This window comes from Segatella copri (assembly GCF_009495355.1).
Lineage (GTDB): Bacteria > Bacteroidota > Bacteroidia > Bacteroidales > Bacteroidaceae > Prevotella.
Genome location: NZ_VZAD01000088.1, coordinates 1 through 49,484, shown reverse-complemented (window position 1 = coordinate 49,484; position 49,484 = coordinate 1). Strand labels below are relative to the sequence as shown.

Below are 49,484 nucleotides of genomic sequence, written 5' to 3'. Positions count from 1 at the left end.
GTATTTCGACGCAAAAAGCGTGTCGAAAAATTGATAGATTTTGAACACCCTACCTGTAAGGGCAAAAGCTTTATAAATTGCCAGGAGTTTTAAAGCTTTTGCCCTTACAGGGCGATAGGCAAACGCCCGCAATAACCCAGGGCGCTGCCCTGGGCTAAGAGCTTCTGCCCCTTCAGGGCGTGCTGCTTCTATGACCTTCTGTACCTTCAGAGCGTGCTGCTTCTATGACTTTCTGCACCTTCAGAGCATTCCTTCTGCACCTTCAGAACATGTGGCGCTTACTTGCGATAGTTGAATAAAAAAAGGTCTTCTGCCGAAACAGAAGACCTTATTATTTTTTGCGACTTGCAGGAACGAAGTACTGCAAGGGAAAACGAAATTACTTGTTAATAAACTTTTTGCCGTTCTTGATAACAATGCCCTTAGCATTGCTTGCTACCTTCTGACCCAAGAGGTTGAATGTAGCACCCTCGTTAGCAGCCTCAGCTTTGACAGAAGAGATGCCTGTTGGTGATCCAACCTCATACTTGAAACCATAGAAGCCCAGCTTTGAACCAGTACAGAGAACATAGTATGTACCACCCTCAGCAACGTTGATTTTTACAACGCCATTAGACTTTAAAGCAAGAATATTCTCGTCCTTTTCGTTCTTATCGAAAGTCTGAGAAGCACCATCCTTAGCACTTGGCAAATTATAAGAAGCAAGAGTAACCTCAGCAAAAGTTGCATCCAGGACATGGAAGCCCTTACCACCGTTCAACTGAACACCTACTGTTAGAGAACCTGCCTTTTTTGTCTCGAACTTATAAACACAACCTGTTGGCTCAGCACCAGATACCAACTTACCACTGTTCTGACCAGATACATAAGCCACGAAGTCTGCGTCAGCCCAGTTACCCATAGCCTTACCTGTTTTAAAAGCTGTGCCAGCATTCTCCATATAAGTCAAGGTGATGTTATCTACTGATGTAATCTTGTCACCAGCATTAAAATTGTCACCCACCTGCACTGCATAAGTGCCCTGAGCGTTCACACTTGCTGCCATAGCGACAGCGGCAATAAGAGTAAAGAATTTCTTCATAATCGTTTGTTTTTAGTTTATTATTTTGTTTGTTTTATGTTTTAGAATTAGTCTTTAATATGACTACGATGCAAAAGTACAACTTAATCGTAAAAAATGCAAGACAAAAATGCAAGAATTCATCGTAAACGTTTACGTGAGTTTAATTAGATTAAGGAGGAACAACTATCAAGATTTTGCATTACCTTTGTACCCAAGTCAAAGCTGCACTCGGCATAACATTCAAGCAAGTTTGATGTTCTGCGCTCGTTTGCAAAGCTTTGCAAAAAGCAGTACCCTTAACTCCTACTCTTATTTACTGAATACAATATAAATATGTATATATAACCTAAAAAAAAGTAACAACAAATGAAAAGAAATCTACTAAGATTTGGGCTCTCACTCATAGCCCTGTTTGTTATGGTAGTGGCAAATGCGCAAACCTACCAAAACGAAGAAGCTAGCGTTTCATGGCCGTTTAATGACGCCAACTACGCTACACAGTACACAAAATCACCAGAAAATGGTTTCAGTCTGGTTTCCGTAAACACCGGTGACTTGAAGTATTCTCAAAAGACATCACAGACTACAAAAGACAAAGACGGAAACAAGATGGTCATGGCTGGTTTCGGTCCTGTTGGTACAACAAAAGCCGTAGAATGGACCGTTAAACCTAGCAAGGGACTTACATTTACCCCAACCTCTATCAGTACCTACGTAAACCGATTCGGTACAGATGCAGAAAATGGAGTAACCGTAACCGCTAAACTTAGCGACGGAACTTCTGTAGACTTGGGTAATTTCACTGCATTAAGAGAAAACAAGACAACAGAGTCTGACAAGTATTCGAAAAATGAAAACCTGACCAACCACATCGTCATCCAGCTCACTGCCGACCAGCAAGCCAAACTGACATCAGCTGAAGGCTTCACGCTGAGTTGCACCGTCGGCGTTGGCGCTACTAAGCAGCAAGGCTTTGCCGATGTACACATCAACGGTCTTTTGAACGGAACCATTCAACAGGTAGAACAGTATACACTGTCAGCTGTTGTATCAACTGTAGGAGCTGGAACCGTCAAGGTATCTCCTGCAGGAACAGTATTTGATGCAGAAACACCAATCACCGTAACTGCAACAAAGAATTTCGGCTACAAGTTTGTCAACTGGACAGATGCCAATAATAAGGTAGTATCTACAGATGAAGAATATACCTTCTCTATCTCTGCCAACACTGCATTGAAAGCAAACTTTGAGAAAATAAACACCTACGCTTTGGATTACAAGGTAGAAGGTGGCGCCAAGGACTATATGGTGACTCTCTCTCCTGCCCCAGAGATGGTAGATGGCAAGAAGATGTATGAAGAAGGTACAGAGGTAACTCTTACCGCAACAGGAAACGACATCATCGACTTCAACAACTGGAGCAATGGTGAGACAACAGCAGAAATCAAGACGACGATGAATGAAGACCAGGCTTTCACTGCCACATTCTCTGCCAAGGATTACATCGTGGCATGGGACTTCTATCAGGAAGGCAAGGAAGGTCGCACTGCCGACTTTGCTGCAGCAGACAATGACGCAGTACAGCTCGTACTCCGTGATGCAGAAGGCAACTCATACGGCTGGCTCGACAAGAGCAATACGGCTGGTGGTTACGAAGGCAAGAACGCAGCTGTCAACTGGACCAAGACTACAACAAAGGCTTTAGGTGAAACCTACTGGCAGACCAAGTTCAACGCTACAGCATTCACCGATATCAAGGTAAAGAGCAGCATGCTCTACAATTATAATGCTTACGAGACCTACAATGTAGAGTACTCTCTTGATGGCGAGAAATGGACCAAGGTTGGCGCCATCACGATGCCAGGAGCCAAGGCTTGGACTGCAGGCGAGTTCACTCTCCCAGCCGAAGCCAACAACCAGGCTGCAGTATTTGTTCGCTGGATTGCCGACAAGACTTCATCTGTCAAGGGAACAACAGGAACCAACGACGGTATCGCTCTCGCTCAAATCTATATCACAGGTACAGCCAAGCTCTTCGATGACGGCACAGCTCCTGTTCTCCAGAGCCAGGTACCTGCAGCAGGTGCAACCAATGCATCAGCCAATGGTAAGATTGTATTGACCTTCGATGAGAAGGTAAAACTGACTGAAAGTGCCAAGGCAACCCTCAATGGTCAGGAGTTGACAGGTACCGTATCTGGCAAGACCATCACCTTTGCCTACAAGGGTTTGAGCTACGCTACAGAATATACCTTCGCACTCGCTGCAGGTTCAGTAGCCGACTTGACCGACAATGCTATCCAGAGCGACATCACCTTCAGCTTCACCACCAAGGAGAAGCCTGCAGTAACCAAAGCTCTCTATGACTTCATCGTACCAACAGACGGTTCATTCACCGACGCTCTTGCTGCAGCAGCCAAGCGTGCTGATATCAGCAAGCGTTTCCGCATCTTCATCAAGCAGGGCGACTATAAGATTCCTGCCAACCCGAACAGCATGGTGACTGGTATTGATGGCAAGCAGTATCCAAGTGCTACCACCTATATGAATACTCCTAATGTATCTATCATCGGTGAAAGCAATGAGAATACCTCTATCACCAATACAGTACCTGCAGTGGAGTGCGACAACGGATTCGGCATGGCAAACGTACTGGAAGGTATCGGAAAAGGTGATGTATTGAGCTTGGAAAGTGGTGCTGTCAACACTTACTTCCAGGACATCAAGATGTACAGCAGCATGGGCGACGGCAAGGGTCGTGACATCGTACTCAACGATAAGAGTAACAAGACTATCTGTAAGAACGTCAACCTCTGGGCTTATCAGGACACCTACGTATCCAACAACCAGAGAGGTCGCTTCTACTTCGAGGGTGGTATCCTGCGTGGCAACACCGACTACCTCTGCGGTAAGGGTGACGTATATTATAATAATGTAGATCTCTTGATGTGTGGCACAGGCTATCTCGCCGTACCTTCACAGCCTACCAAGTATGGTTACATCTTCAAGGATTGTACTATCAAGGACGGATCAACCGCAGGTATCAACGGCAAGTACAAGCTCGGTCGTCCTTGGGGCAAGGGCACTCCTATCGCTCTCTTCATCGACACCAAGATGGAAGTGATTCCTACAGCAGCAGGTTGGGACGAGATGAGCGGTGGTTATCCTAAGCGATTTGCTGAATACAACTCTACCACAGTTACAGGCACTGCAGTAGATCTGAGTGGAAGAAAGCAGGTTTATGATGCCTACGATGCAAAGGATGGAGACAACTATACCGACCGTCGCAACGAGACAGCAGAAAGTCCTGTCCTTACAGCAGAGGAAGCTGCATTCTACACCCTCGAAACCGTTATGGGCGGTGATGATGACTGGGATCCAACTGCTGCCACAGAACAGGCTTCTGCTCCAACTAATGTGAAGATTGCTGGTAACAACCTGACATGGGACAACAGCAACTATGCTCTGCTCTGGGCAGTATGCAAGGACGGCAAGGTGGTTGACTTCACCGTTGAGCCTACATACGCCGTTGACGATGCTTCAGCAACATGGAGTGTCCGTGCAGCCAACGAGATGGGTGGTCTTGGCGAGGCTACAGTAGCAAGCACCAGCACCGGCATTGAAAACATCGCAACTTCTTCCGATGTTTTGAGCACCAAGATCTACTCTGCCGATGGTGTTCAGGTAAGCAAGTTGCAGCGTGGCATCAACATCGTCGTAAAGACCATGACTGATGGTAGCAAGAAGACCAGCAAAGTGGTACTGAAGTAAAAGAAACTTCTGAATAAATAAAAAAGGTGCAATGCCCGTTCGTGGGTGTTGCACCTTTTGTTTTTTATACGAAAAATTTTTTTTTACGCAAATATTGAAAACGTTTACGTAGATTTTAACACACCATATTTATTAAAAAACCAAAAAAGATAGTATCTTTGCAGCGAAGAAATATATTTTTTTACTAATCTAACCAAATAAATGTATGTCTGGTAATTTAAAACAAATTAGAATTGCGTTGGTTAGCATCATGCTGTTTTTTGCAGCAAGCCTATCTGCGCAAACCGTAAAGGGTACAGTTATCGACAATACGGGCGAGCCTGTAATCGGCGCCTCTGTCTTCGAGCAGGGTGTGCAGAGCAATGGCGTTGCTACCGATATTGATGGTAATTTCACCTTAACATTGAAAGGCAACAGTAAGAAACTGAAGATCTCATACATCGGTATGAAGACTCAGGTCGTAAATGTTGCAGGTAAATCAACCGTTTCCGTTAAGCTCGAGGACGAGTCCAACAGCCTCAACGACGTTGTCGTTATCGGTTACGGTACAGTAAAGAAGAAGGACTTGACAGGTTCTGTGTCTTCCATTTCTTCTAAGGAAATCGCCAACGTTCCTGTTTCTAACGTCAGCGAGGCAATGACCGGTAAGTTGGCTGGTGTGAACATCACCACAACCGAAGGTTCACCTGACGCAGAGGTAAAGATCCGTGTACGTGGTGGTGGTTCTTTGTCACAGGACAACTCTCCTCTTTACATTGTCGATGGCTTCCCTGTAAGCTCTATCAGCGATATCGCTCCCAGCGAAATTGCAACCATCGACGTTTTGAAGGATGCCTCTTCTACTGCTATTTATGGTGCCCGTGGTGCTAATGGTGTTATCATCATTACTACCAAGAGTGGTTCTGAGGGCAAGACTCAGGTAAACTTCAACGCTTCTTACGGCTGGAAGAAGAACGCTAAGGAAATCGAAGTTCTCAATCCTTATGAATTCGTACTCTACCAGTACGAAACTGCAAGCGCCAGCAACAACCCATCAAACCTGGGTGGTAGCAACTATGGTAACTATGCAGACTATGACATCTGGAAATCAAGAGCAGGTCACAACTTCCAGGATGAGGTATTCGGTCGTACAGGTACACAGGCTATCTACAATGCCAACGTAAGTGGTGGTAGCAAGGACTTCAAGTACAATGTAAGCTATGCTCACAATCAGGAGAACAGCATCATGGAGAAGTCTGGCTACAACAAGGACAACATCGGTGCCAAGTTGCAGGCCAAGCTCAACAAGTGGCTTACCTTTGACTTCAATGCACGTATGGCATATCAGAAGATCAAGGGTCTTAGCGGTGGTGCTGACACCAACGATAGCAATGCTGCTAACTCAACCGTAGCACAGACTATCACCTTCGCTCCTATTCAGGAGTTGGTATCTGCTGATGAAGACGAGGAAAACTCATCTTCTTCCCGCCGCTCACCAATGGAGCGTCTGGATGGTACTTACAAATTGCAGACACGTTTCCAGCAGAACTACAATGCTGCTCTGACATGGAAACCATTCAAGCACTGGACAGCCAAGACCGAGTTTGGCTATGGTTGGAAATACTATGACACAGACCAGGCATGGACAGCTTTGGCTGTTAACAACTCTAAGTTTGGTCACAATGGTCGTCCTCAGGCTCAGTTCGTACGCGACACATACAAGTCATGGCGCAATGCCAACACTTTGACTTATGACAACAATAAGCTCTTCGGTGGCCGTGATCACCTGAACGTATTGATTGGTCATGAGTGGAGCTCTGATATGCAGACTACACGTACCAGCACATCAGTAGACTTCCCTGTTGATTTCTCTATCGATCAAATTCTTTCTTTCACCAATACTGCAGAAAGCACTCTTGGCAACGAGGTTGACATCAAGGCTAAAGACAATATGCTTTCTTTCTTCGGTCGTATCAACTACACCTTGGCAGACAAGTACTTGATGACCTTCACTCTGCGTGAGGATGGTTCTTCTAAGTTTGGTAAGGGCAATCGTTGGGGCTTGTTCCCATCATTAGCTTTGGCTTGGCGTATGTCTGACGAGAAGTTTATGAAGGGTGCCGACAAATGGCTCTCTAACTTGAAGCTTCGTCTTTCTTTGGGTACAGCCGGTAACAACCGCATCCCTTCTGGTATGCTTTCTCCTACTTATGGCGTGGCTGATGCTGCTGGCAAGCACCCAGGCTTCAACGAGGTGAACACTGGTATGCTTGAGACCTATAAGGCTAACGGCAAGACCGTTCTCTACAATCCTAACTTGAAGTGGGAAACCACAACAACCCGTAACTTCGGTATCGACTACGGTTTCCTCCGTGGCCGCATCTATGGTACTTTGGATTTCTATTGGAATACAACCAAGGACTTGCTGATGCTTCAGACTTTGCCTTCAGCAACAGGTTATGAGCGTCAGTATCAGAACGTAGGTACTACCTCTAACAAGGGTATTGAGTGGGCACTGAATGCTGCTATCGTAGACAGCAAGAAGTTTAACCTCAACTTCAACTTCAACATCTCTTACAACAAGAACAAGATTGACAAGTTGGAAGGTGGCGCACACTATGAGACATCAAGCTGGGGTGGTACCAAGGTAACCAAGGGTAATGGTGACTTCCTGCTCGAGGAAGGTGGCCGCTTAGGTGAACTTTGGGGCTACAAGCAGCAAGGTTTCTATACCGTATTCGACCCTGCAACAGGCACAGGCGACCTTATCTATGATGGTGCCAAATGGCGCTTGGCTACAGAGGCTGACGGTCATGTAGGTGGTGACGTAAAGAACAACTCTTATAAAAAATTCGGTGGCACACTGTATCCTGGTGGTGCCAAGGTAGAATGTGACGAGGAAGGAGAAGCCCTTTTCCAGCGCTTGGGCAATACAGTTCCTGAGGTAACTGGTGGTTTCGGATTCGATGGTATGTGGAAGACCAACTTCGGTAACTTCGACTTCAACATCTTCTGTAACTATTCTTTGGGCAACAAGATCTACAATGCTACAGCACAGGGTGCTTCTTTCTATAGCGGTACTTCTGCAGGTTGGAACATCATCAATGATTACAACTCAAACAACCGTTTCACATGGGTTGACCCGGCAAATGGTCTGAACCTCGGTCGTCCTTCAAGCTCTACAGTAACTGCTTATGGCGGTGTAGAAGGCTTGATGAGCCGTCTGAACGAGATCAACGCCAATGCTACAGTATGGAACCCAGCAGCCAACAGCAATATGGTGATCTTGGATACCTACTTGGAGGATGCTTCATTCTTGCGCATCAACAACATTACCGTAGGTTACACATTGCCAAAGAACTGGGTTAAGAAAGCATGGCTTGAGAGCGTACGTGTTTACTTCACTGCTTACAACGTATACTGCTTCACCAACTACAGTGGTTACGACCCAGAGGTGGACACATCTTCTAAGGGCAATCCTATGACACCAGGTATCGACTACGCTGCTTATCCTAAGAGCCGTTCTTTCGTAGCTGGTATTAACGTGACATTCTAACTTAGACAAAGGAGAAAACAAAATATGAAAAAGATATTAGGAATAGCAGCACTCTCTATGGGTGTCATGCTGACAAGTTGCTCCGACTTCCTTGATCAGAAAGCTGACTCAGCTCTGGACCAGGAGAACGTGTTCAACTCAAGCTATTTCACAGGTCTTGAAATCAACAAGATTTATGGTGATTTCGGACAGGATAATATGTATGCGAACCGTATGACCATCTCTTACGGTGCCAATACAGATACCGAGTTAATCGATGGTTTGGGATCAACCTCAACATCTTCTAACGAACGTGGTTACATGAACTACAATGGTACTGCAGGCGGATGGGCTAACTTGGGTACAACATGGACCAACATCTATGGCTGTATCGAATATTGCAACAAAGCCATCGAAGGTATCCGCAACAGCACTATCGCTGAAGAAACAGCCATGAAACGCTACTTAGGCGAAGTACTGACTCTTCGTGCTATGCTCTACCTCGACTTGGTTCGCCTTTGGGGTGATGTGCCTTACAAGACATCTGCTACCAAGCCTGACTTGAGCGATGCCTACGAGGGAAAGACCGACCGCGATATAATTCTCGATGGTCTGCTCGAAGACTTGGAAGAGGCTTCTAACTTGCTCCCATGGGCAGGTACTGGCAACTATACTACAGAGCATGCTACTAAGGGTTATGCTGATGCTCTCTATGCACAGGTAGCTCTGACACGTGCAGGCTATGCTATCCGTGAAAGTGCTAAGGAAGGTTACGAGACTCTCCCAGAGTTCTCTGATCCTACTTATCCTACACAGCGTCCTGACGAGGCTACCCGTAAGGTATACTACGAGAAGGCTTTGGCTAAGTTGACTGAGATTATCAAGAGTGGCAAGCACAGCATGAACCCAAGTTTCAAGAACGAGTGGCAGCTTCTCAATGCGCGTAAACTCGATCAGACTTACCAAGAGAATATCTTCGAGCTTCCTATGTTGCTGAATGTTACAGGTGAACTTGGTTATACAGTAGGTAAGCGTATCAAAGGTTCTACATCAGAATTTGGTAAGAAAGGAAACTCTTCTGGTAAGTTGAACACCACTGCTACCCTCCTCTACTCTTACGAGAAGGATGACACACGCCGCAACGTAACATGCTGCCCTGTACAGTGGGGTGAGAGAAATGGTCAGACCATCGAAGGTATCGGAGATGTAAACCCAGACAAGCAGAGCATGAAGCCATTTGGTATCACTATTGGTAAGTGGCGTCCTGAGTGGATGGGCGAAGAGTGGAAGGCTGCAGCTAAGGCATCTACAGAAAAGGTAACCACTGGTGTTAACGTTGTAAAGATGCGCTACTCACAGGTTCTGTTGATGTATGCTGAGGTAATGAACGAGTTGGCCGGTGCCAATGGCAACTACCAAGGCGATGCTGGCATGACAGCACTTCAGGCTTTGGCAATGGTTCATAACCGTGGTGTGAAGGAAAGCAACAACGACACTTCTATCGAAGGTGACTTCCTGCAGGCTGCTGCCAACCACAACAAGGAGCAGTTCTTGAACGATATCGCTCAGGAGAATGCTTGGGAGTTGACTGGCGAATGTGCACGTAAGTGGGATCTCGTACGTTGGGGTATGCTGGCAAGCAAAATAGCAGAAGCTAAGGCTGAGTATGCTCAGAAATGTATGGAGTGGCCTACCACTATCTACTTCAACTATACCGATGCCACCAAGACTCGCATCGACGAGAGTTCTATCGCTTGGTATGGCTTAGAGAATGGCAAGACCGAAACTGACTATGATAACAAAGCTACAGGTTGTGGTTTTGAAGACGAAGAGGCAAGAGACGAATCTAACTCTGAGTATACTAAAAACCTGAAGACCATCAGTGCAGGTCTTGTAGGTACAAGCATCGACGGAACTGTTGCTACACCAGATCATGGTGTGAAGAACCGTTACATCTTGCCTATCTACACCAAGACTATTGCCGACTCAAGAAACGCTTTGGCAAACTCTTATGGTTTCTAATCATTAACAAAAGACAACAATGAAAACAATAAAATATTCAGTTTGGGCCATCATGTTGCTCGCTGCAACATTGGTCTCTTGTACTGACAAGATGGACTGGGACATCGACCCAACCTTAGACCGTTGCTTTAGCGCAACATCTCTGTCAGTAGATCCTACAGACACTGAGGCTGAAGTTACTTTCGATGCCGGCATGATGAAGGCAAATGGTGCAGAGAAATTTGAGATTCAAGTGACTACTGCAACTTTGGAAGACGATGAGGCATGGGACAATTCTGACGAGGTGCTTACCTTCGAGACTGATAACAGTCCTTATACCATCACTGGTCTTATCGGCGATACAGAGTACTCACTCCGTATGCGTGCGCTCTCTTCTCAGAAGACTGCCAGCCATTGGGTACACTATGCTTCAAGCACAAAGACTACCTTCAAGACCAAGGCTGAGCAGATCATGAATGCTGTAACAAACGCTGATCGTGGTGAAGACTTTATCACAGTGTCTTGGGACGCAAGCAAGGCTGTTACCAAGTTGACTGTATCAGACGGTACAGAAGAGGAAGGTCAGGAGCCACGCACCATCGAGTTGGATGACGAGGCTAAGGCTGCAGGTCGCTATACCATTACAGGTTTGACACCTTCAACCAATTACACCATCAACATCTATTACAATGACACAAAGCGTGGTTCTGTTACAGCAAGCACTGCTGCTGCAATGCCTGCTGGTGACGAGAAGGTAGAGTTGGATCCATCTATCTCTACTATCAACAACGACGTGATTGCTAACATTGTAAAGTCTGCACAGGAGAAGACTGGCAAGACCAATGTTGCTATTACCATCGGTTTGCAAGCTGGCAAGGAATATACTATGGTTTCTACATCTGAGGATGGTACTGATGCCAACGTGAAGATTCCTGAGGGTGCATCAGTTACATTCTTCGGTTTAGCTGGCGACGGAAAACCTGTTTTGAACTGGAAGAAGTGCTTAGACATCGCAGGCTCTCACGCTTACATCCGTTTCCAGAACGTAAGTATGAAGGATACTGGTTGCCAGTACCTCATCAACCAGGATAAAGATGCTGCAGTAGCTGAATTGTCATTCACAGATTGTACATTCTCTGGCTTCGAAAGTTCTGTATTCCGTACAAAGGGTGGTGTAGTAAGTGTTGACAAGATTACTGTTGACAACTGTGTGATGACCAACATGTCTACTGGTGGCGGTTATCCTGTATTCTATATCGGTTCAACCACTACCACTATTGGTCAGTTGGAGTTGAAGAATTCTACATTCGATACTACAAGCCACAACTTCATCCAGTTGAAGGCTGCTATCGCTGGCGGCGTGACTATCAGCGACTGTACCTTCTACAACAACGTTGCCGGTAGTAAGTATTTCATGGATTCCAACAAGTTGAGCACCAACCTGACTATCATCAGAACTGTTCTTGGTATGTCCATGGATGCAGCAGCAAGAGGTGTCCGCACTACAGGTTCTATTGTTATCAACGAATCTATGCGTGCAAAAGATTGTGTTTACGGTTCTAACGACATCAAGGAGTTTGCTGTAGGTAGCTTGACATCAGATGAGATCTTCACTGATCCTGCCAACCACAACTTCACAATGAAGATTGACAACCGTATTGGTGACCCACGCTGGTACAAAGCAGAATAAGCAAATAGCAAGCATCCACAAGATGCTTCGCTATAACAAACTATAAAGGAAGTGCAATGCTCACATCGGGCATTGCACTTTTTTTGTTGTTTCACTTGGAAATTACAAAAGAAAAATGTATCTTTGCAGCGAGGTATTAAAATAGTTAAGATATGGCAAGATACATCAACCCTTTCTCAGACTGGTCGTTCAAGAGAATCTTCGGTCAAGAATACAGCAAAGACTTGCTGATAGAATTCTTAAACCAACTTCTCTTAGGAGAACAACACATTACTAATGTCAAGTTTAAGGACAAGGAGATGTTGCCGGAAACAAAAGACCAAAGAGGAATCATATACGATGTCTTTTGTACAACTGACACTGGCGAGCACATTATCGTCGAGATGCAAAACAAAAGTCAGGCTTATTTCATAGACCGCTCTCTGTTTTATGCTTCTAAGACGATAGTTGACCAAGGCGTAAAAGGACAATGGGACTACCATCTTACGCCTGTTTACGTAATCTGCTTCATGAATTTCGATGTAGACGAAAATACACCTAAGAAGTTTAGAACAGACGTTGTGCTGGCAGACAAAGAAAGCGGAGAAGTTTATTCTAACAAAATCCGTTTCATCTACTTGGTGATGCCCCTTTTCAAAAAGAAAGAAGAGGAGTGTAATACGTTTTTAGATTGTTGGATTTATAATTTGAAACATATGGAGACTTTAGAGAAAATGCCTTTCGAGGCTCAGCACAAAATATTCAAGAGACTGGCAGAAATAGCAGACTCAAAGACCCTGACAAAAGAAGAGCAGGAAAAATACGACAACAGCATGATGGTCATGTGGGACAATTATGCTGTATATAAGCATGCAGAGGAAAAAGGAATAATAAAAGGAGAAGCAAAAGGAAGAGCGGAAGGAAGAGCGGAAGGAAGAGCTGAAGGAAGAGCTGAAGGAGAAAAAGAAAAAGCCAAAGAAATCGCTCTCAAACTTCTTGCTTTAAATACACCAATGGACATCATTTTCCAATCCACAGGTTTATCTATAGAGGAAATCAAGAAATTAAAATCATAAGCGCATAGGAAGTGCAATGCTCACATCGGGCATTGCACTTTTTTTATTTCATTACCACTCCCCTACTTCCAAAGAACAAGACTGAATTCGTAGATTCATCGAAGAGAAAGTAAACTCAAATTTCGCAAGTGATTTATGTACGGGCTGAAGGTCCAAAAGCTCATAGCCCCATCAGGGCATGTGAGGCAAAACTTGCGAAAGTTCAATTCCATATACGTAATCGTTTTCGTATAATTTTCTGAGGTTTACACCTTATTATATATAGAATAATTGTAATTTTGCAATATAATAAATATAAGCCTAATTTATGAACAAGACTTTTTTCAAAAACATGGTGCTTGCAGCACTTATGACATTACCCGTACTCGCAAAGGCACAGACTACTTTTGCGGGAATCACCGCTGAGAAAAATGCTCAGAATACTCCTGAGGGATGGACAGCAGTAGCATTACCACAGTTGCCAGCCATCACATCGGAAAATACGTTTAACATCAAAGACTATGGTGCCTCCACATCGGCAGCAGACAACACCAAAGCTATTCAGAAAGCACTGGATGCTGTTCCTACTACTGGCGGTATGGTAGTAATTCCTGCTGGTACATGGATGTTTGGCAGCACAGACCAGATGACCAGCAAAACCGAGGTACTCAGCATCAAGTCTAAGACCGTACTCCACCTTTGCGCAGGTGCCACCCTGAAGCTCGTGGAATATGGTAAGGCTCCTAACAACAAGACAGTATTCATCGGTTGTAAGAACAAGGGCAAGAATGTTACCGATGTTGTTATCGAGGGTGAAGGCGAAACATCTATCATTGACGGCCAGGGCGCACGCTGGTGGCTGGCAAAAGAGCAAAGCGAGACCTTCAACCCTGGTGCGATGATACGCTTCGAACAGGGTAAGCGTTTCTTGCTCCGCAACTTCAAAATTCAGAATACTCCCGGTGTGAACATCACCATCAGCAATAGCGGTAAGGCAAGTCATGCTACTATTCATGACGTAACCATCAGCGAACCTGCTTCAGAAGCAGGAAAGGGCAAGGCATCTCATAACACGGATGGTGTCTCTATCTGGGGTCCATACGTCAACATCTACAACTGTAATATCAGCAATGGTGACGATAATGTAGTTTGCGACAATGACGCACAGTACATCCATGTATGGAACTGCTACTTTGGAACAGGGCATGGTGCTTCTATCGGTAGCTATACTAAGAACATCAAGCATGTATGGTTCGATAACATCACCATGAATGGTACCACAGCTGGCATCCGTATGAAGACAGGCATCAATAGTGATGGTACTCTCCGCGGCGGTGGTGAGGAAGACTGGAAGTTTACTAACTTCACTATGACCAAGGTTAAGAACCCACTCTCTATCGACTGCTTCTACGACAAGAACTACAATAGCGATCCTGCTGTAGATAAGGCTAACGCAAGAGCATTGGATAGCACTACCCCAACCTATAATGGTATTTATCTGCAGAATGTGAAGACAACTGATGTTTGCGATGGTAACGCAATCTTCTTTGTTGGTCGCCCAGAAAGCCACATCAAGAACGTGACACTCGACAACGTACAGATATCAGCCAAGAAGGGTATAGACATCCGTTTCGTAGATAATCTCGTATTCAAGAATGGATCAAAGATTACAGTAAGCAGTGGTGCTATGTGGCTGAAGAAATATGATTCATCATGGACAGATGAATGCGATGCAACATCTACAGGCTCTACCGTTACAGATACAAAGGGGCCTTTTACCTTGAATTCAAAGACCCTAACTGATGCAACTGCAGGAACCTTCAGCAATGGTTTCTCTATCTCTAACGAGAATAACAAGAAATATGATGTGGGCTCAGGAACTAACTATATCAAGTACAGTGCCAATCAATATACCATCATTATTCCTGACGGTATCAAAATCGCCAAGATGGACATCGAAGGAAAAGACAACTACGCTGATGCAGATGCCTATATCGGTGAGATTAACGGCAAGAGCTACGATGCTACTACTTATATCTTCCCTAAGGACAAGAGCGTAAAGAAATATACTGTAGAGTTTGATTCTCCTGTAGAGCACACGTTGACCTTCACACCGAAAGTAAAACAATGCATCTTGGCATTTACTCTTTACACTGATGCCACAAGCTCTATAGCTGGTATCACGGTGGATAATAAGCTTATGGCAGACACCAACATCTATGACCTCAGCGGCCGTGTTGTAGCACAAAAAGGTTACGAAGGTCTAAAGAAAGGTATCTATATCTTCAACAACAAGAAATTCGTTGTGAAGTAACCTACTCTCTGTACACTACGGGCTCATCACCTGTTAATATAGAACAAACAAAAAAGGCAATCTGTCAAACAGCAGATTGCCTTTTTTATATTTATAGGATTATACTCTTATTTCTTTTCTGTAGTTTCTTCCTTAGTGGCAGCTTTCTTTGCAGGAGCCTTCTTGGCTGCAGCAGAAGCCTTAGTAGCAGTTTTTTTGGCAGGAGCCTTGGCTGCGGTAGCGGTCTTCTTGGCACGGAGTTTTTCAGCCTCTTTCTCTATCTTCTCGAGCTTAGCCTGCAGACGGACAATCTCCTTGTCCTTTACCTCGATTTCCTCGTCCTGATTCTTGATGGTGGTGAGAAGACCCTCCAGCTGATCGTTATCCACATCAGAAGGATACAAGTCGTTGACACGATTGAGGAAGTCGCCAAGAATATTCATATAGTTGGTGAAAGCATCAAAAGGATCGCTGTAGATACCACGGTCAAGACCTACATTGCTTGGTTTGGTGGTCATGAAGCGGAAGTTGTTGCTTGCCTGCAGGTAATCCCAGTCCTGATTGATACGAGGATCGTTGGCAATGCGGACACGGTCGGCAACACTATAAAGTTTGTTGAAAGCCTCACGCTGCATAGAGTTACCCAACCAGGTGCTGACATCGCGCTCCTCGTCTACCCAACTCAGGGTATCAGGAACATTCAACTCGCCTACCGATTTCATCTTCTTGCAAATCTCGATAGGAGTAGAGAAGGTGATGCCCTTCTCCTTGGCGCAAGCTGGCAGAGCCTTCAGGAACTCCAGAATGTTGCTTGACAAGGGCTGGGCAATACCGAGAGCAGACAGCTCCATGAAGATATTGATTACCTGCTCCTCTTGAGGCAGGGCAGCAATCTGATTGATATAGTTGTCGGCGAAGAGAGGATAGCCGTCCCAGTTGCTGTTGTTGAAACGCAGAGAGACATCATCGCTCAGGCGCACATCACGCAGCAAGAGCTTGAGCTTTGGAGCCAGGGCGCAGTTGTAAACATAGTGAGGAGACTTCCATCCCAACACATGCTTGGCACCCTCGGTAAGCATGCCGGCAAACCCCATCTGTGAAGCCTGCAAACCGATATCATCGCTATAGATGAGTGAAGAGTTGCGCAGCACCTGTGGCTTCTTGCCAAAGTACTCCTCCATCTTGGCAGCCTGACGCTGTACTTCGGCTTTAAAGCTCTCCTCGTTGACGAGAGATGCCAAGCCATGAGAATAAGGTTCGGCGAGGAACTCTACGCAACCAGTCTTGTTGAGATCCTGCAACTTCTCCAACACCTGTGGTGCATGAAGTTCCAACTGCTCCATACCCACACCAGAGATAGAGAAAGCCACCTTGAAATACTGTCCGTTGGCCTTGATCATATTCTCAAGAGTTGTGAGGGCAGGCATATAAGAATGCTCAGCAATATCACTGATACTACGCTCGTTCTCATAGTCATCGTAGTAATAATGGTCGGTACCGATATCGAAGAAACGATACCTCTTCAGATGGATGATCTGATGTATTTCGAAATATAAACAAATTGTCTTCATAAAAAAAATAAAATTTGAACGTTTAACTTCACTCTTCACTTCACACCTACTTCCACCCCAGTGTCTTGAGGTAAAGGTCCTTGATGCGTGCTCCCACTTTCTCCCAGGTTATCTGGTCGACCTCATTTTTGCCTTCCACAGACAGATAGTCGAAGAGACTCTCGTTGTGGCAAATGCTATAGATGGCATCAGCCAGGGCATGAATGTCCCAGTAGTCTACCTTGATACAGTTGGTCAAGATTTCACCACAACCACTCTGCTTGGAAATAATCGTAGGCGTGCCACACTGCATGGCCTCCAAAGGAGAGATACCAAAAGGCTCGCTCACCGAAGGCATGACATAGACATCAGAATCTTTCAGGCACTCATACACCTGCTTGCCACGCATGAATCCCGGGAAGTGGAAACGGTCGGCAATACCACGCTCTGCAGCGAGATAAATCATCTGATTCATCATATCGCCGGAACCAGCCATACAGAAACGCACATTGCGAGTACGATGCAACACCATATTGGCAGCCTCGACAAAGTATTCCGGACCTTTCTGCATAGTGATACGTCCCAAGAAGGTTACCACCTTCTCCTTGCCCTTATGGTCGGGACGAGGAATGTCCTGCCACTCCTGCTTCAATGGATAAACAGCATTGTGCATGGCAAAACACTTGCGTGGGTCCTGATGATACTGATTGATGACTGTCTGACGGGTAAGCTCTGACACACACATGATGCAATCGGCATTGTCCATACCATCCTTCTCGATAGAATAAACAGTAGGGTTCACCTTGCCACGACTTCGGTCGAAGTCGGTGGCATGCACGTGGATGCACAGAGGCTTTCCACTCACCTTCTTGGCGTGGATACCAGCAGGGAAAGTAAGCCAGTCGTGCGCATGGATGATATCAAACTCTTCAGCACGAGCCACAACACCAGCAATCACAGAATAGTTATTGATTTCATCGTGCAGATTGGAAGGATATCCACCTGCAAAGTCCATACAGCCGAGGTCATTGACGTTCATATAATTGAAATCGGCATAGATATGGTCACGATAACGGTAATAGTCATTAGGGTCCATAATGTTGCCCACACGCTGCTTCACATAGTCATAGTTGACATCGCGCCAGGCTATAGGCACACAGTTCATGGCTACAATTTTAGCGGCACTGCGGTCTTCATCACCAAAAGGATGAGGCAGACAGAGAGTGATATCCACATCGCCCTGAGCATGCAATCCCTGTGAGATACCAAAATTGGCAGTAGCCAAGCCACCAAATACATGAGGAGGATACTCCCATCCAAACATTAATACTTTCATATTGCAGTCCTCCTTATTTAATATTGATATTTTTCAAGTAGTTCGAGCGCACGCAGAATCTCTGCCACATTCATGGCAAAGGAGATAGCACCTCGTCCAGTAAATGGAGGGTTGCCATCGAAGAGCTCGCTGATGGTGCCCAAACAATGGCATGACATCTCATCGTCATAGCCCACCATCTGGCGCTCAATGAAGCTCAGACGTGTACGCTTATACATCTTCAGACTTGCCTCCATATAGAAGCCACCCAGCCATGGCCATGCTGTACCCTGATGATAAGCATAGTCGCGTTGGCTCTGCGGACCTACATAGACAGGGTTGTATCCGCCACTCTTTGGTGAGAGTGAACGCAGGCCCTTAGGTGTAAGAAGCTCTCGGGTACAGATGTCGAGCACACGCTTCTTCTGGTCCTGCGACAATGGAGAGTAGTCGAAGGCTACAGGGAATATCATATTGGGACGAACACTCCAGTCGATCATCTTGCCGTCAACATAGTCGTAGAGATAACCATACTCGTTGAGGAAAGTGTCGAGGAACGACTGCTTGGCAAGTTCGGCAGCCTCGAGGAGCTGCTGCTGATCTTTCTCCTTGCCTGCCAACTCGCACAGAGAGGCACAGAAGCAAAGGGCATTATACCACAAGGCATTAAACTCGACGATGTATCCCGTACGGGGAACAACAGGATGCCCGTTGGCAGTGGAGTTCATCCATGTCACAGCCTTGTCCTTTCCGTCGGTATAAAGAAGTCCGTTGGGCATCAGCTTCAGGTTGGGGTGATGATTGCACTTCACGTACATCACTACGTCCTTGATAAACTTGCCGTACTTCTTGAGGCAAGCTTCTTTTCCTTTCTCCTTGGCATACTGCTGCAAAGCCCATACTGCCCACAAAGGCACATCGGGCTGGTCAATCTCTGCAATATGTACGGTGACAGGCTTGCCCTCCATGAACTCGTAATAACCCTTCATAGCGGTCTTCATCACCAACTCGAAGTAGTCGTCTTCCTCGATGGAGAGTGTCAGACCAGGCAAAGAAATGAACGTGTCGCGGGCACGGCACTTGAACCATGGATAACCGGCAATGATGTATCGGTCGTCGTTGCTTTCGCGACGATGGAACTGATGGGCTGCATTGACCAGACAATGGAAGAAATTGTCGCGTGGCGCACGCTCATTCACTTCCTTGTCGAAGAGTGCCTTCAGACTGCGCGATTTGATTTCGGATGTGGAAGCGGCAAAGACGATGGTCTCACCCTTCTTGATGTTCATCTCGAAATAGCCGGGAACATAGAGGTCCTCATTGGAAGCATAGCCGCGCTCCTGCTCCTTGGGATACTCCACACCACGATACCAGTCGGGCTGGAAGATGAAATTATTCTTCTTGGAGAACTGCATGAACAGGTCGGGATAACCGGCATACATACATGTCTTGATGCCATTGTCGACCTCAGCATAATCTCTTGAAGCAGTTGCATTCTCGTGAGTAAACTGTCTCACGCTGCGGAATGCAAGGAAAGGACGGAACCTCAGTGTAGTGGCAGAATGTCCATCCACCAAGGTGTAACGCAACAAAATACGATTCTCATAATGCTGGAACACCACTTCCTTCTTCAGAATGACGCCTCCCACACGATACAACGTGGTAGGAACCTTATCGCAATCGAATTCACGGATGTACTTGTGTCCCATCGGATTGTAGTTGTTGCCTTGATACTTGTGCAGTCCAAGATTGAATTCAGCGCCATGCTGAATCACCGTAACATCGAGCGAGCTCAGGAGCACATGGTTGTCATCGTCCAGTTCTGGAACCGGCACAACCAATAGACCATGATACTTGCGGGTATTACAGTCCACAATCGTAGAGCACGAATAAGCACCAGAGCGGTTGGTACGCAACAACTCCTTGGGCAATGACTCTTGAAGGTTAGTCATCAGGGCCTTTTCGAATTTTAGATAACTCATAGATCTATATTAAGGTTTTAGTTTTTAATACATTACTTTAGATTGGTTCAAAGGTAACGATTTTTTGTTGTATAACAAAGTTTTTTCGGATAAAAATAGTTGAAATTTTGCTTTATCATGTTTTTTTTAGCCAAATCAACTTACTTTTTGAGCAAAACAGCATGTTGACAACACTCAGACTGGCAGCCGTCAACCACTTTATACGAAAAAAGAGGAGCAAGTTGCCCGCTCCTCTTATCAGGCAGGAATCAGGAAATTGATGACCTCCTGCTCTACCGTTATCTTATAGCTACCCTTAGGGGTGTTCATCAGACGACCATCCACACCGATGAGGGCATGCGAAGCCTCCTTCACCTCCACCTCACGGGTACGGTAAGGATGCACACTGCGATGGTTGAGGAACTTACCGCGCACGAAGAGATAGAATCCTTCGAAGAGCTGTGTGATCTGCGGATGATACACCACCGACACATCGAGCAGTCCGTTATAGGGCACGGCGTTAGGTGTCTGACCATATCCTGAGGCATTGCCTATGCACATGGTCATCACCCTGCGCTGTATCTCATCCTCATTGATCTTAACATGCATCTTGTAGTCGAGGCGCTGGAAAATCATGAGCACAAAAGAAGAGATGAACGAAAGTGTGCGGGAACCCAGGAAGTGATGGGTCTTGCGGCGCAGATTCATGATAGCGGCAATCAAGCCCACGTTGATGCAGTTCAGGAAGTAACGATGGCACTTCTCGTCGCGCTTGTTCGTATAACGGATACAACCCAAGTCGATTTTCCTGATACGACGCTGTTTCAGCCATTTGATGGTCTGCTCATAATCGCTGTCGGAGAATCCCCAGAAATGGGCGAAGTCGTTCATCATGCCATGAGGGATTACGCCAAGGGCTATCCCTTCACGAGTAGCCTTGTCCACCTGCATCAGACAGTTGACGGCATCATTGAGTGCAGAGTCGCCTCCCACAATGACTATTGTCTTATAGCCATTGTTGATAAACATCTTCACCAACCGTTCCACACTTTTCTGGTTCTCACTCTGCACAAAGTCGTAGTCGACATGCTGCTGGCGCAACACCTTCTCTATCTTGAGCCAGCGTTTTCCTTCACGCCACCCGTTACGGGGGCAATAGAGCAATCCCCACTTGTTTTCATTAACCGCCATGATCTATATTTTGTTTTTTATATTTCAAGATTTACCTGTCCACGTCGCCTGTCAGCTCGAATATCTGTTCCACCTTATCTGCCATGGGCTGCAAGGCGTCCACCCAGTGTATGGTAAAGCCTCTGCGCTCCATGCCGCGGAACCATGTCATCTGTCGCTTGGCAAACTGATGTATGGCTATCTCCAAGCCTCGAAACATCTCATCGTAGGATGTCTTACCTGTCGCATATTCTGTGACAAACTTGTATTCCAAGCCGTAGTATATCAAGTCTTCTGCAGGAATGCCCCTGTCGAGAAGCGATCTGATTTCATCGACCATACCTTCATCAAGGCGTTGCCTCAGTCGGCGTGTAATCTTCTCACGACGAGCCTCACGGTCGATGCTCACACCGATAATCAAGGAGTCAACCGATGGCAGCTCCCTCTCGGGCATGGGATGCTCGGCATTATAAGTCTCAATCTCTATGGCACGAATGGCACGCTGGGCTGTGTCGACATCGGTGCGGTTGTGCATATGCGAGCCGTTCCTTGCCTTGAGCTGTTGCAGCATCTCGGTAAGCTCAGCCAGGCTCTTGTCGGCAAGACGCTCACGAAGCACAGGGTTCTGAGGCACAGGCGAGAGATGGTAGCCCTTGAGCACGGACTCAATATAAAGTCCCGTTCCGCCACAAAGAATGGGCAACCTTCCCCTTCTAAGAACATCCTGATAGGCATCATAGAAGTCTTGCTGATACTGAAAGAGGTTGTACTTGGTTCCTGGCTCGCAGATATCTATGAGATGATAGGGAATCTGCTTGTCCCCTACAGTATAGTCGGCCAGATCCTTACCCGTTCCTATATCCATTCCGCGATACACCTGTCGGCTGTCTGCACTGATAATCTCGGCTTCCATCCCGTCCATACGCGAAGGAAAGGCAGCAGCCAAGGCAGCAGCAAGACTGGTCTTTCCGCTTGCCGTAGGACCCAATATCGTTATCATCGTCTGTTTCATGGTGGCAAAGATACAAAAATTTCTGATATAGGTAAACAAAGAAAGCGAAAAAAAGAAGTTTAGCATCACTTAAAGACCCGAAATAAGGTTTCATACGGGTGTTAAACGCAAAAAAGCCTGGCATTTTGCAATGCCAGGCCTATAATATTGTTGAATATCGCTACTGCGGTATTACTTCAACTCAGCGAGGTACTTGATAGTACGAACCATCTGAGAAGTATAAGAGTTCTCATTGTCGTACCAAGAAACAACCTGTACCTGATATGTATCGTCGTCGATCTTGCTAACCATTGTCTGAGTAGCATCGAAGAGAGAACCGTAACGCATACCGATGATATCAGAAGATACGATCAGATCCTCGTTGTAACCGAAGCTCTCGTTAGAAGCAGCCTTCATAGCAGCGTTGATACCCTCAACAGTTACGTCCTTACCCTTAACAACAGCTATGAGGATAGTTGTAGAACCTGTTGGAGTTGGAACGCGCTGTGCAGAACCGATCAACTTACCGTTCAACTCAGGAATTACGAGACCGATAGCCTTAGCAGCACCTGTTGTGTTTGGAACGATGTTCTGAGCACCTGCACGTGAACGACGGAGGTCACCCTTACGCTGAGGACCGTCGAGAATCATCTGGTCACCTGTGTAAGCGTGGATAGTAGACATAATACCAGACTGAATAGCTGCGTACTTGTTCAAAGTGTCAGCCATAGGAGCCAAGCAGTTAGTTGTACAAGAAGCTGCAGAGATAACTGTATCGGCTGGAGTCAAAGTCTTGTGGTTTGTGTTGTAAACGATAGTAGGAAGATCGTTACCTGCAGGAGCAGAGATAACTACCTTCTTAGCACCTGCTGTAAGGTGAGCAGAAGCCTTCTCCTTAGATGTATAGAAACCAGTGCACTCGAGTACTACGTCAACACCAAGCTCACCCCAAGGAAGCTCAGCTGCGTTTGGCTTAGCATAGATAGTGATTTCCTTACCGTCAACGATGATAGAGTTGTCTGTTGCCTCTACAGTGTGCTTGCCCTCACCGTACTTGCCAGCGAAGCCACCCTGAGCTGTATCATACTTAAGAAGGTGAGCCAACATTTTTGGAGATGTAAGGTCGTTGATAGCAACTACCTCATAACCCTCTGCCTCAAACATCTGACGGAAAGCCAGACGACCGATACGGCCGAAGCCGTTAATAGCAACTTTTGTCATTTTGTTTAATATTTAAATTAATGGTTGAAAATAATTTTTACCTTAATAAGCCTCGAAGCACTTGCCAATGAGCTGAAACATTCAAAAAGCAATACTTTTGAGCAATTTTTTTTCTTATCGAGCGCAAAGTTACTAATTTTTTTCTAACTTTGCACACGAATTGAGTATTAAATTATTTAAAAAAGACTGCATGTTGCAGAATATCGCAATCTTTTCATGCCTTAAGGGGCCATACTGACAACTCCATATTGCAAAATAAAAAGTATGAATGCGTGACTGCAGTTGCAGCAGCCCTATATATAATAAGGTGTATATGTCAAACTTAAAATAATAAAAAGAAAAGATGAGTAAATTTCTGAGTGAATTCAAGCAATTCGCCATGCGTGGCAATGTGCTCGATATGGCTGTCGGTGTCATCATTGGTGGTGCCTTTGGCAAAATCGTCAGTTCGGTGGTAGACGATATCATCATGCCTCCTATAGGATGGATTATCGGTGGTGTCAACTTCTCGGAACTGAAAATTTCACTTCCTACCGTGGAAGTAGCCGGCGAGAAACTGCCTGCTGCCACCATCAACTATGGCAACTTCCTGCAGACCTGCCTCGACTTCTTCATCGTGGCTTTCTGTATCTTCATGCTGATCAAACTGGTCAACAAGTTTGCCAAGAAGAAGGAGGAAGAGCCCAAGCCAGAGCCTAAGCCTACGGCAGAGGAAAAACTCCTTACCGAAATTCGCGACTTGTTGAAGAACAAGTAACATTCATATTCTATCGGGCGTGGGACGGCAGAGTTTCGCTATGACGAAAAGACTCTGCTGAACCTACGCTATTATTGCACCTTAGTGACGATTAAAGAGACATACCCGCTTTCATATTTTCACCGTCACCCAACAGTAACCAAAGAGATGAACAGCCAGCAAGCTACAGACAAGTTGACAAGAAAAGGCATCAAACCCACAGCCAACAGGATATTGGTGTACAAGGCTTTGCTCAGTCATTCTGCCCCAATGAGCCTTGGCGACATGGAAACCTTGATGCCATCGATGGACAAATCGAGCATATTCCGTACACTCACCTTATTCCTGGAGCATGATGTGGTGCATGCCTTTGAGGACGGACGTGGCATACTCAACTACGAACTGTGCGAGGAAGAGGGCAAGTGCGACCATCATGACGGACATATCCACTTCTACTGCGAGACGTGCCAGCGCTCTTTCTGTCTGGACGACATCCATATTCCAAGTTTCGAACTGCCCGAAGGTTTCTGTCCCCATTCCGTTTCCTTTGTCATCAAAGGCGAATGCCCAGAATGTAAGAGAAAAAAATCATCCCCACTCCATAGAACATAAAAAAAATAGAATGATATTCTTGAAATACGATTCTTACTCTGAATCAACAAAGTTTTTCACCGCATACGTATATGCTTCATGATGGTCGCTGTAAGCCATAGCATGTACAGAGCCTTGGGCTATGAAGAGAGCCTTTCTACCCCTCGTCTTGGCTTCATATAAGGGGCGAAGCATGGCATAAGGCACAAAAGCATCCTTGTCGCCATGGATAAAGAGCATCGGTTTGGTGCTCTTACGGACTTGGGCTATCTGCTGAGCCTCAGCAAACGACCAGCCATACTTGTGCAGGCAGAGCGCGGAAGTGGTGTTCATCAAAGGGAATGCTGGCAAGCCAAACTGGTCTTTGAGCTGAGCGGCAAACTCGTCCCACACACTGGTATAACCGCAATCCTCCACAAAGCACTTCACATATCCCGGAGTCTTCTCGCCCGATACAGCCATCGTTGTAGCTGCGCCCATCGATATGCCATGAATCACCTGCCACGTATTCTTCACTCTTCGTTCTTCACTCTTCACTTTAAAAATCTCATTGGCTACTTGCGACCATCTGATGACATCCCAACGGTCGTTCCACCCCATCTGTATATGATCGCCCTCGCTCTTGCCATGTCCATACAGATCGGGAAGAAGCACATTATACCCCATATCATGATTGTAGAGATAGGCGATGTGGAGCATTCCCTCGGCACGCACCTTGTAGCCATGAACCACAATGGCGGTTCTGTCGGTAGACTTGGGGGCATAGAGATATAGGGCATGAGCCTTATAACCAGAAGGCATCAGCAGGAAGGTGTCTTTCACGCAATGATGCTGATACACTGAGTCCATCCAGACCGAAATCCAGGGACACTCACTCTTTATTCTCGTCTTCCAATGCTCGGCTGTCATTCGTTCTTCCTTCGGATAGCTGAGCGAATAATCGAGCATATAATGACTCACACCATACAGGGCTACAATCAACAAGGTTATGACACCTATCATTGCAACCAGGATCTTCTTGTATGTATTCTGTTTCATATACATTCTATTACTTAGTTGTTTTAAAACACTTTACGCATAAAAGACAAACGTTCCTCACAGAGTAAGGCACACACATAGCCTGCAGAACGATGCTTACCTCGAATTGCAAAATTAAACAAAATAAAGAAGAGAACAAAACATATTGGTAGGTTTTTGAACGAACATGCGTGAGAACCAATTATTCTTATTACCTTTGCAACAGTTTATAGAGAAAACACAAAAAACAAATGGAACAAAAAAATAAAAATACACTCAGTATATTTCAACGCCCTATGTGGGTGAGCCTCTTTGCCCTTACTGCTGCCATATCGTGGGGATGGGCTTATCCTTTGATAAAGATGGGTATGGAAGAGTTCAAGATAGCTACCGACATGACAGGCAGCAAGATGCTATTTGCCGGTATTAGATTCTTTGTATCAGGCATCATTATCCTAACCTTTGCCAAGGGTTCGCATCGTAGATTTAACATACGAAAGGCTACTGACGGCTGGTTTATCCTCCTCTATGCACTGCTCAACACCACCTTGCATTATGCCTTCTTCTACTTCGGACTCTCCCACAATCAAGGGGCACGCTCGGCAATACTCAACTCGATGAGTGTTTTCACGGTGGTAATCTTTGCCTGTCTCTTCTTCAAAAGTGACAAGATGACATGGAGCAAAGCTGTAGGCTGCATCATCGGTTTTGTGGGCATTCTGACCTTAAACCTTGGTGGAAAAGAAAGTGGGAGATTTACTTTCTTGGGCGATGGTATGATTATCCTCAATGCGCTATGTGGAGCCAGTGCCTCCTTGCTGACAAGGGGTTTGAGCAAAAGGGTGGATGTATTTGTAGGAACGGGCTATTCGCTGAGCATTGGCGGTGCCCTGCTGATGATTCCTGCCCTGTGGATGGGCGGCTGTCTGTCCATAGTAAGCCTGTGGGGTATTATTATCCTGCTATTACTCATCGCTATCTCTACCATCAGTTTTGCTCTCTACAACAAACTGATTACCTGCAATCCTGTGGGTAAAGTGGCCATCTATAACTCGCTCATCCCTGTGGTAGGAGCCATCACCTCATGCCTGTGTCTGGGTGAAACCTTCTACAGGAAATACCTCATTGCAGGCACCTTGGCTACGGCGGGCATCTACATCATCAACAAGGGGAAGAGATAGCCCGCAGAAGAAAACCATTCGAATGAAAAGGAACTGTCTATCAATCAACAAAACAAAATCATGACAAAGAAAGCAATCGTTATGGGCGCCACATCGGGCATCGGAATGGAAGTGGCAAAACTGCTTGCCGCCAAAGGATGGCAAGTGGGTATAGCCGGAAGAAGAACAGAAAGGCTACAGGCACTGATGACTGACGGCATCACCTGCTATCAACAGATAGATGTCACATCTGCTAATGCTCCTACCCAACTACAGCAACTCATCGATAAGTTGGGAGGCATGGACCTGTATTTCCACAGTTCCGGAATAGGATGGCAGAACAATCAGCTCGACATAGAGAAAGAACTGAAGACGGTGGAAACGAACGGGATGGGATTCACAAGAATGGTAGACACCGCATTCAACTGGTTTGCTGCTCACGTCCGGGAAAAAGAGAGGAAACACAACTATCGCATTGCCTGCATCACATCCATAGCAGGAACAAAAGGACTTGGTGCTGCCCCAGCCTATTCGGCCACCAAACGATTCCAAAACCACTACTTGGAATGCCTTGCCCAGCAAGCACGTATGCGCCAGCTTCCCATCTCGATAACAGACCTACGGCCAGGATTTGTGGCAACCGACCTGATTGCAGGCAGCAAATATCCGCTACAGCTAAGAGCAGAAGAAGTGGCAAGACACATCGTACATGCCATTGAGAAAGGGAAAGAAGTAAAAGTCATAGACTGGCGGTACGCCATCCTCGTCTTCTTCTGGCGTCACATACCAAGATGGCTGTGGACAAGGTTGAAAATCTCTCAATAATATGGATCAAAAAAATCCCTCCTTCAGGCATGATACCCGAAGGAGGGATTTATAGTATAGATGGCAGGAATCTGCTTTTCTAATCTTTACCCGCGAAGAAATCATCACGGGGAGAAAGCCTTACTCCCACTCGATTGTCGAAGGTGGTTTTGAAGAGATGTCGTAGCAAACGCGGTTCACACCCTTCACCTTGTTGATAATCTCGTTGCTAACCTTTGCCATGAAGTCGTAAGGCAGATGTGCCCAGTCAGCTGTCATCGCATCGGTACTGGTCACAGCACGCAGAGCTACAGGATGCTCGTATGTACGCTCGTCACCCATCACTCCTACCGAACGGACAGTAGAAAGCAATACGGTACCTGCCTGCCAGATCTGGTCGTAGAGAGAAACCTCAATCTCGCCATTCTGCATGTCGGCAGGAACACCAGCAGCCAATACACGGCGGGCTTCCTCACCACTCAACTTCACCTTGTACTCACGCAAGCCGCGGATATAGATATCATCGGCATCCTGAAGAATACGCACCTTCTCGGGAGTAATATCACCCAGAATACGTACTGCCAAACCAGGACCTGGGAAAGGATGACGGGTAATCAGATGCTCAGGCATTCCCATAGATCGGCCTACACGACGAACCTCATCCTTGAACAACCACTTCAATGGCTCGCACAACTGAAGGTTCATCTCCTTAGGAAGACCACCCACATTGTGATGGCTCTTGATGACCTTACCAGTAATATTCAAGCTCTCGATACGGTCGGGATAGATAGTTCCCTGTGCCAACCACTTGGCTCCGGTCTGCTTCTTAGCCTCAGCATTGAATACCTCCACAAAGTCGCGACCTATAATCTTGCGCTTCTGCTCAGGATCGGTCACACCAGCCAGGTCGGCAAAGAACTTCTCGGATGCATCCACACCAATCACGTTCAGACCCAAGCACTTGTAATCCTCCATCACATCACGGAACTCGTTCTTGCGAAGCATACCGTGATCTACGAAGATACAAGTAAGATTCTTGCCAATGGCCTTGTTCAAAAGAACGGCAGCCACACTGGAGTCGACACCACCAGAAAGGCCAAGGATCACCTTGTCATCACCCAGCTGTGCCTTCAGCTCTGCCACTGTAGTCTCTACGAAAGAGTCAGCACTCCAGTCCTGCTTGCTGCCACAGATATCTACCACAAAGTTCTTCAGCAACTGTGTACCCTGCAAAGAGTGGAACACCTCTGGATGGAACTGAACAGCCCATACAGGCTGCTTGGTAGAAGCATATGCTGCAAACTTGACATTCGCTGTAGAAGCGATGCACTTATAGTCCTCAGGGATGGCTGTGATGGTATCACCATGACTCATCCAAACCTGAGAGTTCTCTACAAATCCCTTGAAAAGAGGATTGGTGGCATCAAACTGCTCCAAGTTGGCACGACCATACTCACGGCTGTCAGCAGCCTCTACCTTTCCACCCTGGGCATAAGAGAGATACTGAGCGCCATAGCAAATGCCGAGCACAGGAATGCGACCAATAAACTGGCTCAGATCTACCTTGAAAGCTTCCTGATCATGAACGGAGTAAGGACTACCGCTCAGGATGACACCAATCACAGATGGGTCGTCCTTAGGAAACTTGTTGTAAGGCATAATCTCGCAGAAGGTATCAAGCTCACGTACACGACGGCCTATCAGCTGTGTGGTCTGTGAACCGAAATCCAAAATAATAATCTTCTGTTGCATAATATATTAAACTTTAAATTTTTAACTTTGACATAAAAACGCCTCTGCCTCTTTCAGCGTTTCCTGCTTTCCCACATCCATCAGTCTGAGGTCGTTCTTCACATATCCCTCAATGCGTACTTTGTCGCAATTCTTCAGATAGAAATCCATGATGGGGAATTTGTCCGGTTCTTCCTCCATCAGCGGGAAGATGGATGGTGCTACCATGTGGATGCCCGAGAAGGCATACATCTCACACTTGGCAGGATCGAGATGAGGATAAGGGCTCTTCACCTCGCCTGTCTCGATGTTCGTCCACCCCACCAACCGCATACTGTCATCGAAGAGAAGATAACGCTTTGTCTTGCGTTCGCTCACCAACAGGCGGGCTGCAAGAGGCTTTTCCTCCGGTGAGGCTTCCTGCGACTCTTCTGTAAGGTCCTTCGTCTCTATCTGATAGAACTTTCCCAAATCCACATTGCTCAATATATCCACATTGTGAATAAGGACGGGCTCATGCGCATCGAAGAGCGGCCATGCCTTTCTGATACCTCCACCTGTCTCGAGCAGTTTGTCCGTCTCGTCGCTGATACGGATATCCATACCGAAGTTGTCGTTATCGCGTAGGTAATCAATAATCTGACTGGAAAAATGATGAACGTTCACTACAATGCGAGTGAAACCAGCATCTTTCAACCGAAAGATGACACGTTTGAGCAAAGGTTCTCCTCCCACACTTACCAAAGCTTTCGGAATGCGGTCGGTAAGTGGCTTGAGGCGAGTGCCCAGACCTGCAGCGAAAATCATTGCTTGCATCATTATAGCTATCTATTAATGTGCGTGCAAATTTACTAACTTTTTACGAAATAGCCAAATTTGCACGCCATTAATTGATTACAAAAGAAAAACTTATTCTGCAGGAAGCACTTGCTCTATCTGCTGTTCGCGATGACAGATTCTCACCTCAACACCGAACTTCTCATGAATATGCTCGGCAAGATGCTGGGCTGAATAGACACTACGGTGCTGACCGCCTGTACAGCCGAAGCAGAACATCAGAGAGGTGAAGCCTCGCTGAATATATCGGTTGACATGATGGTCGGCAAGGCGATAAACACTATCGAGGAAGGTCAGTATCTCGCCATCATCCTCCAAGAATCGGATGACTGGCTCGTCGAGACCCGTCAGTTTCTTGTATGGCTCGTATCGGCCGGGGTTATGGGTGCTGCGACAATCGAAGACATAACCGCCTCCATTGCCTGATGGGTCTTCGGGAATACCTTTCCTATAGGAGAAGCTGAACACCCTTACCACCAAAGGTCCCTTGCCATCATACTTGGAGAAGGTGGCAGGACCATCCTGCGGATGCGAAGTGTAGATATTGGTATCGGCTGTGCGATAACCATCAGCACGGTTGACAGCCGACTTCTCTATGCGGGTAAACTGCGGCAGCTCGGTAAGGCGGCGAAGCATATCCATCATATAAGGATAAGGGAACACCTTATCGCCCATTTTCAGCAGGTCACGAAGATTCTGAATGGCAGGAGGAATACTGTCAAGGAAATGCTTCTTGCGCTCGAAGTATCCACGGAAGCCATAGGCACCCAATACCTGCAACGTACGGAAGAGGACGAAAAGACTCAGACGGTTGACAAAATGACGGACAGAAGGTACCTCAGTATAGTTCTTCAGCGACTGGTAATATTCCCATACGAGTTCACGTCGCAACTTGAAAGGATACTTTGCCGATGCCTGCCAGAGGAAAGAAGCCAAATCGTAGTAGAAAGGTCCTTTACGCCCACCCTGGAAATCAATAAAGTACGGATTGCCATTTTCGTCAAGCATTATGTTGCGAGCCTGAAAATCTCGATATAGGAAACAGTCCATCTGTTCGGAAGTCAGGTCTTTGGCAAAAAGGCGGAAATTAGCTTCCAACTTCAACTCATGGAAATCAAGGTCGGTGGGTTTCAGGAAACAGTACTTGAAGTAATTCAAGTCGAAAAGTACGCTGTCGATATCAAACTCGGGCTGAGGATAGCAGTTGTTCCAATCCATTCCACGTGCTCCTCGGAGCTGAATGTTGGGCAACTCGCGAATGGTTCTCTTCAGAAGTTCCTTTTCCTTTTGGTTGTATCTTCCGCCAGCTTCACGTCCACCCTTGATGGCATCAAAGAGCGACACATCGCCCAAGTCGGTCTGCAGATAGCGCGACTCATCATCGCTGACAGCCAGGACCTTAGGCACCGGCAACTTTCGGAGCGTAAAGTGACGTGACATATAGATGAAAGCATGATTCTCATCTCGACTCGTTCCGATGACACCAATGACGCTGCTGCCGTCCTGCTTGACAAATCGGAAATACTGCCTGTTGCTTCCCTGACCAGGCAACTTGACCACACTTGCAGGCTCCTCGCCTGCCCAAGAACTATAAAGGTTGACTAACTGTTCCACTCTTTACTTCATTTAAATATCTACTATTCTTCGTTTTCCTGATTCATCTTTCGACGTTTCAGCCAGTTATCTATCTGCTGAGCGAAGTTATCGCCCACAAACAAGATGAGCAACACACCAAGTGTAGCAAGGAAAGAATTGAGCGCCGTCATTCCCAACCCTACCTTGGTAATATAAATCAGTCCGCCGATAACAATCAGGAAGACCAATGCTTTTTTTCTGTCAAAATTCATTTTCATGCTGCAAAGATAACACAATAGGATGAAACTACAAAGAGAAAAAGACAAAAAAAATCGGATGTCTCACGACAACCGATTTTCAAAAACAAACTACTTAAAAACTAATCTACTAAAACAAATCAAAAAAATATCTTTAGCGGCTTAAGCCGTCTTTTTCATTTTTCTACGTTGCAAAGTTACAAAAAAAGCAAATACGCGCCAAGCTTTTTTGCTAAAATTTGCAAGATTTTATAGTAAAAAACATATAAAAAGGGACTACTCTGTAGAGTAGCCCCCATTTTGATATCTTTACATTACATTTATTACATCATACCGCCCATTCCTGGAGCAGCTGCTGGCGCAGCAGGAGCAGGTTCTGGTTTGTCCACCAATACACACTCTGTAGTAAGGAAGAGGCCAGCGATAGAGGCAGCGTTCTCAAGAGCTACGCGCTCAACCTTGGCAGGATCAACGATACCGGCCTGACGCATATCCTCGTAAACATCCTTGCGGGCATTATATCCGAAGTCGCCTTCGCCCTCGCGTACCTTATTGACTACTACTGAGCCCTCGCCACCGGCGTTGGCTACTATCTGGCGAAGAGGTTCCTCGATGGCACGTTCTACGATGCGGATACCTGTTGTCTCGTCGGCATTGTCACCCTTCATATCCTTCAATGCCTCAAGAGCACGGATATAAGTTGTACCGCCACCAGCTACGATACCTTCCTCGATAGCTGCACGAGTAGCACAGAGTGCATCGTCAACACGGTCCTTCTTCTCCTTCATCTCAACCTCAGAGTTGGCACCTACATAGAGGACAGCCACACCACCGGCGAGCTTAGCCAAACGCTCCTGAAGTTTCTCCTTGTCGTAAGAAGACTTGGTATTCTCGATCTCATTCTTGATCTGAGCCACACGGTCCTGAATGTTGGCCTTCTCGCCATGACCATTCACGATAGTGGTATTGTCCTTGTTGACAGTTACCTTGTCGGCAGAACCCAACATATCCAATGTTGCCTGCTCCAACTTCAGACCCTTCTCCTCTGAGATAACCACACCACCTGTCAATACAGCGATATCCTCCAGCATAGCCTTACGACGGTCGCCGAAGCCTGGAGCCTTGACTGCACAGATTTTCAAGCCACCACGCAAACGATTGACTACCAAAGTAGTCAGAGCCTCAGAGTCTACATCCTCAGCGATGACCAACAATGGGCGACCGCTCTCGGCAGCAGGCTGAAGGATTGGCAAGAACTCCTTGAGGTTGGAAATCTTCTTATCGTAAAGCAGGATGTATGGATTATCCATCACACACTCCATCTTGTCGGCATCGGTCATGAAGTAACCGCTCAAGTAACCACGGTCGAACTGCATACCTTCTACCACACCGATGTTGGTGTCACGGCTCTTGCTCTCCTCAATGGTGATGACACCATCCTTAGAGACCTTGCGCATAGCGTCAGCCAACAGCTTACCGATCTCTGCATCATTATTGGCAGAGACGGTAGCCACCTGCTCTATCTTGTCGTAGTTGTCATCTACCTGCTCTGCATGGTCCTTGATGAAGGCAACGACAGCAGCCACAGCCTTGTCGATACCGCGCTTCAAGTCCATAGGATTAGCACCGGCAGTAACGTTCTTCAAGCCCTCAGTAACGATGGCCTGAGTCAGGATGGTAGCTGTTGTTGTACCGTCACCTGCGTCATCACCAGTCTTGCTGGCAACACTCTTAACGAGCTGAGCACCAGTATTCTCAAACTTATCCTCCAATTCCACTTCCTTGGCTACGGTAACACCATCCTTGGTAATCTGAGGAGCACCAAACTTCTTTTCGATTACCACGTTGCGGCCCTTAGGACCAAGAGTTACCTTTACTGCGTTAGCCAACTGATCGACACCCTTCTTCAAGAGGTCGCGAGCATCCATATTGTATTTAATATCTTTAGCCATAATATTTTCTTTCTAAGAATATTTTAATATCAGCAAAAAGTTTTTACCTTTTTACTTTTTTACTTTTTACTTTTTTACTTTTAAAACTACTCTTCCACCACAGCGAGAACATCGCTCTGGCGCATCATCATATATTTAGTACCATCAAACTCGATCTCGGTACCGGCATACTTGCCATAAAGAACGGTGTCACCCTCTTTGAGAATCATCTCCTCATCCTTGGTTCCCTTTCCTGTGGCAACAACCTTACCACGCTGTGGTTTTTCCTTTGCTGTATCAGGAATAATGATTCCACCTACTTTTTCCTCGGCTGGTGCTGGAAGTACCAGCACTCTGTCTGCTAATGGTTTAATGTTCATGATTCTATATTTTTTAATTGTTATTTTGTTGTTTGATGGCAAAAACCCTGCAAGAGTCTTTGCCTTGTCGATTTCGACTTATGCCAAAAACGTGCCAAAGAAACAAAAGGCAGACGAAACTGACAAAATTGTCAGTCACGTCTGCCAAAAGGGGTTCAGCATGATGCCTGGCGCAGGCAAGCATCATGTTGTTTATTTCTTTTCGGATATTGCCTCGTAGATGATTTCCGCCATCTTCACAGCTCCCTTTCCATTGGGATGAATGCCATCGTCGAGCATCAGGTCGGCAAAGGTGTACTTCGAATGCAAGTCGATAAACCCGCACTTATTCTTCTTTGCCACCTTCTTGATGACAGGGATTTCACCGTTTACTATCACACTGTCGCTAATGGTCCATGAGGGCTTGAAGGCAGGAATAGGCGAACAGAGATAAATCTTTGGCTTAGAGGGCAGTGCCTTGAGCGAATCGACCATCGTCTGCAAATCCTTTCCAAACTCGGCCTTGTGTACCCAGTTGTGGGTCTTACTGTCATTGGTGCCCAACTTGATGACAACGATATTAGGCTGGAAAGCCAAGGCGTCGCGCCAGCCCATCTCTTTCATATAGGGCACGTCCCCCTTACATAATAAGGTACGCGCGCTAAGACCATAGTTCTTCACCTCATATCCATCGCCCAACTTATTTTGCAGGATGGCAGGATAACCTTTCTGTGTAGCCATATCGATGCCGAAGCCATCGGTGATGGAGTTGCCGATACATGCCACACGTATGGCGTCCTTACGAGGCGCCTTGAAGCTGTCGAGCCAACGGGTAAGGTCGCTCAACATCTGATCGTGATAGGCCCAAGTGCTGCGGAAACCGAAACCATGTCCGCCTGTAGGATAAATGCACATGGAACACTCGTTTCCTTGCTGACGCATACGGGAATAATAGGCCACGCCATTGGTTACAGGAGGAACAGCCCCATCATCGTTGGCCAAGAGGATGATGGCACGAGGTGTGAGATGACGGCGAACCTGTTTCTCGGTTGAGTAGTGGTCTACGAGTTTCTCGTCCTTCACTCCCTCTTCGCCCAAAAGATTATAACTGGAACCCCCATGTCCCTTCTTTGGTTTCATCGAGATGACAGGATAGAACAAGATGGAGAAGTTGGGGCGAGCGTCGTATTCTGCCAGAGTGCTGACGGAAGAAGCCAGATGACCTCCAGCCGAGAAGCCCATAATACCCACATCCTCACGGTTGATGTTCCAGACAGAGGCGCTGTCGCGCACGGTGCGCATCGCCTTGCAGGCATCTTCCATAGGCACAGTATATCTGCCATGCGGCATACGGTATTTCAGCACAAAGAAAGCGATGCCCTGCTTGTTGAAATACTCAGCCCAGTCGTATCCCTCATGATTGAGGGCCAGATGAGAATAGCCTCCACCAGGACAGTCGACGACAGCTCTGCCCGAAGGGTTTTGTGGCAAATAGCAGGTCAGATTGCTCTCACCGTCTGCCGTGAGGTTGAGTACGAACTTTTTAGCTGTCGACTGGGCTGACAAGGCAAGCACAGCCATCAGACAGGCCATAGACAATAAAATCTTCTTCATAATTACATTTTTAGGTTGATGTGTTTATTTTTATAAAAAAGCCAGTTGGGCTTGTCAAATTCCCCAACTGGCAAAATCGTTTTCTGTCTTTTAATCAAAGAAACCAGGCTGATGTCGGCATACTTGATGCTCTCTACCACAGGCAGAGACTCTACTACACTCCATCTCATTCCGTAACTTTCGATGTACTCCTTCAGGTCGCGGATCTTCTCGCGGGTCCACACCTCACCATTAGGTACATCGTGCAAGGCTGTAACAATGCCTTCCACACCAATTTCTTTCAACATGGCTAAGGTAATCTTGTCGTTCTTACCAAACCATCTCCACGTTCTTTCCATAATGTTTGTTGATTCAGTTAATTGTTATTTGTTTTGAATAGTTTTTAACTCAATTTTCGCATGTAAGCTCCACACGCCCTGAAAGGGCAGAAGCTCTTAGCCCAGGGCATCGCCCTGGGTGTTTAGCAGTGCAAACCTGTCGCCCTGTAAGGGCAAAAGCTTTCAAATACCTGGCAATATACAAAGCTTTTGCCCTTACAGGGCGCCTTGCTGATTGCCATTATACCCAGGGCGATGCCCTGGGCTAAGAGCTTTTGGGCTTTCAGCCCGTACTTAAACCACATGAGAAACTTCAGGTTTTTAATATTTTCTAATCATTAGTTCCGCGATGTTTGCTTTCATATTGCTGAGATGCAGCAATCTTCTGCAAAGATGTCGCAAATCGAATGCAGAATATCAAGCTTGCTTGTATATTATGCTGAGATGCGGCAATCTTTTGCAAAGATAAGCATTTTATCCGAATACAAGATGTTATTTCGTCTAAATTATTGCTTTTTAGCACAAATAAGTTTGGTAATTGTAGCTTTTTTGCTAAATTTGCACAATAAACAAACAATCAACATAAATTCAGCGCATTATGAAACAGTTTTTCAAGAGCGTGGCAGCCACCGTTGTGGGCATTTTCGCCTTTGGTATTATCATGGGCATCTTTACCTTCATCAGCCTGATAGGCATGCTGATGAGTGGCGACAAACCTTCGTTGCGTGACAATTCTGTCATGGTCATGAAGCTGCAAGGCACCATCAACGAGCAGGGACAGGAGGACGTAATGGGACAAATCACGGGCAACTCTTTCAATCAGTTAGGACTGAACGAGATTCTCTCTGCCATCAAGAAGGCTAAGAACGAGGACAAGATAAAAGGCATCTACTTAGAACCAGGCGCACTCATCACCGACTATGCCACCTTACAGGAAATACGCAAGGCACTCGAGGATTTCAAGAAGAGCGGCAAGTGGATCATCGCCTATGGCGACGCCATGACGCAAGGATGCTATTACCTCGCCTCTGTGGCCAACAAACTGTACATCAATCCTGAAGGATCGGTCGACTGGCACGGACTGGCTTCTCAGCCCATGTTCCTGAAAGACCTCTACGCCAAGTTTGGCGTCAAGTACACGGTAGTGAAGGTGGGAAAATTCAAGAGTTTCACCGAACAATATACTGAAGACAAGATGAGCGATGCCAACCGTGAGCAGGTTTCGCGCTACATCAACGGATTGTGGCAACAGATGCTTAGCGACGTGTCCAAGAGCCGTGGTATCAACAAAGACTCGCTCAACCATTATGCCGACGGCTTCGTGGCCTTCGAAGACAGCAAACTGCTGAAGACGCACAAGATGGTGGACGGTTTCTGCTATTACGACGAGATAAAGAACATCGTGAAGAAGCAGCTTGGCATCAAGGACACCAAGCACATCCGACAGGCAAGCATGAGCGAGGTGAATGTCGCCGTAGAGGACAAATGCAACGGAAGCACCATCGCCGTCTACTACTGCCAGGGAGGCATTACCAGCCAGGCTACAACAAGTCTGTGGGGTGGCGAACAGCAGATTGTGAGCAGCAACGTGATTTCCGACCTGAACGACCTTGCCAAAGACGAGGACGTAAAGGCTGTAGTTATCAGAATCAATTCGGGAGGCGGCGACGCCTATGCCTCCGAACAGATATGGAGAGCTGTGAGCCAGCTCAACAAGAAGAAACCCGTGGTGGTTTCGATGGGCGGAATGGCTGCATCGGGAGCATACTATATGAGCATGGGCGCACGCTACATCATGGCTCAGCCTACCACTCTGACTGGAAGCATCGGCATCTTCGGAGCCTTCCCCGACATGAGCGGACTCATCACTCAGAAGCTGGGAGTCAAGTTCGACGAGGTGAAGACCAACCGCAACAGCGGCTATCAGGGAGCTTTGATGGCCCGCCCATTCACTCCCGAAGAGCTGAGCTACCTGCAGGCATACGTCAACCATGGCTACACGCTTTTCCGCAAACGTGTGGCTGACGGCAGAAAGATGTCTGTCGACGAGGTGGAGAAGATAGCGCAAGGACGAGTTTGGCTCGGTTCGGATGCCAAAAACATCAAGCTGGTCGACGGCTTGGGCGGACTGGACGATGCTGTAGCCAAGGCTGCCCAGTTGGCTAAGGTCAAGGATTATCACACCGATGAATATCCATTGCCAGCCAGCTGGATGGATCAGTTGCTCAACAATGTAGAAACAGGAAGCGGCAACTATCTCGACGAGCAGTTGCGCCTCACCTTGGGCGACATGTACACACCATTCATGTGGTTGCGCCACATCAACGAGCACGAGCCCGTACAGGCTTCGCTGCCCTACATACTCAACATCAGATAACAACCGCCCATATATAATAAGGTATAGGCATCTATTGTGACCAGGCGCGGTCATCTATTATGACCAAGTGCAGTCATTTATTGTGACAAGATGTACCTATATATAATAAGGTGAAAATAAAAAAAATGAGAACAGAAGGAGATCTTATCAAGATAAACGAATGGCTCACCCCGCTGAGCTGGCTATACGGTATGGCAGTCCGCCTTCGCAACTGGCTCTTCGATGTAGGCATCAAGCGAAGCAAGACTTTCAGCCTGCCCGTCATATCCGTAGGCAACATCACGGTAGGCGGGTCGGGTAAGACTCCGCATGTTGAATACCTCATCCGCTTGTTGCACGACAAGATGAAGATTGCCGTACTCTCACGTGGATACAAGCGCAAAAGCAGCGGTTATGTATTGGCAACCGAGGAAACCACGATGCCCGAGATAGGCGACGAGCCTTTCCAGATGCACCAGAAGTTCTCCGACATCTATGTGGCAGTAGACACCAAGCGAGTAAGAGGAATAGAGCGACTGCAGTCTGACGAAGAGACAAAGGATGTGGATGTGGTATTGCTCGACGATGCCTTCCAGCACAGATATGTGAAACCGGGCATCAACATCCTCTTGGTGGACTACCATCGACTCATCATCTACGACAAGATGCTGCCGGCAGGAAGACTACGCGAGCCATTAAGCGGAAAGAACCGTGCCGACATCGTCATCGTGACCAAGTGTCCTAAAGACCTTCGTCCCATGGAATTCCGTGTGCTCACCAAAGCCATGAGTCTCTATCCTTTCCAGAAGCTCTACTTCACGTGTATCGACTACGACGATGCCAAGGGCCTCTTCTGCGACAAGACACTCCCACTCCATGAGCTGAAGCAGCAGCACGTCATGCTCCTCACAGGCATCGCATCGCCCAAACAGATGGAGCACGACCTCAAGCCCCATGTAGGCGACATCAGAAGCCTGTCGTTTGGCGACCATCATCAGTTCAAGCCACGCGACATCGAACTCATCAACGACACCTTCGAGTCGATGCCCGAGCCACGCATCATCATCACGACAGAGAAGGATGCCGTGCGACTGAAGGAAGCCGAAGGACTGAGCGAACCCGTAAGACAAAACATCTATGCGCTGCCCATCAAGGTAAGCTTCATGCTCGATCAAGAAGAAAACTTTAACGAAAAAATCATAAGCTATGTACGAAAAAATTCAAGAAACAGCATCCTGGCTAAGAGAAAGGATGACCACAAGTCCAAAGACCGCCATCATTCTGGGAACGGGACTCGGACAATTAGCTTCAGAAATAACTGAAAGCTATGCTTTTCCATATAGTGAGATACCCAACTTCCCTGTCTCAACCGTAGAAGGCCATGCCGGCAAACTGATCTTCGGCAAGCTGGGCGGCAAGGACATCATGGCGATGGAGGGACGTTTCCACTTCTATGAGGGCTACAACATGAAAGAGGTGACATTCCCCGAGCGTGTGATGTACGAGCTGGGCATCGAGACCCTCTTCGTCAGCAACGCCTCTGGTGGCATGAACGAAACCTTCCAGATAGGCGACCTGATGGTGATCGACGACCATATCAACTTCTTCCCCGAGCATCCGCTTCGTGGCAAGAACTTCCCCACAGGTCCTCGATTCCCCGACATGCACGAGGCTTACGACAAGAGTCTGCGCGACTTGGCTGACAGCATAGCCCAGGAGAAGGGCATCGACCTGAAGCACGGAGTATACGTAGGCGTACAGGGTCCTACCTTCGAGACTCCTGCCGAGTATCGCATGTACCGACTGTTGGGAGGCGACGCTGTAGGCATGAGTACCGTACCCGAGGTTATCGTGGCTCGCCATAGTGGCATCAAGGTATTCGGCATCAGCATCATCACCGACCTGGGAGGCTTCGACGTACCGGTAGAAGTCAGTCACGAGGAGGTTCAGAAAGCTGCCAACGCCGCACAGCCTAAGATGACAGAGATCATGCGCGAGATGATTCGCCGGTCTTAACAACTTCAGAACTTGCTAAATTCAAATTCTTATAACAAATTGGACATCGCAAAATTGGGTGAGTTTGGTCTTATCGACCATCTCACAAAAGGACACGAAAACAAAAATGCTTCTACTGTTTATGGCGTAGGAGACGATTGCGCCGTGATGCACTATCCCGACAAGGAAGTTCTCGTCACGACCGACATGCTGATGGAGGGAGTACACTTCGACCTCACCTACATCGACCTGCAGCACTTGGGATACAAGAGTGCCATGGTCAACATCAGCGACATCTTCGCCATGAACGGTACACCACGGCAAATGACAGTAAGCATCGCCCTGAGCAAGCGTTTCTCGGTAGAGGACATGGACGAATTCTACAAGGGCTTGCGCATGGCATGCGATAAGTTCGGCGTAGACATTGTCGGAGGCGACACAACCTCATCGCTTACAGGACTTGCTATCAGCATCACCTGCATTGGCGAGGCTGCAAAAGAAGACATTGTCTACCGACATGGAGCCAAAGACACCGACATCATCTGTGTGTCGGGTGATTTGGGCGGAGCCTATATGGGTCTGCAGCTTCTGGAACGTGAGAAAGCCGTATATTATGGACAGGTGGAAGACATCCGCAAGAAGATGGCACAAGCCAAGGCTGCCGGAGAGACTCAGAAGTTGGCTGCACTCAACCAGGAGTTGGCAGGTATGCGTAACTTCCAGCCCGACTTCTCTGGCAAGGAATATCTGCTGCAACGCCAGCTGCAGCCAGAGGCAAGAGGTGACATCATAGCCCAGTTGCGCGAGGCTGGCATACGGCCTACAGCCATGATGGACGTGAGCGACGGACTGAGCAGCGAGTTGATGCACATCTGTCAGCAGAGTCATTGCGGTTGCCGCATCTACGAGAAGAACATCCCTATCGACTACCAGACGGCAGTCATGGCAGAGGAATTCAACATGAACCTCACCACCTGCGCCATGAATGGAGGCGAGGACTACGAGTTGCTCTTCACCGTACCTATCGGCGACCATGCCAAAATCGAAGAGATGGAAGGCATCAAGCAGATAGGCTACATCACACAGGAATCCCTCGGCAGAATGCTCATCACGCGAGATGGACAGGAGTTCGAACTCAAAGCCCAGGGGTGGAACCCGCTGAAAGACTGAGTCTGCCGACATCCTCGTGGACTATTCTTTAGTTAATAAACATTAAGCAAGAGAAAATATCTTCTTTTCTCTTGCTCAATCAAAGAAAATATTGTACCTTTGCAACCGCAAAATAAAACGATGGTGCCATAGCTCAGTTGGTAGAGCAAAGGACTGAAAATCCTTGTGTCCCCGGTTCGATTCCTGGTGGTACCACTCCTCCTTTCATTTGGCGGTTTCTGACTTCGGTTAGAGCCGCCTTTTTTTTATAAAGAAGAATCAGGAAACAAACAAAACAAACTATATTCAAACAACTAAACATTTTAAAGATTATGAAGAAAATCATCATCTCTTTACTGGCACTTCTCGCTGTTACAGCCGTACAAGCCAACAACGATTATGCCAAGTATTACCAAAACCTGCCTGTACAGATGCCACAACCCACCCTGCCCACCATACCGGATAATCAGGTGAGCATCCTCGACTGCGGTGGAAAGGGCGACGGACTGACTCTCAACACAGAGGCTTTCACCAAAGCCATCAGCCAGCTCAACAAACAGGGCGGCGGTCATCTGAATGTACCTGCAGGAATCTATCTTACAGGACTCATCTCACTCAAGGACAACATCGACCTGCACCTCGAGAAGAACGCCATCATCGTGTTCTCCGAGGATAAGAACGACCTGATCAAGGTCGACAAGACGACAGGTGCCAAGGAACTGAGAGCCGCAACAGCCATCACAGCCAGCAAGCGCAAGAACATATCTATCACAGGTGAAGGCACCATCGACGGAAACGGAGAATGGTGGCGAGCTGTAAAACGCAGCAAGGTTAGCGACGTGGAGTGGAAACAGTTCCAGGAAATGGGAGGTAGTGTTTCTGCCAAGGGCGACCTCTGGTATCCTTTCAATCTGAAACACCAGCCCAATGTGGCTTCCACGATGGAGGAGCAGGAGAAATACCGCAACCACATGATCCGCTTCACCGACTGTCAGAACGTTCTCGTACAGGGTGTCACCCTGCTCAACTCTCCTCGTTTCCACATCATCCCTACCCGTTGCCAGAATGTCATCATCGACGGCATCACCGTGAAATGTCCTTGGAATGCCCAGAACGGCGACGCCATCGACATCTCAAGCTGTAAGGATGTACTCATCGTCAACAACGTCATTGATGCGGGCGACGACGGTATCTGCATGAAGGGAGGAGCTGGCGAAAGCGGTGTCAAGGCAGGTCCTTGCGAGAATATCAACATTCAGGACAACACCGTATATCACGCTCATGGCGGTTTCGTCATTGGAAGCGAGTTCTCTGGTGGCATGAAGAATATCCTGGTACGCAACAACACCTTCCAGGGCACAGACGCAGGACTTCGTTTCAAGAGTGCTGTCAAGCGAGGCGGAAAGACAGAGAACATCTTCATCGACCATATCTATATGACCGACATCACAGGCGACGCCATCACTTTCGAGACCACTTACTGGGACAACCACGTAGGTGCCAAGCAGCCTAAGGAGGCTGTCCAGAAAGCTGAGTTCGTACCCAACTTCCAGGACATCCATATCAGCAACGTTTATGTAAGAGGTTGTAAAAACGGAATCGTGGCACATGGCCAGGAAGGTATGATCCACGACATCACCATCAAAGACTGCAACATCTTCTACAATAAGCAGGCACAAGACATCGACAAGGCTTGCAAGATTCAGGTAGAGAATGTCAACTTCAGTACCTTCGCCAAGTAAAGCAAACGACTACTTCACTACGGTAAGTATCTGATTGCACACCGTAAAGTGAATATCCATACCCTCATAAGGCATTCCATATACCTTATGAGGGTCTTTTTGATAATGCGGGCGAGGGTCTTGCGACAGCACCTCTTTCAAAATCCCAATCTTTTCTTCAGTCATTCCCTGAGACAGCAGAAAGGTTTTTACTGTATCAGATATTTCTACCTGCAACTTATACCACTGGCGTTCATCCACAAAGCCACTGCGGGCCTCAGGATGACAGTCGGCATACACCACATAGGGCTTGATGTCATAAATAGGAGTACCGTCCATCAGGTCGGCACCCTTCACATGAATGACAGGACCGCGGCTACTCTCCCACTCCACATGCGACAGACGCACAGAAGACAATCCGATGTTGTTGGGACGAAACGGACTGCGGGTGGCAAAGACACCCACCTTCTCGTTGCCGCCCAATACCGGAGGACGAACCACCGGACTCTTGGCAGCATGCCTGTTGGCAGAAAACTCCCATATCAACCACAAATAGTCGAAACCCTCTATGCCACGAAGCGCATCTGCGTTGCGGTATTCCGGCTCAAAGACGATCTCTCCCTCCAACTCAGCCACCAGTCCTGCTTGCTTGGGAATACCAAACTTACTCTTGAAAGGTGAGCGAAAATGTGCTATTGGTTTTATTTCCATATTTTCTAATTTGCGCCAAAATTACACAATTAAATCCATTTTGAAAAGAAATAAAAAGAAAAAATTTGGTATTCCATGCTTTTTAATGTACCTTTGCAAGCAAAACAATCAAATCCATCAAGAAATGAAAATCCAGAAACCCCAATATGAGATTTGGGAACAAATCGCAGGAGAAGCAGGCATCTATAAGCAGATAGAGCGTGCCGGAAGAGTATGCTACAAGAGTGAAGACCATACAACAGACGATTCTGCCAGACCATTCGTTGAACGAATGATTCAGAGCGAGCACTTCGCCATGCTCGAACATGGCACGGTCTATCTCGTGTGCAATCATGGCGAGCTGCCACTTTATCTCACCAACAAGTTCTCACGTTGTCACACCGTCGAGGGCAAGGATTACATCACAACCAACATGCGCGTTCTTGCCGAGAACAAGTCACTCTCCGACCTGAAGTATCTCAGCAACTACGTGGCTGGCAGACATGAGCTGCGCATCACCGTGCATTTCACCACCCAGATTTCCATCACCCGCGAATACAATCGCCATCGTGCCAACTCCATGGCCGAGCAGAGCACACGCTACTGCAACTACACCAAGAACAAGTTTGGCAACGAGATAACCATCAACCTGCCAGAGTGGGTTTCCAATCAAGCCGACTTCGATGACGCAACTGCGGAAGTATCGCCCGAAACTTTCTCTTCACTCTGCCAGGAAGTAGCCGAAGGCAAGTCACAGCAATGGAGCAAACTGCAGTATTGGCTCTTTGCCAACCTCGCCGCAGAGTATGCGTATATGAATATGATCAATGCCGGTTGCAAACCACAGGAGGCACGAGCCATCCTGCCACTCGACTGCAACACCGAACTCGTGCATACAGCTTTCATCAGCGACTGGCGTCATTTCTTCGATCTTCGTGCTCTTGGTACCACAGGAGCCCCCCACCCTGATGCCAAACTTTTGGCCTATCCTCTCATGCTGGAGTTTCAGGAAAAGGGATATTTAGATGAAAAATAAACAAAACAACTGCCAAAAGATAAGATTTTCGGAATATCTGACATCATGTATCAAAGAATTACTTATCTTTGCAGTGTGTTTTTCATAGTATTAGATTTAAGGTTATCAAGGTTGGGGGCTACGGCGGTAGCCCCGTTTTTGTATAAACAGCCCTATAAACAGCCCTACAAGCATACGTATAACCACTTTTTTAAAGAAAAATCAAAAAAAGTTTCATAAATATTTGGCAGAAAGAAAAAATAGTCGTACCTTTGCAACCGCTAAAGAAAACCAAGCTGGTCATCTTGCAAGGAGAGATGGTAGAGTGGTCGATTACAACGGTCTTGAAAACCGTCGTACCGAGAGGTACCGGGGGTTCGAATCCCTCTCTCTCCGCAAAGTCCTGTAAGTCGAAAGATTTACAGGACTTTTATTTAATGGTCTATTTTCTTAAATGAGCCCAAATCCGATTGGGAGAAAACTTATGATGATGGAGGAAAGTTCTTTGGTTGGTAATTATGCGTCAAAATACACTTTTGGTTTATTTCAAGGCGATTTTTCCAGTTCATTTCTTGCAAGGAAGGATAAAAACATCTATCTTTGCAGTTAGATATTTAGCTTTGCAATAAACTATGGATATATTATACGGAACAAAAATAAACCAATTGCTTGCCAATACCGCACCGACAGGACTGTTGTTTGCTGACTGGCTAAAGAAGAAAGGATATTCTGTCCAACTGCAAAAGAAATACAGGGACTCTGGATGGCTGACAGCTATATGCAAAGGTGTGATGTGTCGCACTGGTGCCCGTTTGAATGCTTATGATGCCATAGCGTCATATAACAAACAGATGGGTGGCACCCTCAGAGTGGCTGCAATGTCTGCTTTGGAATATACGGGGTTCAACCATTATGTACCAATGGGAAAGCCTGTTCTGATGGTGGCAGCACCAACGTTCAAGACACCATTGTGGATGCAAAGTGATGTCTATGACGCTACCTTCCGGGTGTTTCACACAAATGCCTTCTCGTATACAGAGACAATAGAAAGAGTTACGGACAGTGGCACGTTATATGTTTCTTCTCCAGAACAAGCGTTCTTGGAGTGTCTAATCTTGGCTCCAAAGTCATACAGCTACATGGATCTGTACTATGTTATGGAGCAACTGACCACCCTACGTTCTGATGTTGTACAGCACTTGTTGGAAACTTTGGACAACAACAGAGTAAAGAGGATGTTTCTGTATATGGCTGAAAAGGCAGGTCATTTTTGGTTCGAAGAACTGCATCCCGAAAAGATAGATGTCGGGACTGGGAAAATCCAAGCTGCTACCAATGGTACATTTAATCGTAAATATAACATGACTATTCCAAAAGATTTAGAAGAATATGAGGGATAAGTACAAGAAGCAGGTCGCATTATTGATAAGAATTATGCCGTCTGTATATCGTATCAAGGAATTTGCTGTGCATGGTGGAACAGCCATTAATCTGTTCCATAAGAATTTGCCACGGTATTCAGTGGATATAGACCTTACCTATATTCCCATTCAAGATAGGACTACAAGTTTATGTACTATCAATGAAAGACTGCTTGAAGTCAAGAGGTACGTGGAAAGAACGATACCAGGGATTGTGGTCGTTCCCAAACCGAATGTATGGAAACTCCTATGCACATTAGGAGATGCAACCGTCAAGATAGAAGTGAATGGTACGAAACGAGGCATCATTGGTGATACAGTGGATATGTCATTGTGTGCCAAAGCCAAGGATGAGTTCAATATGGGCTGTAAGGCTCGAACTGTCTCTTTCACCCAATTATATGGCGGAAAAATCACTGCAGCTTTGAGTAGACAGCATCCTCGTGACCTGTTTGACTGTAAGTATATGGACATTAGATCTTTTGAGGATGTTAAAGATGGCTTTATGCTGTGCCTCTTAGGAAGTGACAAACCTATCATCGAGTCATTGCAACCCAATGAGATAGACCAAACGGATGCTTTGGAGAAACAGTTTGAGGGTATGTCAGACATAGCCTTTAGTTACGAGGACTATAAGCAAGCAAGATTGCAGTTGGTCAAATTGGTTCAAGAAGGCATGACCAAGGCAGACAAGGATTTTTTGCTTTCTTTTGAGAAAGGCTGCCCTGATTGGAGTCTGTGTAGTGCCGGTGATTTGTCCAAATATCCTTCTGTACAATGGAAATTGCTCAATATCAGAAATCTGAAGGAGCATAACATTCAAAAACATGAGCAGGGAATTAAAAAGTTGAAAGACTTCTTGTTTCCCAAATAGATAGAGTCATCCCCAAGGAAGCCTTGTAGCTTACTTGCAAAGTTAGTGTTAAACACGAGGAATTTATCTTTATTCTAATTGTTTTATACTAATTTTGTACCAATAATAGGATATAACGCTACATTGTGCTAAAGACGGCACTTGAATATCAACGAGTTACAGAAGATGGTAGAGTGATATAAAATCCCTCTCTCTCCGCACAGAGTCCAGTAAATCGAAAGATTTATGGGACTTTTCTTTTTTGTACTTTTAAGTAGTCCCCCCTTACCACCATATAAAGCGGTAAGTTATGTGGCATTTACGATGATATAAGAACTACTGCAAAAATAGTCGCATCATACGACTATTTTTGCAGTGATTTCATTCTTTTCTTTTATTTCAAACCAAGAACTCTACGGATTACCACATTTCTATTCGTTTATTTTGTGTAAATACACGTTATTAACGACTACAAAGTAAGAGGCTAAAAATAACTACTCAGCACCCCTATTGAAAATAGAAAGGCCTTGAAATATGAAAGCGGCTTCGATAGTCAATGAAGCCTATTGCGTAGAGCAATGAAAGCGGCTTCGTAAGCAGTTGAAGCCTATTGTATTATTCTGATAGAAACTATAAAAAAATATAGTTGACCACTTTATTAATAATACACGTTGACTCACAGTATTAACGTAACAACTCATGACAATATGGGTGTTGACTAATTCAAAGTGTTCATTCTGTTGGCAAAAAACTATAAAAAAGCGTTCACATTTCGGACTTTTGGTGCACCAAGGATTCACCATTTTATGCCATTTGTGACGTTTTTGTGAATACCTGTGAAGGGTGGGTTCACGCCCTGAATCCCCTCTGTTTATCGGACTTCCGACGCTGATGTGAAGGGTGAACCCTCGTTTCTTGCTTTCACACGCATACGCGAAAGAAAATAAATAAAGAAAGAAAACAGCTGTATGGGTAATGCCTTAAAAACATATAAAAGAATATATATATATTATAATAGACGTTCACAACTTCACAAAATGGTCTCAAGCCCGATAAGTTATTCAGGCCTGCCAATGACTTACAGAGATTTCCCGGTAAGTCATTGAGACATCTCAGTGACTTACCGGGACATGCTAACTATTATACTGAGGTTTCGTTTGTATGGAAGTTAAAGAAGTTAGAGAAGTTAAAGCCATATTCGGCCCACACGCCCTGAAGGGGCAGAAGCTCTTAGCCCAGGGAAGCGCCCTGGGTTATCATGGACGCAAGGTTGTCGCCCTGTAAGGTAGGGTGTTCAAAATCTATCAATTTTTTGACACGTTTTTTGCATCGAAATACAAGTTAATTCGCACGAAATCAACGTGTTAAGAATTCAAAAATGTGACTTTTTTTAGTTCTGCGCAATATTCGTGTCGATAATTATTGAAATATCAGTTAGTTAAACCGATTATTCGACTAAAAAACGTGCCAAATTTTAAACGGATTTTGAACACCCTACCTGTAAGGGCAAAAGCTTTAAAACTCCAGGCAATTTATAAAGCTTTTGCCCTTACAGGGCGCCTTGCTGATTGCCATTATACCCAGGGCGATGCCCTGGGCTAAGAGCTTCTGCCCCTTCAGGGCGTGCCAACAGTACAGGTTGAAATCGTTGTTATAGTCCTGGTTACTTTTTGACTGATACTTCTGCCTCTTCAGGGCGTGCCAACAGTACAGGTTGAAATCGTTGTTATAGTCCTGGTTACTTTTTGACTGATACTTCTGCCTCTTCAGGGCGTGCCAAC

Annotated in this window: 34 protein-coding genes, 2 tRNA genes and 2 pseudogenes; 20 read left to right on the top strand and 18 right to left on the bottom strand. The window is 46.4% G+C overall.

The window, feature by feature from the left end:
• Window positions 1-379: 379 nt before the first annotated feature.
• The gene (locus F7D20_RS11640) at window positions 380-1,081 is read right to left on the bottom strand and encodes a hypothetical protein (protein ID WP_158464182.1); all 702 of its coding nucleotides are present in this window, start codon (window positions 1,079-1,081) and stop codon (window positions 380-382) included.
• Between the two features lie 348 nt (window positions 1,082-1,429).
• On the opposite strand from F7D20_RS11640, the gene F7D20_RS11635 reads away from it, so the two are divergent.
• From F7D20_RS11635 to F7D20_RS11610, 6 genes are all read left to right on the top strand, one after another.
• Window positions 1,430-4,834, top strand: a complete 3,405-nt coding sequence (locus tag F7D20_RS11635) for an Ig-like domain-containing protein (protein ID WP_158464181.1) — start codon at window positions 1,430-1,432, stop codon at window positions 4,832-4,834.
• 205 nt (window positions 4,835-5,039) lie between these two features.
• Window positions 5,040-8,369, top strand: coding sequence for a SusC/RagA family TonB-linked outer membrane protein (locus F7D20_RS11630; protein WP_158464180.1), 3,330 nt, complete (start codon window positions 5,040-5,042; stop codon window positions 8,367-8,369).
• A 24-nt stretch (window positions 8,370-8,393) separates the two neighbouring features.
• Window positions 8,394-10,370 carry a RagB/SusD family nutrient uptake outer membrane protein gene (locus F7D20_RS11625; RefSeq protein ID WP_158464179.1) on the top strand — a complete coding sequence of 659 codons (1,977 nt, stop codon included), beginning with the start codon at window positions 8,394-8,396 and terminating at the stop codon, window positions 10,368-10,370.
• Between the two features lie 19 nt (window positions 10,371-10,389).
• A complete protein-coding gene (locus F7D20_RS11620; protein ID WP_158464178.1) occupies window positions 10,390-12,039 on the top strand; it encodes a DUF5123 domain-containing protein in 1,650 nt (549 codons plus the stop codon).
• 152 nt (window positions 12,040-12,191) lie between these two features.
• On the top strand, window positions 12,192-13,094 hold the full coding sequence (locus F7D20_RS11615; RefSeq protein WP_158464177.1) for an Rpn family recombination-promoting nuclease/putative transposase: 903 nt from the start codon (window positions 12,192-12,194) through the stop codon (window positions 13,092-13,094).
• 307 nt (window positions 13,095-13,401) lie between these two features.
• Window positions 13,402-15,387, top strand: a complete 1,986-nt coding sequence (locus F7D20_RS11610; RefSeq protein WP_158464176.1) for a glycoside hydrolase family 28 protein — start codon at window positions 13,402-13,404, stop codon at window positions 15,385-15,387.
• Window positions 15,388-15,494: 107 nt separating this feature from the next.
• On the opposite strand, the gene F7D20_RS11605 is transcribed toward F7D20_RS11610, so the two are convergent.
• The 6 genes from F7D20_RS11605 to gap form a co-directional block, all read right to left on the bottom strand.
• Complete coding sequence (locus tag F7D20_RS11605; RefSeq protein ID WP_158464175.1) at window positions 15,495-16,937, bottom strand: glycoside hydrolase family 57 protein; 1,443 nt, start codon at window positions 16,935-16,937, stop codon at window positions 15,495-15,497.
• Window positions 16,938-16,983: 46 nt separating this feature from the next.
• Entirely contained in the window at window positions 16,984-18,252 is a 1,269-nt protein-coding gene (locus tag F7D20_RS11600; protein ID WP_158464174.1) for a glycosyltransferase family 4 protein, read from the bottom strand.
• Window positions 18,253-18,269: 17 nt separating this feature from the next.
• Complete coding sequence (locus tag F7D20_RS11595; RefSeq protein WP_158464173.1) at window positions 18,270-20,213, bottom strand: glycogen debranching enzyme N-terminal domain-containing protein; 1,944 nt, start codon at window positions 20,211-20,213, stop codon at window positions 18,270-18,272.
• Window positions 20,214-20,450: 237 nt separating this feature from the next.
• The gene (locus F7D20_RS11590) at window positions 20,451-21,383 is read right to left on the bottom strand and encodes a diacylglycerol/lipid kinase family protein (protein WP_022251981.1); all 933 of its coding nucleotides are present in this window, start codon (window positions 21,381-21,383) and stop codon (window positions 20,451-20,453) included.
• Between the two features lie 31 nt (window positions 21,384-21,414).
• Window positions 21,415-22,374, bottom strand: coding sequence for a tRNA (adenosine(37)-N6)-dimethylallyltransferase MiaA (gene miaA / locus F7D20_RS11585; protein ID WP_158464172.1), 960 nt, complete (start codon window positions 22,372-22,374; stop codon window positions 21,415-21,417).
• Window positions 22,375-22,545: 171 nt separating this feature from the next.
• On the bottom strand, window positions 22,546-23,574 hold the full coding sequence (gene gap / locus F7D20_RS11580) for a type I glyceraldehyde-3-phosphate dehydrogenase (RefSeq protein ID WP_022251978.1): 1,029 nt from the start codon (window positions 23,572-23,574) through the stop codon (window positions 22,546-22,548).
• A 343-nt stretch (window positions 23,575-23,917) separates the two neighbouring features.
• Between gap and mscL the strand changes: the two genes are divergently transcribed.
• A complete protein-coding gene (mscL, locus tag F7D20_RS11575) occupies window positions 23,918-24,331 on the top strand; it encodes a large-conductance mechanosensitive channel protein MscL (protein WP_022251977.1) in 414 nt (137 codons plus the stop codon).
• A gap of 147 nt (window positions 24,332-24,478) precedes the next feature.
• A complete protein-coding gene (locus F7D20_RS11570; protein ID WP_158464171.1) occupies window positions 24,479-24,922 on the top strand; it encodes a Fur family transcriptional regulator in 444 nt (147 codons plus the stop codon).
• A 33-nt stretch (window positions 24,923-24,955) separates the two neighbouring features.
• On the opposite strand, the gene F7D20_RS11565 is transcribed toward F7D20_RS11570, so the two are convergent.
• Window positions 24,956-25,939, bottom strand: a complete 984-nt coding sequence (locus tag F7D20_RS11565) for an alpha/beta hydrolase (RefSeq protein ID WP_158464170.1) — start codon at window positions 25,937-25,939, stop codon at window positions 24,956-24,958.
• Between the two features lie 230 nt (window positions 25,940-26,169).
• Here F7D20_RS11565 and F7D20_RS11560 point away from each other — a divergent pair, with 230 nt between their 5' ends.
• Both F7D20_RS11560 and F7D20_RS11555 read left to right on the top strand, forming a co-directional pair.
• Window positions 26,170-27,099 (top strand): DMT family transporter, encoded by a 930-nt coding sequence (locus F7D20_RS11560; protein WP_158464169.1) that lies wholly within the window; start codon window positions 26,170-26,172, stop codon window positions 27,097-27,099.
• A 60-nt stretch (window positions 27,100-27,159) separates the two neighbouring features.
• Complete coding sequence (locus tag F7D20_RS11555; RefSeq protein ID WP_158464168.1) at window positions 27,160-27,903, top strand: SDR family NAD(P)-dependent oxidoreductase; 744 nt, start codon at window positions 27,160-27,162, stop codon at window positions 27,901-27,903.
• 120 nt (window positions 27,904-28,023) lie between these two features.
• Here the strand turns inward: F7D20_RS11555 and guaA are convergent, their stop codons facing one another.
• From guaA to F7D20_RS11515, 8 genes and pseudogenes are all read right to left on the bottom strand, one after another.
• Window positions 28,024-29,634: a glutamine-hydrolyzing GMP synthase gene (guaA, locus tag F7D20_RS11550; protein ID WP_158464167.1), complete on the bottom strand. Its 1,611-nt coding sequence runs from the start codon at window positions 29,632-29,634 to the stop codon at window positions 28,024-28,026.
• A 21-nt stretch (window positions 29,635-29,655) separates the two neighbouring features.
• Window positions 29,656-30,432 (bottom strand): nucleotidyltransferase family protein, encoded by a 777-nt coding sequence (locus F7D20_RS11545; RefSeq protein ID WP_158464166.1) that lies wholly within the window; start codon window positions 30,430-30,432, stop codon window positions 29,656-29,658.
• Window positions 30,433-30,522: 90 nt separating this feature from the next.
• Window positions 30,523-32,064 (bottom strand): RapZ C-terminal domain-containing protein, encoded by a 1,542-nt coding sequence (locus F7D20_RS11540; protein WP_022251970.1) that lies wholly within the window; start codon window positions 32,062-32,064, stop codon window positions 30,523-30,525.
• A 23-nt stretch (window positions 32,065-32,087) separates the two neighbouring features.
• Complete coding sequence (locus F7D20_RS11535; protein ID WP_022251969.1) at window positions 32,088-32,303, bottom strand: hypothetical protein; 216 nt, start codon at window positions 32,301-32,303, stop codon at window positions 32,088-32,090.
• Window positions 32,304-32,605: 302 nt separating this feature from the next.
• Window positions 32,606-34,234 carry a chaperonin GroEL gene (gene groL / locus F7D20_RS11530; RefSeq protein ID WP_022251968.1) on the bottom strand — a complete coding sequence of 543 codons (1,629 nt, stop codon included), beginning with the start codon at window positions 34,232-34,234 and terminating at the stop codon, window positions 32,606-32,608.
• A gap of 86 nt (window positions 34,235-34,320) precedes the next feature.
• Window positions 34,321-34,593, bottom strand: a complete 273-nt coding sequence (locus F7D20_RS11525) for a co-chaperone GroES (RefSeq protein ID WP_022251967.1) — start codon at window positions 34,591-34,593, stop codon at window positions 34,321-34,323.
• A 192-nt stretch (window positions 34,594-34,785) separates the two neighbouring features.
• Window positions 34,786-36,186, bottom strand: coding sequence for an acetylxylan esterase AxeA1 (gene axeA1, locus F7D20_RS11520; protein WP_158464165.1), 1,401 nt, complete (start codon window positions 36,184-36,186; stop codon window positions 34,786-34,788).
• A gap of 119 nt (window positions 36,187-36,305) precedes the next feature.
• Window positions 36,306-36,524: pseudogene (locus F7D20_RS11515) on the bottom strand (mannonate dehydratase); the annotation flags it as partial.
• 577 nt (window positions 36,525-37,101) lie between these two features.
• On the opposite strand from F7D20_RS11515, the gene sppA reads away from it, so the two are divergent.
• The 6 genes from sppA to F7D20_RS11485 all read left to right on the top strand — a co-directional run bounded on the left by sppA (window position 37,102) and on the right by F7D20_RS11485 (window position 43,745).
• Window positions 37,102-38,880 (top strand): signal peptide peptidase SppA, encoded by a 1,779-nt coding sequence (gene sppA / locus F7D20_RS11510; RefSeq protein WP_158464164.1) that lies wholly within the window; start codon window positions 37,102-37,104, stop codon window positions 38,878-38,880.
• A gap of 125 nt (window positions 38,881-39,005) precedes the next feature.
• Window positions 39,006-40,181, top strand: coding sequence for a tetraacyldisaccharide 4'-kinase (gene lpxK, locus F7D20_RS11505; protein WP_158464163.1), 1,176 nt, complete (start codon window positions 39,006-39,008; stop codon window positions 40,179-40,181).
• Window positions 40,066-40,875, top strand: a complete 810-nt coding sequence (locus F7D20_RS11500; protein WP_158464162.1) for a purine-nucleoside phosphorylase — start codon at window positions 40,066-40,068, stop codon at window positions 40,873-40,875. Before lpxK ends, F7D20_RS11500 begins: the two co-directional genes overlap by 116 nt.
• A gap of 39 nt (window positions 40,876-40,914) precedes the next feature.
• The gene (gene thiL, locus F7D20_RS11495) at window positions 40,915-42,024 is read left to right on the top strand and encodes a thiamine-phosphate kinase (protein ID WP_158464161.1); all 1,110 of its coding nucleotides are present in this window, start codon (window positions 40,915-40,917) and stop codon (window positions 42,022-42,024) included.
• A gap of 122 nt (window positions 42,025-42,146) precedes the next feature.
• Window positions 42,147-42,219: transfer RNA gene (locus tag F7D20_RS11490), tRNA-Phe, on the top strand.
• A 116-nt stretch (window positions 42,220-42,335) separates the two neighbouring features.
• Complete coding sequence (locus F7D20_RS11485) at window positions 42,336-43,745, top strand: glycoside hydrolase family 28 protein (protein ID WP_158464160.1); 1,410 nt, start codon at window positions 42,336-42,338, stop codon at window positions 43,743-43,745.
• A gap of 9 nt (window positions 43,746-43,754) precedes the next feature.
• Here the strand turns inward: F7D20_RS11485 and tsaA are convergent, their stop codons facing one another.
• Window positions 43,755-44,435, bottom strand: coding sequence for a tRNA (N6-threonylcarbamoyladenosine(37)-N6)-methyltransferase TrmO (gene tsaA / locus F7D20_RS11480; protein ID WP_158464159.1), 681 nt, complete (start codon window positions 44,433-44,435; stop codon window positions 43,755-43,757).
• 124 nt (window positions 44,436-44,559) lie between these two features.
• Here tsaA and F7D20_RS11475 point away from each other — a divergent pair, with 124 nt between their 5' ends.
• From F7D20_RS11475 to F7D20_RS11460, 4 genes are all read left to right on the top strand, one after another.
• A complete protein-coding gene (locus F7D20_RS11475; protein WP_158464158.1) occupies window positions 44,560-45,450 on the top strand; it encodes an FAD-dependent thymidylate synthase in 891 nt (296 codons plus the stop codon).
• Window positions 45,451-45,740: 290 nt separating this feature from the next.
• Window positions 45,741-45,825: transfer RNA gene (locus tag F7D20_RS11470), tRNA-Ser, on the top strand.
• A 236-nt stretch (window positions 45,826-46,061) separates the two neighbouring features.
• Window positions 46,062-46,829: a type IV toxin-antitoxin system AbiEi family antitoxin domain-containing protein gene (locus F7D20_RS11465; RefSeq protein WP_158464157.1), complete on the top strand. Its 768-nt coding sequence runs from the start codon at window positions 46,062-46,064 to the stop codon at window positions 46,827-46,829.
• A complete protein-coding gene (locus tag F7D20_RS11460; RefSeq protein WP_158464156.1) occupies window positions 46,819-47,724 on the top strand; it encodes a nucleotidyl transferase AbiEii/AbiGii toxin family protein in 906 nt (301 codons plus the stop codon). The genes F7D20_RS11465 and F7D20_RS11460 overlap by 11 nt, the downstream gene beginning before the upstream one ends.
• Before the next feature lie 1,494 nt (window positions 47,725-49,218).
• On the opposite strand, the pseudogene F7D20_RS13100 reads toward F7D20_RS11460, so the two are convergent.
• A pseudogene (locus F7D20_RS13100) lies at window positions 49,219-49,484 on the bottom strand (hypothetical protein); the annotation flags it as partial.

Coding starts and splice junctions, on each gene's coding strand:
- F7D20_RS11640 (WP_158464182.1), bottom strand. CDS start 1,081: ATGAAGAAATTCTTTACTCTTATTGCCGCTGTCGCTATGGCAGCAAGT.
- F7D20_RS11635 (WP_158464181.1), top strand. CDS start 1,430: ATGAAAAGAAATCTACTAAGATTTGGGCTCTCACTCATAGCCCTGTTT.
- F7D20_RS11630 (WP_158464180.1), top strand. CDS start 5,040: ATGTCTGGTAATTTAAAACAAATTAGAATTGCGTTGGTTAGCATCATG.
- F7D20_RS11625 (WP_158464179.1), top strand. CDS start 8,394: ATGAAAAAGATATTAGGAATAGCAGCACTCTCTATGGGTGTCATGCTG.
- F7D20_RS11620 (WP_158464178.1), top strand. CDS start 10,390: ATGAAAACAATAAAATATTCAGTTTGGGCCATCATGTTGCTCGCTGCA.
- F7D20_RS11615 (WP_158464177.1), top strand. CDS start 12,192: ATGGCAAGATACATCAACCCTTTCTCAGACTGGTCGTTCAAGAGAATC.
- F7D20_RS11610 (WP_158464176.1), top strand. CDS start 13,402: ATGAACAAGACTTTTTTCAAAAACATGGTGCTTGCAGCACTTATGACA.
- F7D20_RS11605 (WP_158464175.1), bottom strand. CDS start 16,937: ATGAAGACAATTTGTTTATATTTCGAAATACATCAGATCATCCATCTG.
- F7D20_RS11600 (WP_158464174.1), bottom strand. CDS start 18,252: ATGAAAGTATTAATGTTTGGATGGGAGTATCCTCCTCATGTATTTGGT.
- F7D20_RS11595 (WP_158464173.1), bottom strand. CDS start 20,213: ATGAGTTATCTAAAATTCGAAAAGGCCCTGATGACTAACCTTCAAGAG.
- F7D20_RS11590 (WP_022251981.1), bottom strand. CDS start 21,383: ATGGCGGTTAATGAAAACAAGTGGGGATTGCTCTATTGCCCCCGTAAC.
- miaA (WP_158464172.1), bottom strand. CDS start 22,374: ATGAAACAGACGATGATAACGATATTGGGTCCTACGGCAAGCGGAAAG.
- gap (WP_022251978.1), bottom strand. CDS start 23,574: ATGACAAAAGTTGCTATTAACGGCTTCGGCCGTATCGGTCGTCTGGCT.
- mscL (WP_022251977.1), top strand. CDS start 23,918: ATGAGTAAATTTCTGAGTGAATTCAAGCAATTCGCCATGCGTGGCAAT.
- F7D20_RS11570 (WP_158464171.1), top strand. CDS start 24,479: ATGAACAGCCAGCAAGCTACAGACAAGTTGACAAGAAAAGGCATCAAA.
- F7D20_RS11565 (WP_158464170.1), bottom strand. CDS start 25,939: ATGAAACAGAATACATACAAGAAGATCCTGGTTGCAATGATAGGTGTC.
- F7D20_RS11560 (WP_158464169.1), top strand. CDS start 26,170: ATGGAACAAAAAAATAAAAATACACTCAGTATATTTCAACGCCCTATG.
- F7D20_RS11555 (WP_158464168.1), top strand. CDS start 27,160: ATGACAAAGAAAGCAATCGTTATGGGCGCCACATCGGGCATCGGAATG.
- guaA (WP_158464167.1), bottom strand. CDS start 29,634: ATGCAACAGAAGATTATTATTTTGGATTTCGGTTCACAGACCACACAG.
- F7D20_RS11545 (WP_158464166.1), bottom strand. CDS start 30,432: ATGATGCAAGCAATGATTTTCGCTGCAGGTCTGGGCACTCGCCTCAAG.
- F7D20_RS11535 (WP_022251969.1), bottom strand. CDS start 32,303: ATGAAAATGAATTTTGACAGAAAAAAAGCATTGGTCTTCCTGATTGTT.
- groL (WP_022251968.1), bottom strand. CDS start 34,234: ATGGCTAAAGATATTAAATACAATATGGATGCTCGCGACCTCTTGAAG.
- F7D20_RS11525 (WP_022251967.1), bottom strand. CDS start 34,593: ATGAACATTAAACCATTAGCAGACAGAGTGCTGGTACTTCCAGCACCA.
- axeA1 (WP_158464165.1), bottom strand. CDS start 36,186: ATGAAGAAGATTTTATTGTCTATGGCCTGTCTGATGGCTGTGCTTGCC.
- sppA (WP_158464164.1), top strand. CDS start 37,102: ATGAAACAGTTTTTCAAGAGCGTGGCAGCCACCGTTGTGGGCATTTTC.
- lpxK (WP_158464163.1), top strand. CDS start 39,006: ATGAGAACAGAAGGAGATCTTATCAAGATAAACGAATGGCTCACCCCG.
- F7D20_RS11500 (WP_158464162.1), top strand. CDS start 40,066: ATGTACGAAAAAATTCAAGAAACAGCATCCTGGCTAAGAGAAAGGATG.
- F7D20_RS11485 (WP_158464160.1), top strand. CDS start 42,336: ATGAAGAAAATCATCATCTCTTTACTGGCACTTCTCGCTGTTACAGCC.
- tsaA (WP_158464159.1), bottom strand. CDS start 44,435: ATGGAAATAAAACCAATAGCACATTTTCGCTCACCTTTCAAGAGTAAG.
- F7D20_RS11475 (WP_158464158.1), top strand. CDS start 44,560: ATGAAAATCCAGAAACCCCAATATGAGATTTGGGAACAAATCGCAGGA.
- F7D20_RS11465 (WP_158464157.1), top strand. CDS start 46,062: ATGGATATATTATACGGAACAAAAATAAACCAATTGCTTGCCAATACC.
- F7D20_RS11460 (WP_158464156.1), top strand. CDS start 46,819: ATGAGGGATAAGTACAAGAAGCAGGTCGCATTATTGATAAGAATTATG.